43 protein-coding genes and 1 pseudogene are annotated in these 46,465 nt (G+C 68.3%); 21 read left to right on the top strand and 23 right to left on the bottom strand.

Going from position 1 to position 46,465, the window contains the following annotated elements; genetic code table 11:
• Positions 1 to 252, top strand: a 252-nt coding sequence (locus ACWDU4_RS24145; RefSeq protein WP_450113925.1) for an HNH endonuclease signature motif containing protein, incomplete at its 5' end; no start/stop codon positions are given.
• 861 nt (positions 253 to 1,113) lie between these two features.
• Here the strand turns inward: ACWDU4_RS24145 and ACWDU4_RS24140 are convergent.
• The 5 genes from ACWDU4_RS24140 to ACWDU4_RS24120 all read right to left on the bottom strand — a co-directional run bounded on the left by ACWDU4_RS24140 (position 1,114) and on the right by ACWDU4_RS24120 (position 6,447).
• Positions 1,114 to 1,473: a hypothetical protein gene (locus tag ACWDU4_RS24140; RefSeq protein ID WP_450116469.1), complete on the bottom strand. Its 360-nt coding sequence runs from the start codon at positions 1,471 to 1,473 to the stop codon at positions 1,114 to 1,116.
• A 514-nt stretch (positions 1,474 to 1,987) separates the two neighbouring features.
• Positions 1,988 to 2,926, bottom strand: coding sequence for an LLM class flavin-dependent oxidoreductase (locus tag ACWDU4_RS24135; RefSeq protein ID WP_450116468.1), 939 nt, complete (start codon positions 2,924 to 2,926; stop codon positions 1,988 to 1,990).
• Between the two features lie 85 nt (positions 2,927 to 3,011).
• Entirely contained in the window at positions 3,012 to 3,872 is an 861-nt protein-coding gene (locus tag ACWDU4_RS24130; RefSeq protein ID WP_450116467.1) for an LLM class F420-dependent oxidoreductase, read from the bottom strand.
• A 335-nt stretch (positions 3,873 to 4,207) separates the two neighbouring features.
• Positions 4,208 to 4,684, bottom strand: coding sequence for a hypothetical protein (locus ACWDU4_RS24125; protein WP_450116466.1), 477 nt, complete (start codon positions 4,682 to 4,684; stop codon positions 4,208 to 4,210).
• A gap of 20 nt (positions 4,685 to 4,704) precedes the next feature.
• Complete coding sequence (locus ACWDU4_RS24120; RefSeq protein WP_450116465.1) at positions 4,705 to 6,447, bottom strand: acyl-CoA dehydrogenase family protein; 1,743 nt, start codon at positions 6,445 to 6,447, stop codon at positions 4,705 to 4,707.
• A gap of 265 nt (positions 6,448 to 6,712) precedes the next feature.
• Between ACWDU4_RS24120 and ACWDU4_RS24115 the strand changes: the two genes are divergently transcribed.
• The 8 genes from ACWDU4_RS24115 (at position 6,713) to ACWDU4_RS24080 (ending at position 16,380) form a co-directional block, all read left to right on the top strand.
• Positions 6,713 to 7,972, top strand: coding sequence for an amidohydrolase (locus ACWDU4_RS24115; protein ID WP_450116464.1), 1,260 nt, complete (start codon positions 6,713 to 6,715; stop codon positions 7,970 to 7,972).
• A gap of 269 nt (positions 7,973 to 8,241) precedes the next feature.
• Complete coding sequence (locus ACWDU4_RS24110; RefSeq protein ID WP_450116471.1) at positions 8,242 to 9,117, top strand: oxygenase MpaB family protein; 876 nt, start codon at positions 8,242 to 8,244, stop codon at positions 9,115 to 9,117.
• Positions 9,118 to 9,146: 29 nt separating this feature from the next.
• The gene (locus ACWDU4_RS24105; RefSeq protein WP_450116463.1) at positions 9,147 to 10,490 is read left to right on the top strand and encodes a cytochrome P450; all 1,344 of its coding nucleotides are present in this window, start codon (positions 9,147 to 9,149) and stop codon (positions 10,488 to 10,490) included.
• A 61-nt stretch (positions 10,491 to 10,551) separates the two neighbouring features.
• The gene (locus ACWDU4_RS24100) at positions 10,552 to 11,151 is read left to right on the top strand and encodes a TetR family transcriptional regulator (RefSeq protein WP_450116462.1); all 600 of its coding nucleotides are present in this window, start codon (positions 10,552 to 10,554) and stop codon (positions 11,149 to 11,151) included.
• 185 nt (positions 11,152 to 11,336) lie between these two features.
• On the top strand, positions 11,337 to 12,956 hold the full coding sequence (locus ACWDU4_RS24095) for a succinic semialdehyde dehydrogenase (protein WP_450116461.1): 1,620 nt from the start codon (positions 11,337 to 11,339) through the stop codon (positions 12,954 to 12,956).
• Positions 12,953 to 14,623, top strand: a complete 1,671-nt coding sequence (locus ACWDU4_RS24090; RefSeq protein WP_450116460.1) for an AMP-binding protein — start codon at positions 12,953 to 12,955, stop codon at positions 14,621 to 14,623. The genes ACWDU4_RS24095 and ACWDU4_RS24090 overlap by 4 nt, the downstream gene beginning before the upstream one ends.
• Positions 14,620 to 15,486 carry an SDR family oxidoreductase gene (locus ACWDU4_RS24085; RefSeq protein ID WP_450116459.1) on the top strand — a complete coding sequence of 289 codons (867 nt, stop codon included), beginning with the start codon at positions 14,620 to 14,622 and terminating at the stop codon, positions 15,484 to 15,486. The genes ACWDU4_RS24090 and ACWDU4_RS24085 overlap by 4 nt, the downstream gene beginning before the upstream one ends.
• A 144-nt stretch (positions 15,487 to 15,630) precedes the next feature.
• Positions 15,631 to 16,380, top strand: a complete 750-nt coding sequence (locus ACWDU4_RS24080; RefSeq protein WP_450116458.1) for a dioxygenase family protein — start codon at positions 15,631 to 15,633, stop codon at positions 16,378 to 16,380.
• A 77-nt stretch (positions 16,381 to 16,457) separates the two neighbouring features.
• Here the strand turns inward: ACWDU4_RS24080 and ACWDU4_RS24075 are convergent, their stop codons facing one another.
• Entirely contained in the window at positions 16,458 to 18,215 is a 1,758-nt protein-coding gene (locus ACWDU4_RS24075) for a proline--tRNA ligase (RefSeq protein WP_450116457.1), read from the bottom strand.
• Positions 18,216 to 18,299: 84 nt separating this feature from the next.
• On the opposite strand from ACWDU4_RS24075, the gene yaaA reads away from it, so the two are divergent.
• Positions 18,300 to 19,040 carry a peroxide stress protein YaaA gene (gene yaaA, locus ACWDU4_RS24070; RefSeq protein WP_450116456.1) on the top strand — a complete coding sequence of 247 codons (741 nt, stop codon included), beginning with the start codon at positions 18,300 to 18,302 and terminating at the stop codon, positions 19,038 to 19,040.
• Here yaaA and ACWDU4_RS24065 read toward each other — a convergent pair.
• Together ACWDU4_RS24065 and ACWDU4_RS24060 are read right to left on the bottom strand one after the other, a co-directional pair.
• Positions 19,033 to 19,566 (bottom strand): HutD family protein, encoded by a 534-nt coding sequence (locus ACWDU4_RS24065; RefSeq protein ID WP_450116455.1) that lies wholly within the window; start codon positions 19,564 to 19,566, stop codon positions 19,033 to 19,035. The two genes, yaaA and ACWDU4_RS24065, sit on opposite strands and share 8 nt — an antisense overlap.
• Positions 19,567 to 19,638: 72 nt before the next feature.
• Entirely contained in the window at positions 19,639 to 20,556 is a 918-nt protein-coding gene (locus tag ACWDU4_RS24060) for a class I SAM-dependent methyltransferase (RefSeq protein WP_450116454.1), read from the bottom strand.
• 47 nt (positions 20,557 to 20,603) lie between these two features.
• Between ACWDU4_RS24060 and ACWDU4_RS24055 the strand changes: the two genes are divergently transcribed.
• Positions 20,604 to 21,194, top strand: coding sequence for a helix-turn-helix domain-containing protein (locus ACWDU4_RS24055; protein ID WP_450116453.1), 591 nt, complete (start codon positions 20,604 to 20,606; stop codon positions 21,192 to 21,194).
• Positions 21,195 to 21,273: 79 nt separating this feature from the next.
• On the opposite strand, the gene ACWDU4_RS24050 is transcribed toward ACWDU4_RS24055, so the two are convergent.
• The 5 genes and pseudogenes from ACWDU4_RS24050 to ACWDU4_RS24030 all read right to left on the bottom strand — a co-directional run bounded on the left by ACWDU4_RS24050 (position 21,274) and on the right by ACWDU4_RS24030 (position 25,079).
• Entirely contained in the window at positions 21,274 to 22,164 is an 891-nt protein-coding gene (locus ACWDU4_RS24050) for an SDR family NAD(P)-dependent oxidoreductase (RefSeq protein WP_450116452.1), read from the bottom strand.
• The gene (locus ACWDU4_RS24045; protein WP_450116451.1) at positions 22,161 to 23,054 is read right to left on the bottom strand and encodes an SDR family NAD(P)-dependent oxidoreductase; all 894 of its coding nucleotides are present in this window, start codon (positions 23,052 to 23,054) and stop codon (positions 22,161 to 22,163) included. The genes ACWDU4_RS24050 and ACWDU4_RS24045 overlap by 4 nt, the downstream gene beginning before the upstream one ends.
• 47 nt (positions 23,055 to 23,101) lie before the next feature.
• Positions 23,102 to 24,055: an alpha/beta hydrolase gene (locus tag ACWDU4_RS24040; RefSeq protein ID WP_450116470.1), complete on the bottom strand. Its 954-nt coding sequence runs from the start codon at positions 24,053 to 24,055 to the stop codon at positions 23,102 to 23,104.
• A 132-nt stretch (positions 24,056 to 24,187) separates the two neighbouring features.
• Positions 24,188 to 24,454 (bottom strand): annotated as a pseudogene (locus ACWDU4_RS24035) (Dabb family protein); the annotation flags it as partial.
• Between the two features lie 310 nt (positions 24,455 to 24,764).
• On the bottom strand, positions 24,765 to 25,079 hold the full coding sequence (locus ACWDU4_RS24030) for a hypothetical protein (protein WP_450116450.1): 315 nt from the start codon (positions 25,077 to 25,079) through the stop codon (positions 24,765 to 24,767).
• Positions 25,080 to 25,409: 330 nt separating this feature from the next.
• Between ACWDU4_RS24030 and ACWDU4_RS24025 the strand changes: the two genes are divergently transcribed.
• A complete protein-coding gene (locus ACWDU4_RS24025) occupies positions 25,410 to 25,892 on the top strand; it encodes a nuclear transport factor 2 family protein (protein ID WP_450116449.1) in 483 nt (160 codons plus the stop codon).
• 1 nt (position 25,893) lies between these two features.
• Here ACWDU4_RS24025 and ACWDU4_RS24020 read toward each other — a convergent pair whose 3' ends face one another.
• Positions 25,894 to 26,742 carry an SDR family oxidoreductase gene (locus ACWDU4_RS24020; protein ID WP_450116448.1) on the bottom strand — a complete coding sequence of 283 codons (849 nt, stop codon included), beginning with the start codon at positions 26,740 to 26,742 and terminating at the stop codon, positions 25,894 to 25,896.
• Positions 26,743 to 26,830: 88 nt separating this feature from the next.
• Here ACWDU4_RS24020 and ACWDU4_RS24015 point away from each other — a divergent pair, with 88 nt between their 5' ends.
• Both ACWDU4_RS24015 and ACWDU4_RS24010 read left to right on the top strand, forming a co-directional pair.
• Entirely contained in the window at positions 26,831 to 27,475 is a 645-nt protein-coding gene (locus tag ACWDU4_RS24015) for a TetR/AcrR family transcriptional regulator (protein WP_450116447.1), read from the top strand.
• A gap of 32 nt (positions 27,476 to 27,507) precedes the next feature.
• A complete protein-coding gene (locus ACWDU4_RS24010) occupies positions 27,508 to 28,716 on the top strand; it encodes an NADH:flavin oxidoreductase (RefSeq protein WP_450116446.1) in 1,209 nt (402 codons plus the stop codon).
• Between the two features lie 51 nt (positions 28,717 to 28,767).
• Here ACWDU4_RS24010 and ACWDU4_RS24005 read toward each other — a convergent pair whose 3' ends face one another.
• The 7 genes from ACWDU4_RS24005 to ACWDU4_RS23975 are packed head-to-tail and all read right to left on the bottom strand — an operon-like array spanning position 28,768 to position 37,771.
• Positions 28,768 to 29,028 (bottom strand): hypothetical protein, encoded by a 261-nt coding sequence (locus ACWDU4_RS24005; RefSeq protein ID WP_450116445.1) that lies wholly within the window; start codon positions 29,026 to 29,028, stop codon positions 28,768 to 28,770.
• Positions 29,025 to 30,734 (bottom strand): 3-ketosteroid-delta-1-dehydrogenase, encoded by a 1,710-nt coding sequence (locus ACWDU4_RS24000; RefSeq protein ID WP_450116444.1) that lies wholly within the window; start codon positions 30,732 to 30,734, stop codon positions 29,025 to 29,027. The genes ACWDU4_RS24005 and ACWDU4_RS24000 overlap by 4 nt, the downstream gene beginning before the upstream one ends.
• Positions 30,731 to 32,713, bottom strand: a complete 1,983-nt coding sequence (locus ACWDU4_RS23995; RefSeq protein WP_450116443.1) for a flavin-containing monooxygenase — start codon at positions 32,711 to 32,713, stop codon at positions 30,731 to 30,733. Before ACWDU4_RS23995 ends, ACWDU4_RS24000 begins: the two co-directional genes overlap by 4 nt.
• 51 nt (positions 32,714 to 32,764) lie before the next feature.
• Complete coding sequence (locus ACWDU4_RS23990) at positions 32,765 to 34,396, bottom strand: flavin-containing monooxygenase (RefSeq protein WP_450116442.1); 1,632 nt, start codon at positions 34,394 to 34,396, stop codon at positions 32,765 to 32,767.
• Complete coding sequence (locus ACWDU4_RS23985) at positions 34,393 to 35,319, bottom strand: VOC family protein (protein ID WP_450116441.1); 927 nt, start codon at positions 35,317 to 35,319, stop codon at positions 34,393 to 34,395. The genes ACWDU4_RS23990 and ACWDU4_RS23985 overlap by 4 nt, the downstream gene beginning before the upstream one ends.
• Before the next feature lie 29 nt (positions 35,320 to 35,348).
• On the bottom strand, positions 35,349 to 36,533 hold the full coding sequence (locus ACWDU4_RS23980; RefSeq protein ID WP_450116440.1) for an acyl-CoA dehydrogenase family protein: 1,185 nt from the start codon (positions 36,531 to 36,533) through the stop codon (positions 35,349 to 35,351).
• A gap of 38 nt (positions 36,534 to 36,571) precedes the next feature.
• Positions 36,572 to 37,771, bottom strand: coding sequence for a Rieske 2Fe-2S domain-containing protein (locus ACWDU4_RS23975; protein ID WP_450116439.1), 1,200 nt, complete (start codon positions 37,769 to 37,771; stop codon positions 36,572 to 36,574).
• A gap of 280 nt (positions 37,772 to 38,051) precedes the next feature.
• On the opposite strand from ACWDU4_RS23975, the gene ACWDU4_RS23970 reads away from it, so the two are divergent.
• Complete coding sequence (locus ACWDU4_RS23970; RefSeq protein WP_450116438.1) at positions 38,052 to 38,828, top strand: IclR family transcriptional regulator; 777 nt, start codon at positions 38,052 to 38,054, stop codon at positions 38,826 to 38,828.
• Positions 38,829 to 39,029: 201 nt separating this feature from the next.
• Here ACWDU4_RS23970 and ACWDU4_RS23965 read toward each other — a convergent pair whose 3' ends face one another.
• Complete coding sequence (locus ACWDU4_RS23965) at positions 39,030 to 39,446, bottom strand: VOC family protein (protein ID WP_450116437.1); 417 nt, start codon at positions 39,444 to 39,446, stop codon at positions 39,030 to 39,032.
• A complete protein-coding gene (locus ACWDU4_RS23960) occupies positions 39,443 to 40,201 on the bottom strand; it encodes an SDR family NAD(P)-dependent oxidoreductase (RefSeq protein WP_450116436.1) in 759 nt (252 codons plus the stop codon). Before ACWDU4_RS23960 ends, ACWDU4_RS23965 begins: the two co-directional genes overlap by 4 nt.
• Positions 40,202 to 40,328: 127 nt before the next feature.
• On the opposite strand from ACWDU4_RS23960, the gene ACWDU4_RS23955 reads away from it, so the two are divergent.
• The 6 genes from ACWDU4_RS23955 (at position 40,329) to ACWDU4_RS23930 (ending at position 46,426) form a co-directional block, all read left to right on the top strand.
• Positions 40,329 to 41,144: an enoyl-CoA hydratase/isomerase family protein gene (locus ACWDU4_RS23955; protein WP_450116435.1), complete on the top strand. Its 816-nt coding sequence runs from the start codon at positions 40,329 to 40,331 to the stop codon at positions 41,142 to 41,144.
• Positions 41,141 to 42,298 carry an acyl-CoA dehydrogenase family protein gene (locus tag ACWDU4_RS23950; protein WP_450116434.1) on the top strand — a complete coding sequence of 386 codons (1,158 nt, stop codon included), beginning with the start codon at positions 41,141 to 41,143 and terminating at the stop codon, positions 42,296 to 42,298. Before ACWDU4_RS23955 ends, ACWDU4_RS23950 begins: the two co-directional genes overlap by 4 nt.
• Entirely contained in the window at positions 42,295 to 43,362 is a 1,068-nt protein-coding gene (locus ACWDU4_RS23945; protein WP_450116433.1) for an acyl-CoA dehydrogenase family protein, read from the top strand. Before ACWDU4_RS23950 ends, ACWDU4_RS23945 begins: the two co-directional genes overlap by 4 nt.
• Entirely contained in the window at positions 43,359 to 44,609 is a 1,251-nt protein-coding gene (locus ACWDU4_RS23940; protein ID WP_450116432.1) for a CaiB/BaiF CoA transferase family protein, read from the top strand. Before ACWDU4_RS23945 ends, ACWDU4_RS23940 begins: the two co-directional genes overlap by 4 nt.
• 72 nt (positions 44,610 to 44,681) lie before the next feature.
• Positions 44,682 to 45,386, top strand: coding sequence for a GntR family transcriptional regulator (locus tag ACWDU4_RS23935; protein WP_450116431.1), 705 nt, complete (start codon positions 44,682 to 44,684; stop codon positions 45,384 to 45,386).
• Positions 45,387 to 45,448: 62 nt separating this feature from the next.
• On the top strand, positions 45,449 to 46,426 hold the full coding sequence (locus tag ACWDU4_RS23930; RefSeq protein WP_450116430.1) for an alpha/beta hydrolase: 978 nt from the start codon (positions 45,449 to 45,451) through the stop codon (positions 46,424 to 46,426).
• The last annotated feature ends 39 nt before the right edge of the window (positions 46,427 to 46,465 follow it).

Raw genomic sequence — 46,465 nt, 5'->3', positions numbered from 1 at the left:
CCAGGCTGCGGCCGCCCCGCCGCCTGGACCGACGGCCACCATATCCACCACTGGTCCAACGGCGGACCCACGAAACTCTCGAACCTGGTGCTGCTATGCCGCTTCCACCACGGCCTCATCCACAAGGGTGAATGGGAAGTGTTCGTCAGCACGGACGACGGTCACCCGTGGTTCGTGCCTCCGCGCTGGATGGACCCGCAGCGAAGACCCGTGCCCGCCCACAACCGAAGAGATCTCATCTTCACCAGCTGAACAAGCACAACCGAACAGCACCGCCCGGGCCACGACCTCACGACGGGTCGCGACCCGGGGCGTTGCTGTGCCACACACAAGGAATGGCCATCGGCATCCGACTTGCACCTCGGAGTGACCTCGTGTGGAGCGCAAGTTCGACACCGACAATGCCTCGAACCAGTTCAGGGCGATCCGGCCGCTTCCGACTGACACGAAAATGGGGTGACAACGGCTGGCGACCACCTCGTCGGCGTGCACCAAAGAGCCGGGGCGGCGGTTGGATCGTTAGCGAACGAGTTGGCGACGGCGGGCCCCAAATGCGAACCACGAGAGTGCACCGAAGATGGGAAGCATCACGATGAGCGCCGACCACCAGAACTTCGCGCCCCACCGGCCAAGGAACTCTGGCGAACCATGCGCGAGGACCAGCGACTCCACGTGAAGGATCAACTCATTGCCTGATCGGGGCCCGATGGCTGAAAGTCCCAACTGAGTAGACCGTCCTCGATGACAGGCACCCACCCCTCGCAGTCCGTCCCCTCCTCGAGCGCCGTCGCGATGGAGTCGAGCATGGCCACGATCGAGTCCGGTCCGGCGACCGCACCCTGAACTCGGCCATCCACATCGTCGCAGTCACCCAAGCCAGAACACCCAGCAGCGACGGATACGCCTACCACCAACGCAAGATGGCCGAAGGCAAGACCCACGAGAGGCTATGCGATGCCTCAAACGACAGGTTGCGAAGCGGCTGTGGCGCACCATGAGGGACGACCAGAGCGACAGACCAACCGCTGTCTTGTCGCAATCCGCTTAGACGTTGTGCATCGATGCTTCCTCACCCACGGCCCTCGACGGCCAGGGCCCTTGGCCGGTCAGTGCTTACTGGCCGAACGTCTCGCGAAGGTTCGCGTTGACAAGCTCGTTGATGCGCTTGCGCATACGAGTCGTTGTCTCCTCGTCCGGAAGCGGCTCGTCGACGACGAGAGTCCAACGGAGTTCGGTGCTGCTGCCAGCAGTGGTGCATACATCGAAGCGGATACGAGCATCCGGCCGCCATCGCCAGATCGAAGTCCAAACCACGAGGTTCGGCTCAATGCTCTTCTCGATCGAGGGATATTGCTCATCCTCACGCAGAATCAGCCATGGGCGAGCGGGATCGCGATCCGGGTTTACCAAGGCCTCGTAGACGACACGAGGGGGCGGTGGTTGCGAGCGCCTCCGATTCGCAATCTCAGCCACATCGCACCCCTACGCTCCGCGCGGCGGACATATCGACGACCTCGCGCTCGTCGACCTGGAGATATGCCCCATCCAGGTCTTCTCCTTCGACCGCGCAACGCATATCCAGATTCTACGGACATGCCAAGTGGGAAAAGACAATCGGTGCGGGTCGACGCTTCCCTCGTCGACCCGCAGCGAGATCATGGGGCCGGTGTTCGAAGGATCCTGGGCTTGACAGCACACATAGATATTGCCGAGTGCGCCGAGGCCGTCGGTCATCTCCTGCCTCCCCCGAGCCGACTTCTCATGGGTCACGACGGCACGAGCGACGGAAAGCCGTCCGTTGCTGGGAAAGACGACCAGCGGGACTGGGTACTCGTTGCATCCGCCGCCGTGCAACGCGAACCACTGGCGCAATTGTTCAGGCCGGGTCTGGCCGCTGCTTCAGCCGCGCGCACAACCCCTGGACCTGCGGAAGCAACCTCGTTGGAGTTGCGGGCTCCCTCAGGCGGACGGCGGGAGGCCACGCTGATCACGCTGCGGGCATGACCACTTCGCTGATGAGCCGCAGACTCTCCCACGACGGCTCCTCGGGCATACCGCCGCACAGCGGGTGGCTGGTGACCACGGGGACCACGCCGGACCGGCATGCCTCGATCAGATCCTCCGGCGTGTACACCCGGTAGACGCCGGCCTCGCGCAGTTCATCGACGGTGGCCGAGGAGTCCTTCACGTGCGAGTCCCGCTCGCCGATCCAGGACCGGTAGGCCAGTGCATCGGCGAGCAGGTGGTGGCCGAACTTCGCCCAGAACGCGTCGGGGTCGTCAGCACAGAACACCGTCGCGGGACCCGGCGGCGGGAACATCACGAGCCCCGGGTCGCGGCCGAGCGCACGGCACTCGTCGACATAGAGCCGCTTCAGCTCCCGGTCGACCACCTCCGGCTGGAAGTGCAACCCAAGCCGTGCCGCCCGCGTCGCGGCCGCCGGCACCCCGCCGCCGTAGAACATCACCGGGTGCGGCACGGTCAACGGCGCCGGTGTCACCTCGCCGCTCGCCCAGGCGTCGAATATCCGACCGATCGCCGTCTCCAGGTCTCGCGCGCGGGTTTTCCACGGACGCCCGAACAGCGCGTACTCCTCGGGCCGGTACCCGAGTCCGACGGTGTAGGTGACGCGCCCGCCACTGAGGTGGTCGAGCACGGCGATGTCCTCGGCGAGACGGATCGGGTCGTAGAGGTTCACCACCAGCGCGGCGACGGAGATCGGGATCCGCGTCGTGCGTGCCGCGAACGCGGACGCCACGAGCAGCGGACTGGGCAGGTAGCCGTCGTCCGAGCCGTGATGCTCGGACAGCGTGATCGCCGTGTGCCCCTTCGCATCCACATAGGACGCCTGCTCCAGCGCGACCGCGAACAGGCGCCGCCGGGCATCGGGCGAGTATCCCGGAGCCCGGAAATCGTATCGCGTCACGAAATGCGCCACCGCACACCTCCTCCACCTGAGACGAAGGCGCCCGGGCGGGAAACCCGTCCGGGCGCAGCGTGTTCGACCCCGCTCAGTTCGCAGCGGGCGAGCGGTCGAGCTTGCCCGCCAGCTTCTCGAGGTACGCGACGACGGTCGCTTCGTCGGCGTCCGGCATCCCGTACACCACCTCGTCGACCCCGAGGTCTTCCCAACGCGAGAGCGTTTCGGGGACCGGCTTGCGATCGAGGACGACGATCCGCGGCGAACCCTCCCGGCCGGCGGCCTCCCACGTCTTGCGCAGCAGCAGGACGTTGTCGTCGATGTCCTGCTCGATCGGGGTGGTCATCCAGCCGTCCGCGGACCGGGCGATCCACTTGAAGTTCTTCTCGTTGCCCGCCGCCCCGACGATGATTGGAACCCTCGGCTGCTGAATGGTTTTCGGCCACGCCCAGCTCGGACCGAAGCTGAGGAACTCGCCCTCGTAGGACGCCTCCTCCTGCGACCACAGCGCCTGCATGCCTTCGAGGTACTCGCGCAGCATGGTGCGGCGCTTGCCGGTCGGGACACCGTGGTCGGTGAGTTCGTCGAGGTTCCAGCCGTAGCCGACGCCGAGGGTGACGCGGCCACCGGACAGGTGGTCGAGGGAGGCGATGGTCTTCGCCAGGGTGATCGGGTCGTGTTCGACGGGCAACGCGACGGCGGTGCCGAGCCGGATCCGCTCGGTCACCGACGCGGCGGTCCCGAGCGAGACCCACGGGTCCAGGGTGCGCATGTACCGGTCGTCGGGCAGCGATTCGTCGCCGGTCTGCGGGTGCGCGGCGTCGCGCCGGACGGGGATGTGCGTGTGCTCGGGGACGTAGAACGAATCGAATCCGAACCGTTCCACCGCCCGCGCCGCGGCCGCGGGGGTGATACCGCGGTCGCTCGTGAACAGCGTGATGCCAAACTCCACCAAAGCCTCCTCGCACTGTGACGAACAACTCGTCGCTCGTCCCCGACACTATTTGCTGGACACCTGTTTATCAAGGTGTCCAGTCGACCGGTGTCGATCAGATTCTGGAACTCGTTCACCGAATCCTGCCAGCGTTGGACCAGCAATCTAGAACCGATCACCGCTGCCGCTATGACACATGTTCCTGCCTACCCGAACCCCTCTGCGACGACGTCCGCGTCACACGGGAAAGGGCGCGACGGCCGGCGGAATCGCCACCGGCCGCGACGCCCTCGACCATGATCAGAGCCCCGACACCGTCAGGGTTCGCCGTCTCCCACCCGAGTCGCGAATGGCTAACCGACGACGATGGTGCCGCGACCCGGAACGTGCGGGAAATTGGTGTCGATCTGGACCTCGATCCGTCCGGCCCCGGTGGGTGCGGTCATCGGCACCCACGGGCCGTCCGTCGGCGACAGCGGCGTGTCGTCGCCGAGTGGGACCGGCGGCCCCGGGAAGACTCCGCTCGCGCCGGTGTCCAGGTTCTTCCAGCGCAGCGTGGCCTCGACGCCGCAGTACGGGTTCTGGAACAGACCGGGGACGAAGGTGAACTCCGGTCGCACCCAGATCGTCGGGTTCTGCCCGTAGAAAAGGGCGTTCGGATCGTAGTGCGCATCCACGGTCCCGACGCACCCGAGCGCCCCGCCGCCGAGCGTGTACGTGGGCGAGATCCCCGCCGGGTCGGCCGACGAGCCGGTCGACGCCGCGGCGGTGCCGCCCGTCATCGATGCCGCAACGACTGCCGACACCACCACCGCACGAACAAGTTTCATCGTGTTCCCCCCAGCCGACGCTACGGCGTCATCTCGTAGGCGCCATCGTAGGCCACCACCTGGTCCCAGACCCTCGCGAACCGCTGGCCGTCGACCACCGGCTTGCGGATCACCCCCAGCGCCCACGCCTGCTGGGCCTGCGTCGAGGAGGGCTTGCCGTGCAGTGCCACGGCATACGCGGAGAAGTCGCGGACCTGGAAGTCGAAGATCTGGTCGAGCAGATCGCGGTCGAGGCCGGTGAGCTCGGCCTGTTCGAGGATCAGCTGGCCGTAGACGACCAGCGAGAACAGGTGACCGACGTTGAGCAGGAAGTCCAGATCCTTCTGCTGCGCGGCGTCCGGGCCCGCGGTGGTGAGCAGCTCCTGCAGGGCCCGCGCCTGCTCGAGGAACAGCGCCACGTTGGGGAGGTCGGCGTGCCGCTCGTAGACCGGAACCCAGTCGTGGAACTGCACCTTGGCCGCACCCCTGGTGGGGCCCTGGTGCCAGAAGAACTCGTCGTCGGCGGCGTCGAGCCGGGTGCCGATCTCCGGGTACTCCGCCGGGGCGAACAGGTAGTTCGGCATGAACTTGAGGATCAGCCCGACGTTCACGTGCACGGTGCCCTCGAGCTTGGGGAGGGTGCCGATCACCTCGACGGCCTCGCGGAAGTAGGTGTTCTTCTCGTAGCCCTTGGCGGCGATGACGTCGTGCAGCAGCGCGATCACCCGCTCGCCCTCGGAGGTGACCTTGGCCTTGGTCATCGGGTTGAAGAGCAGGTAGCGGCGGTCGTCGAGACCGGCGCTGCGGAAGTAGTCCACCGCACGGGCACTGAACTGCTTCATCGCGACGAGCCGGCTGTATGCGTCCACGAAAGCGGCGCGCACATGGGTGAAGTCGGTGACCGGGTTTCCGTAGAGGATCCTGTTGTGCGCGTGGGTGATCGCCTCGTAGAAGGCGTGCTCGCTGATGCCGATCGAGCCGGTGCACAGATTGAACTTGCCGACGTTGACGGTGTTGAGTGCGGCCTCGAATGCCTGCACCCCGGTGTGCAGGATGTCCTCCTCGCGGACCGGGTAGTCCTCGAGCCGGAAGGTGCTGACGTACATCTGGCCGTGGATGACGTTGTCGATCAGCTGGTAGTTCGAGTGTCGGCTGTCCGCGACGAAGAAGACGTAGCCCTCGGGGCCGTCGATGTCGGTGCGTCGACCGAACACCGAGACCATGCCGGCGACGTTGCCGTTGCCGATGTAGTACTTGTCCCCCGTCGCCCGGAACGCGACCCCGCCCTCTCCCGACGCATTCTCTCCGGCGACCGGGGTGAGAAGCATGTCGGTGGAGTACACGTCGGCGCCGTGCGTGCGCTCGGACAGGCCGAAGGCCATCACACCGCCCGCGGACAGTTCGTCGGCGGCACGCTGGCGGGCCTTGTCGTTCTCGCTCATCCAGATCGGCCCGAGGCCGAGGATGGTGACCTGCCAGGCGTACCAGTACGCCAGGCCGTAGAACCCGAGGATCTCGCTCAGGGCGGCGTTGCGGGCCGCGTCCCAGCGCCGGTTCGGGTCGCCGCCGCCGAACTCGGCAGGCGTCTGAAAGGTGGCGAACAGCTTCTCGTCCTTCACGAACTCGAGAAAGTCCGCGACCCACACCGCGTCGAGGTCGTCGGCGAGCAGGCGCTCCTTGCCACGGTTCTCGAACCAGTCGATCGTCGCGCGCAACAGTCGCCGGGTCTCCGGATCGAATTCCTGCGGGTCGTAGGTTTTCGGGTTGAACAGCAGCTCGGTCACGGCTCGGCCTTTCGTCGGAGTCCCAGCCCAAATTACCAGCCAGTAACTTGATTGGGGACCCACTTCGGGCGCCATCTGGGGATCCCGGAGCGCGCGCGAGTTCGGGGTCGCCTCGCGCACCCGTTTGGCGCACCGCGCTCGTTCGGATGAGAACTGAAAGAATGGCACCCACGTGCGCCCCGTTCGAGGCGGCGGACACAAGGCACATGGAAACCTGAAAATCGGGTCGCCTGCCCAGCAGACGACCTTCGTCGAAGGGAAAACCATGACAGCACCCAGCGACATCGTGATCAATCCGGCGCTCGCCGACCTGTACAAGGACATTCACCGACATCCCGAACTCGGATTCCAGGAACACCGCACCGCCGCCCTCGTCGCCGAACGACTGACGGCAGCAGGGTTCGAGGTCACGACCGGAGTCGGGAAGACCGGGGTGGTCGGTGTCCTGAAGAACGGCACGGGCCCGACAGCGCTGCTCCGGGCGGACATGGATGCGCTGCCCATCCGGGAGGAAACCGGACTCGACTATGCCAGCACCGTGACGGTCACCGATGAGCACGGAGGCACGGTCCCGGTCGCCCATGCGTGCGGCCATGACCTGCACACCACCTGCCTGCTCGGCGCGGCGCAGATCCTCGCCGCCGACCGGTCCCGCTGGAACGGCACACTGCTGCTCGTGTTCCAGCCGGCCGAAGAGCTGGGTGCGGGTGCGCAGGCGATGGTCGACGACGGATTGTTCGACAGGTTCCCCAAGCCGGACGTCGTGCTCGGCCAGCACGTGGCACCCCTGCCCGCAGGGAAGATCGCCGGGCATCCGGGTGCGTCCTACGCGGGGTCGGATTCACTGCGCGTGCGGCTCGTCGGCAAGGGTGCACACGGGTCGATGCCGGAGGCCTCGGTCGATCCCATCGTGCTGGCGTCGGCAACGGTATTGCGCCTGCAGACCGTCATTTCCCGCGAGGTCCCGAGCACCGCGACGGCCGTGCTCACCGTCGGGTCGATCCACGCAGGTGACGCCGCCAACGTGATTCCCGGTCACGCCGAGATCCAGTTGAACATTCGCAGCTACGACACCACCGTGCGACGCCGCATCCTCGACAGTGTCGAGCGCATCGTTCGCGGTGAAGCGGAGACCGCCGGAGCACCGGAGGAGCCGACGATAACGGAAATCGAACGGTTTCCGGTCGTCATGAACACCCCTGAGGCATTGAAGAAGAGCCTCGACGCGTTCGCCACATGGCTCGGCCGGGACAACATTCTCGATCCGGGCGCAGGAGCAGGCAGCGAGGACGTCGGCATCCTCGCGACCAGCTCCGGGGCGCCGCTGTCCTACTGGCTGCTCGGCGGGGCGGATCCTTCCCTGTTCACCACGGGAGACATGACGGACCCCGCACTGCTCACCGTGCCGTCCAACCACTCCCCCCACTACGCCCCGGTCATCGAGCCGACTCTGCCGATCGGCGTGACCGCGTTGGTGACCGCCGCCCGTACATGGTTGCCGCCGAGCGACCAGGCCACGCCCTAACCCTGCACGAACCGTCCGGCCCGACCGAGCAGTGACCGGTCGGGCCGGACTTGCATGCCCGAACCCCTTGTGTGAGCGGGGCCACGTTGCTACCGTGTGACACACAGACACAGATTTGTTCCAACGTCTCGCTCCTTCCATTTCCCGATCCTTCGATGTCCCCGGCGACAGGAGTTCGCATGACGTCAACCCACGAGTCCGTCGGCGACACCGCGACCGGCGAGCCCGTACGGCCCGGATTCGACGAGGGCATCCGCGAGGCACTGCCGATGCCCGTCGACGACGACACCGCCGACCTGGTGGTGCCCCTCGGTCCGGACTCACTGGTGTGGAAGTTCTACGGCGACGTGCGCGGCCTGCTCGGGTTCCAGCGGCTCGCGGGCACCGAGAACTGCATCGAACAGCTCGGCAAGGCCGTCGAGGACCACTCGGTGATCTTCGCCGACACGATCGGCCGGGCGAAGCGCAGCGCACCACCCATCATGAAGACCGTCTACAGCGCGGACCCGCACGCGTGGGGCCGAACGGTCCGCGACTTCCACAAGCCCATCAAGGGCACCATCGCCGACGGATCGCGCTACCACGCACTCAATCCCGAGTTGTTCTACTGGGCACACGCGACATTCGTCGACCAGGTTCTCTACATCACAGACACGTTCATTCGTCGCCTGTCCGAGGCCGAGAAGGAACAGATCTTCGAGGAGAGCAAGGCCTGGTACCGGCTGTACGGGGTCAGTGACCGCGGCCAGCCGCAGACCTATGCCGAGTTCGTCGAGTACTGGGACGGAATGCTGGACCGGTTCGTGCCGACCAAGACGATCGTCTACGCGACCGGGTACATCCGGAAGGGCATACCCGGCCCCCGGCAGATCCCCGCGCCGATCTGGAAGGTGCTGTCCGCACCGCTGAACGCCTTCGCCCGGACCGTCGTCGTCGGCACCGTGCCCCCACAGATGCGCGAGGTCTGCCGCCTCGAATGGGACGACAAGAAGGAGAAGCGCTTTCAACGGTTCGCGCGCGTCATGCGGGCACTGAACCCGGTGTTCAACCGGCTCCCCGTCGGGGCTCTGTACCTGCCGTGGGCCCGCGACGCCTGGCGGCGCGTCGGCGTCGATCCTCGGCGCCTGCACAACACCGCGGCCTGACCATCTTCGAACGACCTTCAGGAGTTCCCATGCGTCGCAAGCAGTTGGCCACCGTTCCGGCGGGCAGTGGCCTCAAACCGATTCACGGAACAGGCGATCCGGGCGTGATCGAGGTCCTCCGGTTCTTCCGGGATCCGATCACCATGGTCGCCAAGCGTCGCGCCGCGTACGGCGACATCACGTACATCAACTCGTTCGGCCTCAAGTTCGTGATCCCCCTCGACGCCGACGGCAGCGAGGCCGTCGCGATGAACCGTGACAAGGCCTTCGCCAACGAACCGGCGTGGGGATTCCTGATCGGCCCCTTCTTCCGCCGCGGCATCATGCTGATGGACTTCGAGGAGCACCGTCACCACCGGCGAATCATGCAGCAGGCCTTCAGCAACACCCATCTCAAGGGCTACCTGCAGGACATGCAGCCGATGCTCGCGGAGCGGGTCGCCCACCTGCCACTCGGTGACGACGTGCGACTGCTCGACGAGTTCAAACAGATCACTCTCGACCTGGCGCTGGAGATCTTCCTCGGCTTGGACCTGCCGCGGGCCGAGGCCGACCGGATCAACAAGGCGTTCGTCGACTGCGTCGGTGCCGGTCTGTCGATCATCCGCAAGAACATCCCCGGCACGCGCTGGGCGCGCGGTCTGGCCGGCCGCAAGCTGCTCGAGGCCTTCTTCTACGAGCACCTGCCCGCCAAACGCGCCACGGCGACCCCCGACCTGTTCTCCGTGCTGTGTCACGCCCAGGACGAGGAGGGCCACACCTTCACCGACGAAGACGTGGTCAACCACATGATTTTCGTGCTGATGGCCGCGCACGACACGTCGACCATCACCCTGACCACGATGGCGTACTACATGGCCCGGCACCCCGAGTGGCAGGAGAAGGCCCGCGAACAATCGCGGAACCTGCCCCCCGAGATCTCATACGACACCCTCGACGAGTTCACCGTCCTGGACCGGATCATGAAGGAGTCGCTGCGGCTGAACTCCCCGGTCCCCGGCCTGCCCCGGCGGGCGATCAAGGACACCGAGATCTGCGGACACCACATCCCCGAGGGCACCTACGTCTCGGCGATCGGCATGGTCAACCACCACAATCCCGCGCTGTGGAACGACCCCGAGCGCTTCGACCCCGACCGTTTCACCAAGGAACGCGCCGAGGACAAGGTGCACCGCTACGCCTGGATGCCCTTCGGTGGCGGGGTGCACAAGTGCATCGGTCTGTACTTCGCTCAGATGGAGATCAAGACGATCATGCACAACATGCTGCTCAGGTACGAGTGGTCGGTACCGGAGGACTATCGCTGGGAACTCGACAACTCCACCCTGCCGGTACCGAAGGACCGCCTGCCGGTGCGCCTTCGCGCACTGTAGGCGAGTACCGACGTGCGAGGCGCACCAGGATCGCCCACGGTGCCGGAAGGCGGCGACCGATATGCTCACCCCGATGCCCACACCAGTCGAACCCACCGCGCGGTCCGCGTCGCCGGAGATGGCGATGCTCGACGCCGCGCGGGACGAGTTCGAGCGGTACGGAATCCGGCGCACCAACATGGACGACATCGCCCGCCGGGCCGGCATCTCCCGCAGCACCCTCTATCGCCGGTTCCCGAACAAGGACGCACTGGTCGAGACGCTCGTTCTCCACGACACCGCGGCGTTCTTCGCGGAACTGGACCGGGTGGCGGCGAACCGCGACCCGCGCAGCGCCGTCGTGGAGTGCTTCACCCGTGGTGTCCGGCTCGCCCAGGAGATGCCGCTGGTCGCGCGGATACTCGAGAGCGAACCGGAACTGATCCTCGGACTGACCAACCGAACCGATGGCGCGCCGATCACCCAGGCCGCCGCGCAGGTCGCCGTCACCCTCCGCCGCAGCGGGGTGACCATGTCGGACGAGGATCTGACCGCAGTCTCCGAGATCCTTGTCCGGATCGCGGTGTCCCTGATGCTGAATCCTCAAGGCCAACTGGACATCTCGAATCAGGAAGCGGTTCGGCAGTACGCCGAGCGCTACCTGGTCCGCCTGGTGTGGTGACCGGCGTCCGACGCCGTCACCGCTGACCACACAGGCACACCGGCACCCCGGCCGCCCCACACTGTTACGCAGCCCGTCCCCCCGGCGGCAGCGCCGTCACCCCACCCCTCGGCGGCCGCGCCGTCACCCCACCCCTCGGCGGCCGGGCCGTCACCCCATCCCTCCGAGCGAGGAGACAACAACACGTGACATCCGTCAGCTCACCCGACATCGGTGACCCACCCGCCGCCGATCATCCCCGCGCGGTCGCTCCGGCCCTGATCCGCGCGCTCCGCGCGCAGCTCCCCCACGCGGGTCCACTGCGCCGGGCGACGGCCCCGTTCACCGGCGAGCCGCTGCCCGGTGTGCCCCAGGCCGATCCGGCCGCGGTGGCCGACGCGGCTCGCTCCGCGCGCGAAGCCCAGACCGCGTGGGCGGACACCCCGATCCGAGACCGCGAGCGAGTCGTCCGCCGTTTCGCGCGGGCCCTGATCGACCATCACGACCTGCTCTGCGACCTGATGCAGTGGGAGACGGGCAAGGCGCGGGTGCACGCCGCGGTCGAGGTGCAGGGCGTGATCTCGGTGGCCACGTATTACGGCCGCACCGGTTCCTCGCACCTGCGGAGCCGGCGGGCGAGCACCGCTGTTCCCGGGGTCGTGGCCGCCCGGGTCGGGTTCCGGCCCAAGGGCCTGGTCGGGGTGATCGCGCCGTGGAACTATCCGCTCTTCCTCGCCGTCGGCGACGTGATCCCGGCGCTCGTCGCCGGGAACGCCGTGCTGAGCAAGGCCGATTCCCAGGCCCCGTGGACACTGCTGCTTGCACGCAAGCTCGCGGTCGAATCCGGTCTGCCGCCACGGGTCTGGCAGGTGGTCGCGGGACCGGGAGCCGAGATCGGTTCCGCGCTGATCGGCGCCGTCGACCACCTGTGCTTCACCGGGTCCACCGCGACCGGGCGCGCCATCGCGCGGCAGTGCGCCGACCGGCTGATCGGGGCGTCGCTCGAACTCGGGGGGAAGAACCCGATGATCGTGTGCGCCGACGCCGACATCGGTGCCGCGGCGACCGGCGCGGTCCAGGCATGCTTCTCCAACGCGGGCCAGATGTGCATCGGCATCGAACGGATTTACGTCCACGAGCGGGTCTACGGGCAGTTCGTGGACGCCCTCGTCGACCGCACCCGCAGGCTTCGGCTCGGATCCGGCTACACGTATGCCGTCGACATGGGATCGCTGACGTCCGGGCGTCAGCTCGCGGCCACCGTCCGGCACATCGAGGACGCCGTCGCCAAGGGCGCGACAGTGCAGACCGGCGGGTGCCCCCGCCCGGACGTCGGGCCACTGTTCCACGACCCGACGGTGCTGACCGACGTCACCGCCGACATGAGCGTGTACGCCGAGGAGACCTTCGGCCCCGTGGTGTCGGTGTACCGCGTCACGTCGGAGGAGGAGGCGGTCCGGCTCGCCAACGAGGGCGAGTACGGGTTGAGCGCGAGTGTGTGGACGAAGGACGTGCGGCGGGGCCGCGAACTCTCTGCGCGGATCGTCGCGGGAGCGGTCAACGTCAATGACGGCTACCTGTCCGCGATCGCCGCGCTCGATGCGCCGATGGGCGGCATGCGGACCAGTGGCGTCGGGCGCAGGCACGGCCGCGAGGGCATCGTCCGCTACACCGAACCGCAGACCGTCACCACCCAACGCGTCCCTACCGCCTACCCCGACCGGCTGCGCGCCGGACTGCTGCGCGTCATGAACTCGACCAGCCGCGTGAAACTGGCCCTGCCCGTGAAAGACGGCTTTCCGCAACGATTCCGAGGACGACGATGAACGCTCATGCCCTGCGAACCCGAGTCCGCAACGAAGCCGTCGCCGCCCGAATCCTGTGGCGGGCCGGCATGGTGTCCGGCAGGCCGCGCGCGCTGGCCGCCGGCGTCAGGGCCGTGGCCCGCCTCGGCCCGTTCGGCGGGCTCCCCGCCTACTGCGCGGCGGTGCACCGCGGCGCGGTCGCGATCGTCGACGACCGCGGTGCCCTGACGTTCGACGAGTTCGCCTCCCGCACCCATCGGCTCGCCAACGCGCTGCGCGCCACACTGCCGGTGGGCGACACCCAGCCGAGCATCGGGATCCTGTGCCGCAACCACGCGGATGCGCTGGTGACGCTGTGCGCGGCGGCCGCGGCGGGCGCCCGGGTGGTTCTGCTCGGCGCCGACTTCGGGCCCGCGCAGGTGGCGGTGGTCGCCGCCCGGGAGCGTCTCGACGCGATCGTCTACGACCAGGAGTTCGCCGGGGCCGTTGCCGATTTCGACGGCCACCGGTGGTGTGCCTGGTACGACGGCGAGATCCCCCCGGACGCACTGTCCCTCCTGCTCGAACCGCAGTCCGCGACACCGCCGCCGCGCCCGAAGCACGCGGCATCGCTGGTGATCCTCACCAGCGGTTCCAGTGGAACGCCGAAGGGCGCACCCCGCGCCGAACCGCGCACCCTGATGCTCACCGCAGGCCTGCTCGAACGGATACCGCTGCGCGGAGGCGAGCGAGTGCTGTTGTCCGCGCCCGTGTTCCACGGCTGGGGGCTGCTTGTCGCGGTCCTCACCCTGATGCTCGGGTCGACACTGATCCTGCACCGCCGCTTCGATGCGTCTCGGGCACTGGCCGACCTCACACGGCAGCGGTGCGCCGCCTTCATCGCGGTGCCGACGATGATCCGGCGGGTACTCGACCTCGGCGAGCAGGTCCGGGCCGCGGACCTGTCGAGCCTGCGCATCGTTGCCAGTGGCGGCGCGCGGCTGGAGGGCGCCCTGGTCACCCAGGCGACCGAGGTGTTCGGGCCGGTGCTGCACAACCTCTACGGGTCGACGGAGGCCGCCTACATCAGCATCGCTACGCCGCAGGATCTCGCAGACGCCCCGAACTGCGCGGGTCGGCCGACGCTGGGCACGGTGGTGCGCATCGTCGACGCCCGCGGCAGGTCCGAAACCGCAGGCACCGAGGGCCGCATCCTGGTGCGCACACCTGCCCAGATCGAGGCGTACACCGACGGCACCAGCCGCAGCGACACCTACGGTTTCCTCGACACCGGCGACCGCGGTCACCTCGATCCGCTCGGACGGTTGCATGTGTCCGGTCGCTCCGACTCGATGATCGTGTCGGGCGGCGAGAACGTCTATCCGGAGGAGGTCGAGCTCGTCCTGCTCACGCACCCGGGCATCGACGACGCCGCCGTCACGCCGGTCGACGACGTGGAGTTCGGGCAACGCCTGCGCGCCTACGTCGTGCGCGCCGCGACGCGGCCCGAAACCGGTGACCTCGACGAGGAGGCCGTGCGGGCCCACGTGACCGCGCATCTGCCGCGGTCACGGATGCCGCGAGACGTCCTTTTCGTCGACACCCTGTCCCGGGGATCGTCGGGAAAGGTGCTGCGCCGCACCCTCGACGATCTCGACGCCAGTACCGACACCGATGCGAGGACCGACCTGAAGGAGCAGCGCGCATGAGGGGAATCGATCCGACCGGCCGGGTGGCGGTCGTCACGGGCGGTGCCCGCGGCATCGGACGGACCATCGCGATCGCGCTGCGCGACGCGGGGGCGAAGGTGGCCGTCGGCGATGTCGACAGGGCGCGACTGGAGGAGACCTGCGCGGAACTCGGGGTGCACGGATACCGGCTGGACGTCACCGATCCCGGCTCCGTCGCTGCGTTCGCCGACGAGGTGGAGTCGGCTCTCGGACCGATCACCGTGTGGGTGAACAACGCCGGCATCATGCCGATCGGTCCGGTGCTCGACCAGGACGACGCGCTGATCCGCCGCGCGATCGACATCAACGTCCTCGGCGTGATCAACGGCGCCCGCGCCGCCGCCCGCCGCATGGTCACCCGCGGCGGTGGCCGGATCGTGAACGTGGCGTCCATCGCCGGCCGCATGCCCGCGCCCGGGATGGCCGTCTACACCGGCACGAAGTTCGCGGTGGTCGGATTCGGCGAGGCGCTCGACGCCGAACTCGCAGGCCGCGGGGTGCGGGTCTCGACCGTGCTGCCCTCGTTCACGAACACCGAACTGATCGCCGGCACCACACCGGGCCCGCTGACCCGCCCGATCCCGCCCGAACAGGTCGCCGCGACCGTCGTCCGGGTGTTGCGGCGCGGCAGTAGGCACGCGGTCGTCCCGGGCCGGCTGTCGACCGGAAGCGCGCTGTGGCAACTGTTCCCCCGGCCCGCCGCCCGCGTGCTGCGCCGCGGGTTCGGGCTCGACCGGGTGTTCCTCGACGTGACGTCCGACCGGGCCTCGTACGAGCGCCGAATCGCTCCACTCGCAGCCGATTCACAGGCGTTGACCAGCGAGAACACAGATCCGAACTGACAGCAAACTCCCATGGAGAATCCCCGACGGGACCGGATCGCCGGCGGCTAGCGTCCGTGGCGATTCGCCGGAGATGTCGCCCACGGGCGGCCACCGGTCCGCCCGCGCCGGTCCACACGACCGGTCCCGCCGTCAGGAGAGTTCGTGTCCCCACTCGATCGCCGTTCCGCGCTCAAGTTTCTCGCCGTCGCCGGCACCACCGCCGCGAGCAGCAATCTGCTGGACCTGTTCGGGTCCGGCTCGTCCGACCTCACCTCCGGGTCGGACGACACCACCACGACCACCCCGGACGACGGCTCCGGGTGCGGCGCGGCCGACGACACGACCGCGGGCCCCTACCCGGACAAGGTGGGCATGATGGCCGACGAGAAGTACTACCGGCGCGACATCACCGAGGGCCTGTACCCGGCGGCCGTGCCACTGGCGATGACCGTGATCGTCACCGACGCGTCCACCGAGTGCGCCCCGCTCGAGGGGTACACGGTCGAGATCTGGCACTGTGACCCGTCCGGCCACTACTCCGAATACGCCGGTCAGCCAGGCGGATACAACGGCACCGGCACCACCTACCTGCGCGGCTTCCAGATCACCGACGCGCAGGGCGCGGTCACCTTCGACACCGTCTACCCGGGCTGGTACTCGGGCCGCACCACGCACATCCACTTCAAGGTGCACAAGGACGGCAACACCGTGAAGAAGACCACCCAGGCCGCCTTCGACGAGACCACCAACGGACTGGTCAACCACAGCACCGGATACCCGGGCACCAACCCGACCACCAATGCCACCGACCAGGTCTTCGTGAAGGAGGGCGACGGCGTCGCCGACAACCTCGCCACCGTGACCGGAGATCTGGCGAGCGGCTTCACCGCGAGCTGGCGGATCGGCGTCTGACGCCGATCGCACCCCCGGAAGTGACGACGGGGCCCCGACGCCTGCGCGTCGGGGCCCCGGTCCCTGCTCGGGTGCTACTAGCCCCGGACGATGGCCAGGACCTCGTCGAGCGCGGTGTCGGCGGGCACCTCCCGTGCCTCGCCGGTGAAGCGGTCCCGCAGTTCGACGTTGCCGTCGGCGTAGCCGCGGCCGACGACCACGATCAGCGGGACGCCGAGCAGCTCCGAGTCCTTGAACTTCACGCCGGGCGAGGCCTTGCGGTCGTCGAGGATCACCGACAGGCCGGCCTTGTCGAGCTGCGCGGCGAGCGCCTCGGCGCCCTCGCGGGCGGCGTCGTCCTTGTTGGCGATCACCAGGTGCACGTTCGCCGGGGACACCTCGGCGGGCCACCGCAGGCCCTTGTCGTCGTGCTGCTGCTCGGCGATCACGGCGACGAGGCGGGAGACGCCGATGCCGTACGAGCCCATCGTCGGGCGAACGGGCTTGCCGTTCTCGCCGAGGACGTTCACCTCGAACGCGTCGGTGTACTTGCGGCCGAGCTGGAAGACGTGCCCGACCTCGATGCCGCGGGCGGAGACCAGCTTGCCCGCGCCGTCCGGGGACGGGTCGCCGTCGCGGACCTCGGCGGCCTCGATGGTGCCGTCAGGGGTGAAATCGCGGCCGGCGACCAGTCCGACGACGTGCTTGCCCTGCTCGTCGGCCCCGGTGATCCAGGACGTGCCGTCGGCGACGCGCGGGTCGACGAGGTAGCGAACACCGTTGTCCAGCAGCGCCTTCGGACCGATGTAACCCTTCACAAGGAACGGGTTCGCGGCGAAGTCGGCCTCCGTGAGGAGCTCGACCTCGGCAGGCTCGAGGGATGCCTCGAGCCGCTTGTCGTCCACCTCGCGGTCACCCGGGAGGCCGATGCCGAGCAGTTCCCACTCCCCGCCCGGGCGCCGCGTCTTGACGACGATGTTCTTCAGGGTGTCGGCGGCGGCAACCGGACGACCTTCGGCGACCGTGACGCCGGCCGAGTTCGCCCAGTGCACGAGCGTGGCGATGGTCGGGGCGTCGGGGGTGTCGTGGACGACCGCGGCCGGCAGCCCGTCGAACGGGATCGGCGCGGGCGCCGGCGTGGTCACGGCCTCGACGTTCGCCGCGTATCCGGACTCGAGGCAGCGGACAAACGTGTCCTCGCCGACCTCGGACTCGGCCAGGAACTCCTCGGACGCGCTGCCACCCATGGCGCCGGACGTCGCGGAGACGATGACGTACTTGACAGCCAGCCGCTGCAGGATGCGCTCGTACGCGTCGCGGTGCGCGCGGTAGGACGTGGCCAGGCCCTCGTCGGTCAGGTCGAAGGAGTACGAGTCCTTCATGATGAACTCGCGGCCGCGCAGGATGCCGGCCCGCGGCCGCTCCTCGTCGCGGTACTTGGTCTGCACCTGGTAGAGCGTGACCGGGAAGTCCTTGTAGGAGTTGTATTCGCCCTTGACGGTGAGCGCGAACATCTCCTCGTGGGTGGGACCGAGGAGGTAGTCGTTACCCTTGCGGTCCTGCAACCGGAACAGACCCTGGCCGTACTCGGTCCACCGGTTCGACGTCTCGTAGGGGTCGCGCGGCAGCAGCGCCGGCAGCGAGATCTCCTGGGCGCCAATGGCATCCATCTCCTCACGGACAACGCGCTCGACCTCGCGCAGCACCCGCAGGCCCAGCGGCAGCCACGAGTAGACGCCCGGCGCGATGCGGCGGACGTAGCCGGCACGAACGAGCAGCTTGTGGCTCGGAACCTCGGCGTCGGCCGGGTCGTCGCGGAGCGTACGCAGGAACAGCTGAGACAGGCGGGTGATCACGGGATACCAGGATAGTCGGCACACCGGCGTACCAGGACAGTCGGCCCTCCGGCCCGGGTCCGCGGCCCGGTACCGTTACCGCCCGTGCTGGTACTGCTGCCCCCATCCGAGACCAAGTCCGACGGCGGCAAGGGCGCCCCGCTCGATCTCGGGGAACTCTCGCTTCCGAAGCTGACCGCGACCCGCGAGATGCTCGTCGACACGCTCGTCGAGTTGTCCGCGGACGTCGAGGCGTCCAGCCGGGCGCTGGGCCTCAGCGCCGGCCAGGCCGACGAGGTCGCCCGCAACGCCGCCTTGTGGACGTCCCCCACCCGTCCCGCACTCGAGCGCTACACCGGGGTGCTGTTCGACGCGCTCGACGCGAAGTCGTTCACCCGCGCACAGAAGGCGAAGGCACTGTCCCGGCTGGCGATCGGGTCGGCGCTGTTCGGTGTGGTGCGGGCCGGCGACGCGATCCCCGCGTACCGCCTGTCCGGCGGATCGAAGCTGCCCGGGATGGGTACGTTGCAGTCACTGTGGAAGCCGGAGCTGACCCCGGCGCTCGAAGCGGAGGACGAGGGACTGGTGGTGGACCTCCGCTCCGGCACCTACCAGCAGCTCGGCCCGCTCTCCGGGGCGGTGACCGCGACCGTCCTCACCGAGAAGCCGGACGGCAGCAGGTCGGTCGTAAGCCACTTCAACAAGCATCACAAGGGCTTGCTGGCGCGCGCCCTCGTCGTCTCCCGGGCGGAGCCCTCCGATGTGAAGGGTGTCGCCCGGGTCGCCGCCAAGGCGGGCCTGACGGTCGAGATCGCCTCCCCGACGGAGCTGATCATCCTCACCTAGTCCGGATCGAGACCACCGCGCACTCGCCGGCCCAGTCGGGCGTCGTGTCGTCGCCGGGCGACACGATCACCGCGTCCTCGGTGTCGAGATCGACGTAGATCCGCACCGCATCGACGTCCACCGGTGCGGTCACGTCGGCGATCCGCAGTGACATCTCGACGCGGCCCCGCCGGCCCATCACGTTCAGTGCCCGGGTGCGGTCGGCCGCTCGGCAACTCGGGGCCCACTCGCCCGGAAACGCGAAGACCTGCCTGGGCGGCGCCACCCGGTGCACTTCGCCCGTCGACTGCACCTCCCCGGACGTCTCGTACGGCGGTCCACTCATCTCCATCGTCACCGATCCGGTCGGCATCAGCAGCCGGTCGTAGCCCTCGATGACCGAGAACGTGGACCTCGTCGGCTCGTCCGCGATGCTCACCCGCCACAGATCGGTTTCCGCGACGACCTGCGTGGTGCCCTGACCGTTGCGCCAGCGCACCACCTCACGGTCGACGGCGCGGGTGTGTCGGGGACGGGCGGATGTCATGGGGCGCTTACTCCTTCGTCGCGTGCCGGTCCGGTCGTCGGGTCCGGCGACCTCCGAACAACCGTACGGCCGTCACCGATCGGCGGGCCGGCGGGCCGCCCACGCGGTGCGGCTGCCACCGACGACGAGGTCGCCGCGCCTCGTGACGGCGTCGGGACCGTCACCGAGCAGCCGGTCGAGGGCCGCGAGATCGTCGGCGTCGATCCGGTCGGCGAGGAAGTCACGCGCCCGCCCCAGGAAGGTCTGCACGTAGCGGCCCGTGTTCTCGGTCGCGGGGTGCCGCACGGGGAAGGTGCGCTGGTCGGCGACCTCGAAACCGGCCCGAACGAGGTGCTCGCGCCAGTTCGGATGGGTGTTCCAGCCCGCACCGAGGAGGGCCTCGTGACAGCGGGCCTCCAGTCCGGGCCTGCCGAACCCGATCTCGTCGGGCAGGAACCGGGGGAACCCGTCCATCTCGACGACCGCAAGCACGCCGCCGGGATTCAGTGCGCCGTGGACGTCGCCGAGCAGACGGTCCGGGTCGGCGACCTCATGCAGCGCCAGCGCCGCCCACGCGACGTCGACCGAGTCGACGGCCGGCCACTCGACGTCGAGATCGGCCCGTACGAGCCGCACCCGTCCGTCCAGATCCTGCGCCTGCGCTGCCGCGCGCACGCGGTCGAGCATCACGTCAGAGCGGTCGATCGCGATCAGGTCGGCGTCCGGGAACCGCCGCGCCAGGGCCAGCGTGCCGGTGCCTGTGCCCGCTCCGATGTCGGCAACGGTGCGAACCTCGGTCGGTGCATGTCCGGCCACCCACCCGGTGAGCTCGTCGAGGAGCGGGCCGTGCACCTCGGCGTCGAGGTCGAGCATGTCCGCGAGCCCGGTCTCGTCGTGGCCGTGGCCATGCCCGTGACCGTGGCCGTGGCCGTGGCCGTGGCCGTGACCGTGGCCGTGGCCGTGACCGTGACCGTGACCGTCGGGATGATGGGTGTGTGCGTGCTGAGCCATGACGCCACGCTAACCCCTTCATGCGCTTGGGGCATACAATCTTGCCTATGACGCAAGAAGTGGTCCTGGAGGACGTGGTCCGCCGTCGCATCCGCAGCCTGCGGCTGGCCCGCGGCTGGTCACTGGACGCCCTCGCCGCCCGCTGCCACATGAGCCCGTCCACGCTGAGCCGCATCGAGACCGGACACCGCCGGATCGCTCTCGACCAGCTGGTGCCCATCGCGCGCGCACTCGACACCACCCTGGACGAACTGGTCGAGTCGCCCGACGACGCCGATGTCGTGATCCGGCCCGAACCGCAGCAGCGTCGCGGTGTCACGACGTGGCTGTTGTCCCGCGAGGGCAGCCTGCCTGGGGTGACCGTCGCCAAGTTGCGCATCACCGACGAGACCCCGGTGCCCGCCGACAAGCTCGGCATCCATCCGGGCCTCGAGTGGTTCACCGTGTTGTCCGGAACCGTGCGGCTCCAGCTCGGCGAACGCACGATCCGCGTCGAGGCGGGCCAGGCGGCCCAGTTCTCCACGATGACGCCGCACGGCATCACCGCCTACGACGCTCCCGCGGAGGTGCTGTCGATCCTCGACCGCGACGGCCAGCGTGCCCACCTGGACCCGCCGGACGATCAGACACAGAACTGACGCGCCGCACCTCCACGGAGTTCCGAGCCGGCCACGATCTCGGGCCCACGCCGCCCGCCGTCTCGGCGAACACGCACCCTCACCGCGACCGGTCGACCGTCACCCCCATACGGGTGAGCATGGCGTGCGGATCATCGGGCGGGTTCAGCTCCAAGAGTTGCCGGCCACGGCGGTGGGCGGCGGCGATGCACAGCTCGTCGTCCGAGTGGATCCAGAACTCCCCCCGGGCGATCTGCTCGATCATGTGCTCCGCGGCGACGAGCGGATCGAGCCCCCTCTCGACGTTGTCGCGCTGCATGGCGGCGAACACCGCGTTCGCGGTGGCGTTGGCCGTCGGCGCCTCACGTTGCGCCGACAGGAAGATCTCGCTGCGAATCGAATGCGGGATGACCGCACTGACCTGGATGGGTGCGCCGACGACCGACAGGTCCTGGTGCAGGCACTCGGTCATCGCCAGCACGGCGTGCTTGCTGACGATGTACGGCGACTGGACGGCAACCGAGTTCAGCCCGCCCACCGACGACAGGTTCGCGATGCACGACGGCGTCCCCGTCGCGATCATCCGCGGCACGAAGGACCTCAGGCAGTAGAAGATGCCGTCGACGTTGATCTGCATCAGCCGGCGCCACCGCTCCCGGTCGATCTCCCACAGCAGGCCGGCGGTCTCCACGCCCGCGTTGTTCACGAGCAGTTCGACGCTGCCGTGGCGATCGAACACGTCCGCCGCCATCGCCTCGACGGACTCCGGGTCGGCGACATCGACAGTGTGCGACTCGGCGCGGCCGCCGCCCGCCACGATGTCATCGGCCACCGTCCGTGCCCGCTCGGTGTCGACGTCCGCGACCACCACCGTCATCCCCAGTGACGCGAGATGCCGTGCGATGCCCTCACCGATCCCGGCGGCCGCCCCCGTCACCACCGCGACCCCGTGAGAGAAGCGTTCCCGCGCCCCACCCACCTGCACCGTCACGCCCCCAATCCGTCCGCGACGATGTTCGGGTTCGCCCACGCAGGCGGCTCGAGGCGCGGAAGTTCACGCCCGCCGTCCAGACTGGTCACCGCGATGCCCTGCGACCACGGAAAGTGCAGGCTGAACGCGACCAGTCCGGTGCGCTCCGCCGCGGGCAGGGTGCACATCTCCAGCACGGTCTGCGCGAGGTACTCCACTGGTTCGGCCTCGTAGCCGTCCGGCAGCAACGACGCCGCACCGGGCGTCATGATCGCCGTCGACGGCCCGACCACGTTGACGGCGATGTTGTCGTCCTGTACCTCCGCCGCCAGTCCCTGCGTGAACCGGTGCAGCGCCGCCTTGGCGGACGCGTAGATCACGTCGCCGGACGTCTTGTTGTACTGGCGGAACGGTCGGATCGGCGGGAGTCCGGTGGAGGAGCCGATGTTCACGATCCAGCCGGCTCCCGCCTTGCGCATACGGGGAATCACCGCCTGCGACAACAGGAACGGAACCTTCAGGTAGTGCCCGACAGTGCGGTCGAAGGTGTCCTCCCCCATCGACTCGATCGATGAGTAGTCGGCGAAACCGGCATTGTTGACGAGGATGTCGACGCCTCCGACGGCGTCGACCGCGGCATCGACCAGTCCGGCACGCTGCACCGGATCCTCCAGGTCCGCCGCGATCGCCACGGCCCGGCCTCCGGCGCGCTCGATCAGCTCCACGGTCTCGGCGAGGGTGCCCTCGAGCACGTGCTCGCGACCCTCCCGAACCGACCGCGACGGCGTCGTCGAGCGCGCGGTGACCACCACCGTGGCGCCCTCCGCTGCAAGGCGCTGCGCGATCGCCCGCCCGATCCCCCGGCTGCTTCCCGTCACCAGTGCGGTGCGGCCCGTCAATCGTTGTGTCATGTGTTCCCTGTCGTGTCTGCGCGTGTTGGGGTTCGCACCCCGAATCGTCAGTGTCGTGTCGTGGTGTGCGCGTGCGATTCCTCGACGTTCGACGCACCGAAGCCGGGGTCGAGGATCCGGCGGATCAGCTGCCACAGCTCCTGCCTCGCCGGCCCGGTCAGCGACAGCTGCGGGAAGGTGAGAAATCCGTGGAACAGGCCGTCGAAGCGGTGCGCGATCACCGGAACGCCGTCCGCGGCGAGCCGCTCGGCGTACGCCTCGCCCTCCGTGCACGGCGGGTCCAGCTCCGCGGTGGCCACCAACGCCGGTGGCAGCCCCGTCAGTGTCGTAGCACGGCTCGGGACGACGAGTTCGCTGTCCCGGCTGTGCGGCGCGTACTGCTCCCAGTACCAGCGCATCGCCTTCGTGGTGTTGTAGTAGCCGACGCCGTACCGCTGGTAGGACTCCGTCTCGAAGTCGTCCCCGATCACCGGGTACAGCAGGATCTGCGCCGCGATCGACGGGCCGCCGCGCTCCCGCGCCGCCACCGACACCGCCGCCGAAAGATTGCCTCCCGCACTGTCACCCGCGACCGCGACGCGCGCCGGGTCGCCCCCGTAGGACGCGGCGTTCGCCACGGTCCAGCACACCGCCGCGTACACGTCCTCCATCGCCGCCGGCGCCGGATGCTCCGGCGCCAGCCGGTAGTCCACCGACACGACGACGGCGTCGACGGCCTCGGCCATCGACCGGCAGAACTCGTCGTGGCTGTCGAGATCGCAGAACACGAAGCCGCCGCCGTGGGCGAACACGATCACAGGGCGCGGGGATGCGGTGTCGCCGTGCGGGACGTACACCCGCAGCGCCAGATCGCCACCCGGTCCGTCGATCACCACATCCTGCGCGACCCGCATGTCCGGGGTCCGGGTCAGCGGCGCGCGCCGCGAGACGATGACCTGCCGAAGCTCGGCGGCGGGGTACTGCGTCACGTCGGGGAACCCGGCCTCCAGGCCGGCGAGCATCGCCTCGACGTCGGGGTGCAGATCGGATCGGCGCACGCCGTCCTCCTTCTTGTCGAGCGGATTCCGATTCAGCGGAATCTCGTTGGAAAGAGCGCAAAAGCTGTGGCAGACACGGTTCTTCACGATGTACTCAGCGGCTTCCGGGTCGAACCACTTGTCGACGTACCCCCAGTGCACCGGGTGGGCCATGTACTCACCGAGGAGTCCGTCGACATCGGTGAAGGACTGCTCCCAGACGTGGGTCCACTCGCTCGCGCCGATCGCGGAGGTGACGCGACTGAGCTGCCACGACAGCATCGACGTGACATGCCGCGGCATCCTGAGCATCTCCTGTTCGAACCTCTCCACGAGGTCGCGTGCGGCGGAGTCGTCCACCCGCAGGAGCAGTGTCCGGTACACCGTGGGTTCCACTGCGCCGGTGCGTGACCCGCTCCACGACTCCCGCCCGCTGCCGGCGACGTAGTCTGCGCCGTCGACGTGCCGGACGTCCGGTCCGCCGATCGCCGACTCCACGGCCGACCGACAGCGCTCCCACTCCGCCTGTGTCGCGAATCGGAGATGGACGAGGACGTCGCCGCCGTTGCGGACGCCATCGAGCGTCGGCCGCACCAGCGCGTACCGGCGGGGCGTCGCCTCCACGGCGGTACGGATCCGGTCGACGACGGCGGCCACGTCACTCGGTTCGGTCAGGTGAACGAGACGGGTCACGCTAAACACGGCACATTCCCTCCACACTCTCTGCTTCGGCCGCCATCGAGCGTGAACGCTGTGCCACCATCGGCTCGACGCGATTCCAGAAGTCGACGAAGCCGGCGTCGAATCGGCGGGCGATCGCGGTCTGCCACCACTGCTCGTGGCCGGAGACCGTCCAGGTCGCGGTCACCGTGTTCCCGTCGTCCTCGAACCACACCGGAGGGCTCACCAGCACCCGGTCGAGCGTCATCCCGATGCGCGTGGCCTGCGGCACGTAGTCCGACATGTACGCGTCGACGAAAGCTCGCCCGCGCCCGGGTTCGGTCGTCACGCGATCGACTATGTAGATCCTCTGGTCGGCCATTCGCTCACGCTAGGACCGCAAAGGCGCCGACGGATCACCGTCTCCCGTTGTGCGGGAGATCACGTCGGATCCGTACAGCTCGCCGACCTCGCACCGGTGAGTTGTCTGCAACTGCATCGCCTCGTGGGCGGCGAGAGTCAGCCTCGCGCGGTCGGGGGCGCTGTTCTCCCGCGCCTTCTCGGCATTACCGTCGGCAAACCACACAGGACCGTGCGGCACAGAGCAGCAACAGTTTTCGTCAGCCACTGAGCCGAAGCACCTGTTGCGCTCGACCACACGATGACCGACAGTTTCACCATGACGATCGAAAATTCACTCAGCCCCGCTGAACAGTTCCTGGCCATCGAGGAGATCAAGCGAACCTTCGCGGCGCGGCTGCGGTGCATGGACAACAAGGAGTGGCACATCTATCCGACACTGCACACGGACGACGTCGTCAGCCTGACATTCGGCGACCACAGCGTGGTCGGACCGGACGCCGTGACGGCATCCATCAAGCGGGTCCTGGACGGCCGGCACCCGATCACCTCGGTGCACCACGGTCACACCCCCGAGATCGAACTGACCTCCGACACGACCGCCCGTGGAATCTGGGCGATGGAGGACCACCTGTGGTGGACGAACGGCGACCAGGAGGAGCACCTCCACGGCTACGGCCACTACCACGAGGAGTACCGCAAGGAGGACGGGCGTTGGCTCATCAGCCGACGCGCACTGACCCGCCTCCGGGTCGACACGACCCCACGGTTCTACGAGTGCAGGGAACCCGCGCCTCGCTGAGTCACCGTCCGAATCCCCGGAATCGGCGGAGATAAGAGACAATCCGCCGAACCGGGACGGACCGCGGCCAGTCGTCTGGCCGGAAGTACGCGTCGGAGCCACCGTCGACGAAGACGACACTCCCACAGAGGAAATCGGCGGCGTCGGACAACATGAACACCACCCAGTCGCCGAGTTGGCCGGCGTCGCCGAATCCTCCGACGGGGACCGGGAACGAGCGGATGGCCTTCGCCTCCGACGGAGTGGAGAGCTGCTTCTCGAGCAGCGGCGTCATGATCGCACCGGGGGCGAGTGCGTTCAGGCGGATGCCGGCGCCCGCCCACTCCGATCGCACCGCTGTGCGGCGCACCCACCTGCTGACCGCGATCTTCGATCCCGCGTAGGCGATTGCGGGAGCGGCCTTTCCGAACACGCGGACCGACCGCACTGCCCGGTGCGCGTCGCCATCGAGGAACGCCTTGATCGTGCGCCGAGGGACGGCCGGAGTTGTCGTGGTCGAGTTGCTGGAGAAGACGACCACCTTGGCGTTTCCCGCCGCGGCGAGCGCATCCCGCCACCCCTCCAGCAGGTCGACGACACCGAAGTAGTTGACCTCGGCGATCAGCCTGGGGCGGTCTCGTCCCGGCGCCGGTCCGAGTCCCGCGGCCAGGACGGCGCCGTCCAGTCGGTCGCCCGCGGCCGCCAGCACGTCCCGCACAGCCTGTCGCCTGCCCTGGGCGGTCGACAGGTCCGCCACGACATCGGCCTCCCTGATGTCGACACCGATGACCGTGTGCCCGGCTCCCCGGAGCCTCTCCGCGACCGCACGACCCATACCCGAGGCCGATCCGGTCACCGCATACACGCCCACGCCCTTCACCTTTCGCTCATCGAACCGACACCGCCGTGTCCGGCAGTCGATATTTGACACATTACGCCAATAATGGTGTTCTCGGACCGTGAGTCGCGAAGAATCCTCACCCTCAGAGCCGTCCACTCGACCCGCGAGCGGACGGGGACGCGGACGGCCCACCGTCCTCGAACCCGAAGCAGTCGCGGAGGTCGCCTTCACACTGTGGTCGCGTCAGGGTTACGCCGCGACCAGCTGGAGCGATCTCGCCGCGGCGACCGGCATCAGCACCCGCACCCTCATCCGGCACTTCTCCGTGAAGTCCGCCATCGCGTGGATCGGTGTAGCCTCGGCCACCGACCGGTTGCGCGAATCCCTGTCCGCCATACCGGAGTCCACTCCGGTTGGTGAAGCGGTTCGAACCGCTGTGGTGGATTCGGTCTCACGCCGGCCGCGAGTCCAACGAGTCAGCCCCGACTGGCTCCGTCTGATCTCGAGCGAGCCGGAGCTGGCCGGGATGGCGACCGAGGCATATCGGCCGTGGATCACCGTGTTGGCCGACTACCTCACCCGGCGGATCCCCGACGCACCACCGGCGATCGCCCGCGCGTTGGCCACCGCCTATCAGGCCGCGGCGTTTGCCGCACTGACCGAATGGGCCGAAGCCGGCGCACATGGGGATTCCGCCGACGCCGTCGACGCGATGCTGCGCTGGATGGACATCGCGACCCACGTATCACCCGAAAACGACTGACTCCTCTCACAGCCCGAGAAAACGGAGATCGCATGACAACACCACCCACCACCCCGGCCGAGACCTCCGTACCCGACCCACTCGCTCCCGCGCGCCTCGGACCGATCACGCTGCGCAACCGCGTCATCAAGTCCGCGACGTTCGAGGGCGCGACACCGAATGCCCTCGTCAGTGACCGCCTCGTGGACTTCCACGTTGCGGTCGGCGCGGGAGGCGTCGGCATGACGACGGTCGCATACCTCGCCGTCGCCCCCGAAGGGCGCACCGAACGCGATCAGATCTATTGGCGCCCGGAGGCCCTGGACGGACTTCGGCTCCTCACCGATTCCGTCCACGCGACCGGCGCGAAGGTGTCCGCACAGATCGGGCACGCCGGCCCCGTCGCCAACTCCCGATCGAACGGACTGCCCTCGCTCGCGCCGTCCGCCCGGCCGAACCCGCTGTCGATGAGCATCGACCGCAAGGCCGGCGACGAGGACATCCAGCGGATCATCGACGCCCACGGACAGGCCACCCGCTACGCGCGCGAGGTTGGATTCGACGCCGTCGAGGTCCACCTCGGTCACAACTACCTCGCCAGCTCGTTCCTGAGCCCGAAGGTCAACCACCGCAAGGACCGCTGGGGCGGATCCCTCGCCAACCGGGCCGAGTTCGCGCGCCGCATCCTCGCCGCCGTCGCCGAAGCAGCGGACGGGGAGATCACGGTCCTCGCGAAGATGAACATGGCCGACGGCGTGCCCGGCGGATTCTGGCTCGACGAATCCCTGCCGTTCGCAAAGATGCTCGAATCGGACGGGCACCTGGACGCGCTGGAGCTGACCGGCGGTTCATCCCTGCTGAATCCTATGTACCTGTTCCGCGGCGACGTGCCGCTGCAGGAGATGGCGGAGACGCAGGTCCCGATCGTGCAGTTCGGGATGAAGGTGTTCGGCAAGGCAGTGTTCAAGCACTACCCGTACGAGCCGCTGTACTTCCTGGAGTACGCGCGGCAGTTCCGTGACGAATTGTCGCTCCCACTCGTACTCCTCGGCGGTGTCACCGACCTCGACGCCATGGAGGTCGCCATGCGTGAGGGGTTCGAGTTCGTCGCCATGGCGCGAGCCCTGCTGCGTGAGCCCGACCTCATCGCGCGTATCCAACGTGACCGCGAGACGCGTTCACTGTGCATTCACTGCAACAAGTGCGCGGCGAGCATCTTCACGGGCACGCGCTGCCCACTCGTCGTCGGCACCGCGGACTGACACGACGAAAGCGGAAGCGGCCATGGAAATCCATGGCCGCTTCCGTTTTCGTCAGTGCAGGCGTGGCAGATTCGGGCCCGACGGCAGCTCGATACGCGATTCGCCCAGTCCGTGACGCGCCACCGCGCGGTCGATGGTGCGACGCAGCGCGCCGCAGCCCCGGTCACGGTCACCGAGCGAGTGCGTCCCCGCCGCGATCAGCGGGCACCCCGACGCGTCGGACGTCCACTGGATCGACGTGTGGGCGGGGCTGAACTTCTCGACGAGCACGCCCCGCCCACACGTCTCGCAGTTCAGCGCCTGCATCGTCATCCCGGGATCCCGGCCGGCAGCGGCGCCCCGGCCGCCGTGCGCGCCGCGACGAAGCCGTACACGAGTCCCTGACCGATGGTCGCCCCGGCACCGGGATACGTCGCCCCGAACGCGTTCGCGGCGGTGTTCCCGATCGCGTAGAGGCCGTCCATGATGGTGCCGTCCTCGCGGAGCACCCGCGCGTTCGCGTCCGCGCGCAGGCCACCGCATGTTCCCAGGTCACTGAGGACCACCTCGACAGCGAAGATCGACTCCTCCTGCAGCGCACGCAGGTTCGGGTTCGGGGTCACCGTCGGATCGCCGTAGTAGCGGTCGTAGGCGCTGGACCCGCGACCGAAGTCGTGATCGATACCCTTCGCCGCGGCGTTGTTGAACGTCCGCATGGTCGCCGCGAACTCGGGGCCGGGCACACCCATCTTGGCGGCGAGTTCCCGCGCCCCGCCGGCCCGGTGTGCGACCCCGTGCTCGTACCAGGAGTCCGGAAGCGGCTGCCGAGCGTAGAACTCCCCGGCAAACAGGTAACTGTTGCGATAGCGCTGGTCGAAGACGAGCCACATCTTTTCGATCGGGTCGCCCTCGCGCTCGCGGGCCAGCACGCGCTGTCCGAACGACATGTAGTCCATCGCCTCGTTGAGGAAACGGCGGCCGCTCTGATCGACGATGAACGATCCGGGGAGCGAGCGTTCGGCGAGCAGGACCCTCGGCTGTCCGCCGGGCAGCGGCGCCACCGCCGGAAACCACCACGCCTGATCCATGAGGCCGACCGCGGCACCGTGATCCTGGGCCAGCCTGATGGCGTCGCCGGTGTTCGCGGTGCATCCCAGGCTGACGTTCTCAGCCAGCCGTGCGGACTGGAACTTGTGCCGCATCTCCATGTCGTGGTCGAAGCCTCCCGCGGCGAGCACCACCCCGCGCCGGGCCACGACGGTGGTGCGACGACCTGCCCGCTCCACCACCGCACCGACGATCCGCCCGTCCCGCTCGGTCAACTCGACCAGCGGCGAGTCGGTCCAGATCGGGATGCCCGCTCGGACCGCCCCCGCGAACAGCCCTGCGGCCAGAGCCTGACCGCCGGCCACGTACCGCCGTCGCAGTGCGAGGCCGCCGACCCCGATGGCGAACGCCCGCATTGCCCGCGCCAGCGACCTGCGCGGCGTCCGGGTGAGGAGGTTGAGCCACTTGTAGTCGGCACCGGTGACCGGCATCGGCAGCGGCGCGTCGAGCAGACCGGGCCTGAGCCTGGCCTGCTCGGAGCCGAGCACGGACATGTCGAACGGCTTGCACTCGCAGGTCCGGCCCAGCGCCGATCCACCCGGCCTCTCCGGGTGATAGTCCGAATACCCTTTCGCCCACATGAATTTCATCGGTGTCATGCGCTCGAGCATCGCGATGGCGGCGCCACCGTGGTCGAGGAACGCCTCACCCCGCTCGTCGGGCGCGCTACCGTCCACCACCGCGCGGACGTAGGTGCGGGCGTCCGAGAGGGTGTCGGACGGCGCGAGTGCCGCCAGCACCGGGTTTCCGGGAACCCAGAACGCTCCACCCGAACGGGCCAGCGACCCCCCCACGTACTCGGATTTCTCCACGACCAGCGTCGACAGTCCGGCCTCCGATGCGGCCAGCGCAGCGGCCAGACCGGTGCCGGATCCGACGACGAGCAGGTCGACTTCCACACACCCGTCGACGATTGCGGGTTCGGGACTCATCGGTCGCCGCCTCGGGTGGTGGGGTCGATGAACTCGAGAGCCTCCGGGTTCGGTTCCCGCAGCATCGTCCAGAAGTCGACCAGACGCCACGGACACGGCACCACTGCCCGTCCGGCGCTGTTGCGGTAGTAGCCGTTGACCTTCGCGCCCGGATGCACCCACACCGTCTTGTCCAGCGCCTCGTCCACCCTGCGGTTGTAGTCGCCCTGCACTTCCTGCCGCACGTCCATCGCATCGTGCCCGTTCTCGAGGAGGTACTGCAGGCACTCGATGACGTAGTGAACGTGCTCCTCGCTCAGAATGTTGTGGCCGGCACCGTGGTTCGGTGCCGAATTCGGTCCCGCCGTGACGAACAGGTTCGGGAAGCCGGACACCTGGATGCCGAGATAGGCGCGGGGGTCGTCACCACGCTTCCACTGGTCGGCGAGCATTCGCCCGTCGCGTCCGGTGATCTCGATGGACGTGGTGAACTCCAGTGCGAAGCCGGTCGCCAGGATGATGACATCGGCGGGCACGAAGTCGCCCTCGGTGGTGATCACACCGTCCGATGTCACCCGCTGGAACGACGCCCGGTGCAGGGTCACGTGCTCTCGCGTGAGCGCCTTGAAGAAACCGGGATCCTTGACGATCCGCTTGCCGTACGGACGGAAGTCGGGCGTCAGCTTCTCCACCAGGTCGGGGCGGTCGGCGAAGCTGGTCTGCAGGTAGTTCCGTGCCGTGTTCAGCACCATCTCGTTGGCCGGCGAGGCGGAGAAGTGCGTCTTCGCCCATTCGGCATCGATCCGCGGCAACGTGTACAGATTGTCGGACGCGAACCAGTACGAGCGCAGCCGGAACCACTCGTGGTAGCGCGGGATGTGGGCGAGCGCCCATTTCTCGCCGTCCGGAACGTCGTTCACGACGGCCTTTTCCGGCACGATCCAGTGCGGTGACCGGACCACGACGTCGAGTGACTTCACCTGGTCGACGATGCTGGCGACGACCTGCACGGACGTACAGCCGGTTCCGAGCACCACGACGCGCTTGCCGGTCAGGTCGAGGCCGGCGTCCCAGTCGGCGGTGTGGACAACGGTTCCGGCGAACGTGTCCATGCCCTCGACGTCGGGGATGTTCGGCGAGTTGAGCATGCCGAGCGCGGTCACCACCGCGTTCGCGCGGTGCACCTCACGGGTGCCGTCGGCGGATTCGGTGGTCACCTCCCAGACGTGCTGGTCGTCGAGCCAGGTCGCGGACAGCACGCGGGTGCGGAAGGAAATGTTCTCGGCGATCCCGTAGGTGTCGACGACGCCCTCGAGGTATCGCTGGTACTCGGTTCCCGAGGGGTAGTACTTCGACCAGCCGGGGTTCAGCTCGAAGGAGTACGAGTAGTAGTGGCTGGGAGTGTCGACGGCGGCACCCGGATACGTGTTGCGCGACCAGGTTCCGCCGATTTCGTGTCGCGCCTCGAACACACGGTAGGCGAAGCCGGCATCCTGCAACTTGATCGCGGCGTTGATACCGACGATCCCCGCGCCGATGACGATGACCGAGAAGTCGGCCGGGGGCGCGACGGTCACCGGGACGCGGCGCTCCCCCAGGACGAACCCGGACTGTTCGCGCAGGATCTGGACGAACTCCTCGTCGACGCGCTCCGACGTCCCCACCGTCGCCATGCGAACGAACAGTTCGGGGTCGGGAACGCCGAGGCGATCGGCCATATCGGCGGTGAGCAACTTGTGCGCGCGGGCCCGGATGTCGGCGACCACGTCCTCGGGGTACTGCCCCGGCGGCGTGGTCGGGCGAGTGCCGGTCCGATAGTGATTACCCGGTTCGCTGATCGTCAGCCGCGGACCGAACTCGTCGAGGAGTCCGGTGTCTCCGGTCACGTGAACGAGTGACATGAGCAGTGGCGCCGGGTCGCACACGTCGATCGCGGCGGCCAACTGCGATTCGAATTCCTCGGTGTCGGCCCTGGAGGCGACGGGCATCGTGTCGGTCATGATCGGCCTCTCGTCGATGAATGTGTGGTTGATGAATGTGCTGCGGTCATCTCAGGCGCTCTCCGACCCGACCAGGTCGAAGCCCTTGTAGCCGGACTCGGCGACCTCGGCGCAGATGGTGCAGTAGTTGGCGAAACCGCCGATGTACGGCATGAACACGCGTGGCTTGCCGGGAATGTTGGCGCCCATGTACCACGAGTTCGCGGACGGGAACAGGGTGCCTGCGGCCTTCTCGTTGCATTCGGCAACCCAGTCGTCGACCGCCTGTGCGCCGGCTTCGATCGTCCGGGCACCCACCTCGTCGAGGTGATCGAGACAGGCGGAGATCCAGTCCACCTGCTGCTCGGCCATCAGCACCATGTTGGCCAGCACGCTGGGGCTGCCCGCGCCGACCATGAAGAACATGTTCGGGAAGCCGTTGGAGGCGAGCCCGAGGTACGTGCGCGGTCCCGCGGCCCATTCGTCGCGCAGGGTGCGGCCATCGCGCCCGCGGATGTCGATCCGCGACAATGCGCCGGTCATCGCATCGAACCCGGTGGCGAACACGAGCGTGTCCAGCTGGTGGTGACCCTCGCTGGTGCGGATCCCGGTCTCGGTGACCTCGACGATCGGGGTTCGCCGCAGATTGACCAGGGTGACGTTGTCCCGGTTGTAGGTTTCGAAATAGCCGCTGTCCGTGACGATCCGCTTGGTTCCGATCGGATGGTCGGTGGGAATGAGCTGGTCGGCGATCGCGGGGTCGTTCACCATCTCGCGGATCTTCGATTCGACGTACTCACGGGCGGTGTCGTTGGACTCCAGGTTCACGGTCTGATCCGGGAAGGCCTTCGCGAACAGGTATCCGCCCCGCTGCCACCACTCGTCGTACACACGCCGGCGCTCGGCCTCGTCGACCTCCATCGCACCCTTCGGGTACGGGGTGAACGGGGTGCCGCCTCCGCTGAGTCGGGCCAGCCGACGCCGCTCCGGGTAGGTCGCCTTCACCTCGGCGATCTGCTCCGGGGTGAGCGGCCGGTTGCCCGCCGGGATCGAGTAGTTGGCGCTGCGCTGGTAGACGAAGACGTGCGCCGCGTCCTGCGCGATCAGCGGGATGGACTGCATTCCCGACGAACCCGTTCCGATGACACCGACGCGCTTGCCGGTGAAATCGACTTTCTCGTGGGGCCATTCACCGGTGTGGTAGGTCTCGCCGGTGAACGAGTCGCGGCCGGCGATGTCGGGTCGGTTCGTCGCCGACAGCACGCCGGTGGCCATGATGCAGTACCGTGCGGTCATCGTCTTCCCGGTGTCGGTGGTGACGGTCCACCGCGCCGACTCCTCGTTCCACACGGTGGAGGTCACCCGGGTCAGGAAGTCGTATGCGCCGCGCAGGTCGAAGCGGTCCGCGACGTGCTCGAGATACGCGAGGATCTCCTCCTGCGTCGCGAATCGCTCCGTCCACGTCCACTCCTGCTGCAGGTTCTCGTCGAACGAGTACGAGTAGTCGATGCTCTCGACATCGCACCGCGCGCCCGGGTAGCGGTTGTGGAACCAGGTGCCGCCGACTCCGGCCGCGGATTCGAAGCCGTGCACGGTCATGCCGCGTTCCCGCAGCTTGTACGCCGCGTACAGTCCGGAGATGCCTGCGCCGATGACGATCGCGTCGACGTCGTGTGTGTCCACTGTGTTCACGTCCTTCTTCATGCGCTCTGGACCGCTTCCCTCTCGGCTTTCGCCTGCCGAGCCCACATCCATTCGTGGCCCCAGTAGCTGTCCGCGGTGATTTCCTCTGCGGTGTAGTACGTTTCGTCGACCAGCTTTCCGCCGGTTCCGTATTCGATGTCCCAGCCGCCGGGCACGCGGACGTAGAAGGAGATCATCTTGTCGTTGGTGTGCCTGCCCAGCGTCGACGACAGCGGGAAGTTCCGTGCCTCGACCTGATCGAGGGCTCGGCCGACGGCGTCGAGGGAGTCCACCTCCACCATCACGTGGATGAGCCCGGGGTCGCGACCCTCCGGCACCGGCATGATCGCCAGGCTGTGGTGGCGCTGATTGACGCCGAGGAACCGGATCCGCTGCGGCGGGGTACCCGGAGGCGTCGGCATCCGGAACGCGCCACGCGGCAGGAATTCGAGCACCTCGGTGTAGAAGCGGTACGAATCGTCGAAGTTCGCGGTCGGCATCACCACGTGACCGAGGCCCTGCGACCCGGTGACGAACGTCTGCCCATAGCCGGTGATCACCGGGCTGTGGTCGAGTGCCGGCCCGAAGAAGAACTCGAGCGGTGTGCCGCCGGGGTCCTTCGTGACCAGGCAGGCCTCGACGCGACGCAACTCGCACACGTCGAACGGCATGGGCGCGTACTCGCAGCCCGCCGCGTCGAGCCGCTGGGCAAGCCGGCGCAGTGCAGCGCCGTCGCGAACCTCCCAGCCGACGGCGGTGACGCGGTCGACGTCACCGTGTTCGACGGTGATCCGCGACGGCCGTTCGTCCATGCGGAAGTGCAGGGCGTCTTCCTCGGGTCCGGTTCCGGGCGCGAAGCCGAGCACGTCGAATCCGAGCTCGCGCCATCGCACCATGTCGGTGGCGTGCACGCGGACGTACCCGAGTCCCTTGATCTCGGTCACTGTGTTCCTTCCTGGACGCCGATGGGGCGTCAGATCATCACGCGCAGAGGGCCGTTCGGGACGTCGATTCCCAATGACGCCATTGCTGATGCGTGGTACGTCGTGCTCGTGACGTGGATGGCGTGGTGCAGTCCGGCGTGCGCGTCGCGCCAGAACCGCTGCAGCGGGTTGTCGACCCGTAGCGCGTTGCCGCCGGAGCGGTCGAAGATCTCGTCAGCGGCGCGGACGGCCCGCCACGCGGACCGCACCTGATTGCGGCGGGACGAGGCCCGGGTTTCGAAGTCCACTTCCCTGCCCGCATCGACGAGATCCCAGATGCGGTCCACGTTCGCGAGCAGCTGCTGGCGTGCCGCATCGATCTCCGCGGCGGCCTCCCCCAGTGCGTGCAGGACGTACGGGTCATCCTTGATCGCGGTGCCGGCTGCGCCGACCCGCCCGCGCTGGTAGTCGACGCCGGCAGCGAGGACGCCCTCGCAGATCCCGATCGTTGCGGACGTGATGCCCAGCGGGAACATCGTCGACCACGGCATCCGGTACAGCGTCTCGGTGACGCCGTATTCCTTGGCCGCGGTCCCGTCGATCACGTCCTGGGACTTCATCACCCGGTAGTCGGGGATGAAGGCGTCCGTGACGACGATGTCCTTGCTGCCGGTGCCGCGCAGACCGACGACGTTCCACGAGTCCTCGACGATCTCGTAGTCGGATCGCGGCAGGATCACGTGCAGCCCGACGGGCGGCATGAGCGGTGTGCCGTCCTCGCCGCCGACCATCGCACCGAGGAAGATCCAGTCGCAGTGGTCGGTACCGGACGAGAACTGCCACCGGCCGGACATCCGGTAGCCGCCGTCGACCGGGGTGGCGATGCCGCCCGGCATGTACGGGGACGCCTGCCACGTGTCGGAGTCGGCGCCGAGCACCTCGTCCTGCACCTTCGGGTCCGCGAACGCGAGCTGCCACGGGTGGACCCCGACGATGCCGCCGACCCATCCCGCGGAACCGTAGAGGCTCGCGGTCTTCATCACGGTCTCGGCGAACTCACGGGGGTGTGCCTCGTAGCCGTCGTACTTCCTACGCTGCAGCAGCCGGATGATGCCGGCCTGCTTGAGGTTCTTGGCCATGTCATCGGTCAGCCGGCCGAGCTCGTCGGAGGCGTCGGCTCCGGCCCGGATCTCGTCGGTCATCGCGACGATGTTGTCGAGCACTTGGTAGCTCATGGTCGTGTCTCCAAAAGGTGTGAGGTGTGGCGAGGGGTTCAGGAACCGGACTGGGCGGGCGCTGCCTCGCGGGCGGTGGTGAGATTCGGGGCGAAGGCACTGCGTCCGGCGGCGAGGTTCTCGTCGACCTCGGCCTGCCAGCTGCCCAGTGCCCGCTCGGTGTCGATCTCGTACTCGAAGCGGTTCACCATCTCGGGCCGGACATCGTCGGCATCGACGTAGAACTGCTCGTACCAGCGACGAAGCTGGTAGACGGGGCCGTCCTCCTCGCAGAGCAGCGGGTTGTCGATGCGGGACTTGTTCTTCCAGATGTGCACGTCCTGCTCGAACCCGATCGCGACACCCTTGGCAACGGCCTGCGCGATCTGATCCGCCTGCTCGTCGGGGAGACCGGCCGGCTTCTCCACCATGACTCCGTACTGCAGCCGGAACGATGTGGGCGTGATCGGGTAGTGGCAGTTGATCAGGTAGATGTTCGGTGCGGATTCAGGGTCGCGTCCACCACTCCACAGCTTGTCGACCATGTAGGAAGGACCGTAATACGTTGCATCCGACTGACTCTCGACGCTGTAATTGGTGGACTGACTCACCCCGACCGCGTCGGCCCGGGGCCTCGACCGCATCAGCTGGGTTGCGGTGTGCCCCTCGAAGACGTTGCGGAAGAAGGTTGGCATCCCGTAGTGCACGTAGAAGAAGTGCGCCATGTCGACGATGTTGTCGACGATCTCTCGGCAGTGGGATCCGGTCACCTCGATCGAGTTCCACACCCAGTCCGTCCATCCCGGGTTCCCATACGTGGGGATTTCGGGAATCGCCAACTCGCCGGACGGCTTGGCGCCCTGCGGGTCGTGCCACACGAACAGTTGCCCGCTCACCACGGAGGTCTGCCAGGCTCGGGTGCGGGCCAGTGGCGGAACGCGGCGTGCGTACGGGATTCCCGAGCACTTGCCGTCCCCCCGCCAGCGCCAGTCGTGGAACGGGCACGCGATCGAGTCGCCCTTCACCGTGCCCTGCGCAAGGTTGCCGCCCATGTGCCTGCAGAATGCGTCGAGGACGTTGAGCTCTCCGTCCTCGCCCGCGAACACCACGAGCTCGGTCCCGAATGCACTGACCTGATGCGGCTTTCCGTCGGCGAAGTCACGCACCAGCCCAAGGCAGTGCCATCCGCGCGCGTAGCGGGTCGGCGGAGTGCCGGTGTCGATGACGCGAATCTGGTCCTCGGTGTCAGTGGAATTCACGGTGTCTCCTGATCGGCTGATCGCGACAACTCACCCGTCGCGCTGTCGCCAGCTTGGCAACGGGAGTTGCCCTGTGACGTCGGTCTCCCGTAGAACGGGAGGGTAGTTCCGCTGCCGCCGTCGTCGTCGGCGGAGAAACACCGCCGAATACGCCCCGACCTGCCGTTTTCGCGCTGGCGGGTGCCACACACAGCGAACGGTCACGGCGTGGATTGATGCATACCGCACACCACAGGTACCGTGATCCACGTCACACCGCACGTGGTGCAAGGAGGATGGGTTGAATACGTCACGCACCGATGGGATCCCGGTTTCCGTCGTTGACCGGGTGTCGCTGGTCCTGGAGGCCCTGAGTGCAGGCCCGATGACGTTGGCCAAGGTCACGGCCCGAACCGGCATTCCCAGGTCGTCGGCGCACCGACTCCTCGAACAGCTCTCGAACGCGGGCTGGCTGGCCCGCTCACCGGAGCAGACCTACGAGCTCGGCGTCAAGGCCTACGAGATGGGGCAGGCCGCGCTCAACCAGAACCGCCTCCTCAACCACGCACGTCCTGTCATGCACGCATTCGCACAGCGCACCGGGTTCACCATCCAACTCGGTGTCGTCGACCGGGGCGACACCGTCTACCTCGCCAAGGTGAACGGACGCACGTCCGGACCTACACCGACCGCGGTCGGACAACGAGTGCCGGCGCATCTGACTGCGGTGGGGAAGGTCATCATGGCCTACTCCGCGGTGTCTCCGGCCCCGTCCCCCCGCGGGCTCGGGGCCGGCGAGGGCAGCCCTCCCACCCGCCCTGCATCGAGCCGGTTCGACGAAGAGATGAACCAGGTTCGTGATCGCGGTGCCGCCTTCGACCGCGGAGAGGCGTTCCCCGGCATCGCTTGCGTGGGTGTGTCGATCGGCCCGGCCGAGCACATGTACGGCAATCTCGCGGGACTGTCCATCTGCGCACCGGTCGGCGCGTTCGACCACCAGAAGATGATCGCGCCGCTGCGCGTGGTGGCCGGCGACATCTGGAACAGGTGCGTCGCGGCCGACCTCGCGACTCACTGACGGAACACAACACCGGCCGGGCACCCGATGGTGCCCGGCCGGCGCCGTGAACGCTCCAACAAAGAACCGACCGAAGGGACCCTTTCCCCAACAGAACTCGTCGTCTGCCCCCGCCAGGAAATCGAAGGGCACTGCAAGACAATTGATTCCAGCCACATTGGCCGATACCGACGACTGCGGCGCGTCGCACGACCGTGCCGGTCAGGCTTCTTTCACGCCGTTGCGCTGTACGAACTCGACGAGATGCCCGTCGGGATCACGGACGGTGCCGATCACCATCCCGTACGCCTCGAGGAGGGTTGGCGGCGTCTCCTCGGTTCCACCGTGTGCGCACGCCGCGGTCATACATGCGACTACGTCGTCGGTGCCCAGGACGATTTTGACCAGTACGTTCCCGTACTCGAGCGGCTCGGGCTCCGCCGGCACCAGAAGTTCGAGTCCGGCGGCGCCTGCCCTGAGGATGGACGCCCTGAACGTGGGCGTCTCGAGGTCACGTTCGTGCGCGAAACCACAGCCATCCACGTAGAACGCGACGGACCGGGCGAGGTCGGACACGCGGACAGCGGTGAGCGACAGCGTGGTTGCCGGCCCGGTACGACCGGACTCCGGCGCGCTCATCGAGTCTGAGACCCACCGTTGAAGTCCATCGTCTGCCCGGTAATGCCTCCGGCCTCGTCCGACGCCAGGTAGGCGCAGAACGCACCGACCTCGATGGCGTCACCGAGCCTGCCGATGGGGATGGTGCGGAGAATCTGTTCGATCATCTCGGGGCTCATCTTCTCCTCGAGGTTCTTCTGATGACCGAGCGCGACGATGTTCGCGGTCACCCCGTACTGCCCGGTCTCCGCGGCGAGGTGGCGAATGAAGCCCTCGATGCCGCTCTTTCCGGTGGCATACATGCTCTGGTTGATGTTCTGCCCGGTGCGCGCGGAGCCGGAGGAGATCTGCACGACGCGCCCCCAGCCCGCGTCGCACATCCCGTCGAGCGCCACCTTGATGCAATTCATCGCCCCGAAGATGTTGAGGTCGATCGGCGCCCGCCACTCCTCGGGGGAGAGCTCGCGGAACGGCTTGATCACGCGGCCCTCGGCGACACCCGCGTTGTTGACGACGATGTCGACGTGCCCGCCGAGTTCGGCCTCGGCCGCGCGCACATGCTCCTCGACGGCGGCGTAGTCGGTGACATCGAAGGCTGCGGCGACCGCGGTGTTGCCCTCCTCGACGAGGGCGGCCGCGACCTTCTCCGCGCGGTCGGGGTGCAGGTCGTTGACGATGACCGACGCACCCTGGCGCGCGAGAACTTTCGCGATTCCTTCGCCGACACTCTGGCCGGCTCCGCTGACCAGCGCGATCCGTCCCGCCAAGCTGAACACAGGTACTCCTTCCCGGCCGCCACCCTGATGCGGCGACTTCTGGTGTGGGCCAGTGCACAGCAGCGCAACCACTTTTGTCAATCATTATTGGATCCAATTTGGGTGCACAATCTGCTACGGTCGGCGCATGACCCAGACCACACCCGACACGGACCTGGGTGCGGCTCCCCCGGAGCCGCCGGTCCTCACGTCCGTCCACGACGGCGTCGCCCGCCTCACCCTCAACAATCCCGGCCGAAAGAACGCCATCACCCTCGCGATGGCCGCCGACATCGAACGGTTCTGCGAGCGTGTGGAATCCGACCTCTCGATCGGCGCGGTCGTGGTCGACGCCAACGGCAGCTACTTCTGCAGCGGCGCCGACACCCGCGACCTGGCCTCCTCCTCGGCGGACCCGGCCTCTCCCGAAGCGGTCGAGCGCACATCCGCCGTCTACGGCGCGTTCGTGCGCATCGGCTCACTGCCCGTACCCACCGTCGCCGTCGTCACCGGCGGCGCCGTGGGCGCCGGACTGAACCTCGCGCTGGCCGCCGACATCATGGTCGTCACGCCGGACACCGTGCTCGACAGCGGCTTCTCCGCCCGCAGCATCCACCCCGGCGGCGGCCACATCTCACTGCTCGGTCGAGCACTCGGCTGGTCCGGTGCCGTCGCGCTCGCAGCATGCGGGCAGTCGCTCACCGGGAGCGAGGCCGTCGCTCGTGGACTCGCACACACCGCGGTCCCGGCCGAGCAGATCCCCGGTGTCGTGGACGGACTCGTCCGCATCCCTGCGGCCGACCCCGAACTGACCCGGCGAATCATGTCCAGTGCGCGCCTGGAACTCGGTCCGCCCGCCGTCAGCTGGGCGTCCGCCCTGGAGATCGAACGCGGCGTGCAGATGTGGTCGATGTCGCGGAAGGGCAAGTCCGCCTGGTCCTCCCGAGGTCCGGCACGATCATGACAACCACCGTGACCCACCCGACGCCCACCGGCTCCGCCGGACTGGACGCCCTTCGAAACGACGTCCGGCGTTTCCTCTCCGACGAACTCGCCGAGGGACGATTCACACCCGAAGCCGACAGTTGGAACGCCGGCTTCGACCCCGGCTTCAGTGCCCGTCTGGCAGCACGCGGCTGGCTCGGCATGACGATCCCCACCGAGTACGGCGGTCACGCCCGCACACCCCTCGAACGTTTCGTCGTCACCGAGGAACTGCTCGCGCACGGAGCACCCGTCGCAGCGCACTGGATCGCCGACCGCCAGATGGCACCGAGCATCCTGGCGCACGGCTCGAATGAGCAGAAGGCGCACTATCTCCCGGGTATCGCCTCCGGCACCACGTTCATCTCGATCGGGATGAGCGAGCCCGACGCCGGCTCCGACCTGGCTTCGGTCCGGACCCGTGCCACTCTCGCCGGCGACACCTGGGTCCTCAGCGGGACCAAGGTGTGGACCACCGGCGCACACATCGCCCACGCGATGGTGGTGCTCGCCCGCACCGACGGCGGACCCCAGGATCGCCAGGAGGGATTGTCACAGTTCCTCGTCGACCTGCCGAATCCCCACATCGAGATCCGTCCGATCCCGAGCCTCGACGGCCAGGCCCACTTCAACGAGGTGATCTTCCACGATGCGCGAGTGCCGGCGACGGCACTGCTCGGCACCCGAGGCAACGGCTGGGCCCAGGTGATGAGCGAACTCGCCTACGAGCGTTCGGGACCCGAACGCTACCTGAGCACCATGCCATTGCTGCGGGCGTGGTCGGCACACCTCGCCGAGGTCGGCGCCACGCCCGACCAGCGTCGCACGCTCGGCACTCTGACGGCCAAGGCCTGGGCGCTGCGCCGCATGTCACTGAAGGTGGCGTCCGAACTCACCGCAGGCCGCAAACCGGACGTTCTCGCGGCGATGGTCAAGGACCTCGGGTCCACGTACGAGGGTGACCTGGTCCAGGCGGTGCGCGCCTCCAGCGGAATCGTCGCGCGCCAGAGGGCGGCGGACCCACTCGCCCTGATGCTCGCCCAGAGCGTCCTGCACACACCGGTGTTCACCCTGCGAGGTGGAACCAACGAGATCTTGCGCGGCATCGTGGCCCGCGGATTGGGAATCCGATGAGCGAGATTGCCGCCGAGCTGACCTCGGCCACCACGTCGATCGTCGACCGCATCGGTGTCGACCTCCGGACCCCCGCGTCGGGATGGGACCACGAGATCTGGGATCAGTTGCAGAGCAGCGGTTTCGCCACCGTTGCCGTGTCGGAGGACGCGGGCGGGGGCGGCGGAGACCTCGCCGACGCCCTCGCGGTGGTGTCGGTCTCCGCACAACGCGGCGCCCTCACCCCGCTGATCGAGCACGGGGTACTCGCGGCGTGGATCGCGGCGTCCGCCGGCCACACCCTCACCTCGTCGGCGGCGACGGCGGGCGTGGCGACGATGGGCAACGTCCGTTCCGATGGTGACCGCCTCGTGCTCGACGGCGCCGTCACCGAGGTTGCCTTCGCAGCGGAGGTCGACACCATCGTGGTGGTCCTTCCTCCCGACTCCGGAGCCGACGGGTCCACCGTCGCGATCGTGCCGGTGTCCGGTCCCGGTGTCTCCGTCTCGTCGGGGACCGACCTGACGGGCATCTCGCTGGCCGACGTCACCTTCGAGGATGTACCCGTTTCCTTCCACGGTCCTTCAACTCTGACCGTTGACGAGGTCGTCCGGCGCGGCGCCGTCGCCTACGCCGCCGCGCTCGCCGGCGCCGCCCGCTCCGTGCACGACCACACGTTGCGTCATGCGTCCGAACGCATCCAGTTCGGCCGCCCGCTGGCGAAGTTCCAGGCCGTACAGCAACGTCTGGCTCAGCAGGCTGCGCTCACGACGATGACGGAGATCGCGGTGGGCGAAGCCATCGCCTCCGGGACCCCCGACGCGATCGCGGCCGCGAAGGTCGTCGCATCGGATTCGGCGCACCCGATCGCCGCCGCTGCCCACCAGATCCACGGCGCCATCGGCACGACGTCCGAGCACCGGCTCGGCCGGTTCACCACCTCACTGTGGAGTTGGCGGGACCGTCACGGCTCGGAGCGATTCTGGGCCGATGAACTGGCACGGCGCGTCCTCGACGAGGGTGTGGACGTGTGGGATCTCGTCGTCGGCACCGGCGACACGACCAATGAGAGGAGTTCGCGATGAACGCTCCCACCACGACCATCGACGGACGCACGGCCTGGCGCGCGGCCGCCACCAGCACCGGGGTCGGCGCCCTCGCCGGTCTCCGTGTGCTCGACCTCAGCCGCGTCCTCGCCGGCCCGTACACCGCGCAGACCCTCGCCGACCACGGCGCCGAGGTCATCAAGGTCGAGGCGCCGTCCGGCGACGAAACCCGAGGCTGGGGACCGCCTTTCGAGGAGGAGGGGGCCAGCAGCGCCTACTACGGCAGCCTCAACCACAGCAAGGACAACATCTGCCTGGACCTGCGCACCGAAGCGGGACGCGACGTGCTGCGGAACCTGCTGGCGGGTGCCGACGTGGTGATCGAGAACTTCAAGGCCGGCACCATGTCCCGCTGGGGCTTCGACTACGACACGATGCTCGCCGAGGCCAATCCGCGCCTCGTGTACTGCCGCGTCACCGGATTCGGCGTGGACGGCCCTATGGGGGGCCTGCCCGGCTACGACGCCGTCCTGCAGTCCTTCGGCGGGTTGATGAGCGTCAACGGCTACCCCGACGGCAACCCGCTGCGGGTGGGCGTACCGATCGTCGACGTCGTCGCCTCGCACCTCGCGGTGAGCGGCATCCTGCTCGCCCTGGCCGAACGCGGCATCAGCGGACGTGGTCAACTCGTCGATGTGACGCTCCTCGATGCCGTGATCTCGTTGCTTCATCCGCACGCCGCGAACTGGGCGTCCAGCGGTGCGGTGCCGCGGCGCACCGGCGACTTCCACCCGACCGTCGTGCCGTATCAGGTGTTCGCCGCGCGCGACGGCGACTTCTTCGTCAGCGCCGCCAACGACCGCCAGTTCCGATCGCTGGTCACCGTTCTCGGGGTCCCCGAACTCGCGGACGATCCACGCTTCGTCACCAACGGGGTGCGGTCGGAGCATCGCGACACCCTCGTGGCACTGCTCAAGGATCTGATCGCGCAGTGGGACCCCCAGGAACTCGCGGGCAAGCTGGAGGCGGCCGGGGTCGCCGCCAGCCCCGTCAACACCGTCGAACAGGCGCTCACCGCACCGCAGACCCGTCACCGCGGCCTGTTCCTGGACACCGTCGACTATCGTGGCGTTGGCGTACCGATCAAGCTCAGCCGGACGCCCACGCGGACGCCCCGCCGGGCCGTGCCCCGTGGAACCGACACCGAAGAGGTTCTCGGTGCGATGGGATACCACCCCGACGAGGTCGAGGCCCTGCGGTCGGCAGGGGCATTCGGCGGGGAGTGACGGTTCCGCCGCGGTGCGCCACCGGCACGAAAGGGTCGGTACTGGGAGGACAGAGGCACGAGGAGGACAGCGGTGAGCCGAGGGACGACAGCGGCGCAGGGCGATTCGGCGCCCGGCACGGCCGGGGTGGTTCGCGGCGCCGACTGGGTGGCAAACGAGATCGAACGCATGATCGTCACCGGCGACCTGCTGCCCGGTCAACCCGTCCGACAGGAACTGATGGCCGAACGGCTCGGGGTCAGCAGGCTTCCGATCCGAGAGGGGCTGCGCCAGCTCGCGTCACAGGGGCTCGTCGAGCACCGCCGCAACGTCGGCTATGCGGTCGCGCGGCTGGAGCAGTCCGAGTTCGACCAGATCTACCTGATGCGCGGCGCCCTCGAACGCGAGGTGCTCGCGACCCTTCCCCCGTTCGACGAGGACGCACTCGGCGAGATCCGGGACCTCAGCGACCGCGTCACCCTCGCCGCGGAGCGCGGCGACGTCCTCGAGATGCGTCTGGCGAACCACGAGTTCCACTTCGCCATCTTCGACCGCTCCCCCCTTGCCCTCGTCGTGACGGAGATCCGCCGGCTGTGGAAGCTGGCCATGCCGTATCACGCCGCCTACCTGTTCGACGCCGAAGTGCGGCGGCGGGTGGTGGCAGAACACGAAGCGATGATCGAGGCGCTCGCCGACCACGACAACGAGCGTCTGATCGAGCTCATGAACGAACATCGACGTGGCGGAGAGGCCGGTACGGGCATGTTGCTGCGCAACACGACCCGCAACGACACCTGACCTGGCCCGCCGTCACGTTCCCCACACCGGATCGGACTCCGGTCGACCGAGGAGAACACGACTTGCCTGCCACAGAACCCACCAACCGCTACACCTCTGTCTGGGACCCGGACGTCGCAGTCGTCGTCAGACGGGTCATCGACGCGGGCGCCCGACCGATGCACGAGATCGGTGTCGAGGGCGCCAGGCGCAACCTCGAGTCGATCGTCCGCCCCGAGGGCCCACAGATGCGGTCCGTCACCGATTGCGGATTCGACGGACCCCACGGCCGGGTGCCGGTGCGCGTCTATCGCCCTCATGCGGCCCCGGACACGCATGCGCCGGCCCTGCTCTGGTTTCACGGCGGCGGCATGATCATGGGCTCGCTGGCTTCCTTCGACCGACTCGCCCGCGACGTCGCGGACGCCACCGGAGCGGTGGTCGCGAACGTCGATTACCGTTTGGCCCCCGAGCACACGTACCCAGTTGCCAACGACGAGGCGTACGCGGCGCTGTGCTGGCTTCACGAGCACGCCGGCGAGTTCGGTGTCGGCCCAGGGCGAATCGGCGTCGGCGGGGACAGCGCCGGCGGCGGGCTCGCGGCCGCGACCGCCCTCCGGGCACGCAACGAGGAGGGGCCGGCGATCGCACAGCAGGTCCTGTTCTATCCGGGCGTGGAACGCCGTTGCGACCGGCCGTCCATGCGGGAGTTCGGGGACAGCCCGTTCCTCACCGCAACCGACATCGACTGGATGAAGGGGCTCTACCTCGGTGACGACCCGAGCGTCGACGACGAGTACGGCACTCCCGCACTCGCCACGTCGCTGACGGAGCTGCCGCCGGCGATCATCGCCGTCGGGTACGCCGACCCCATCCGCGACGGCGTCGAGGAATACGGGGACCGACTCCGGGATGCCGGGGTGCCGACTGCGCAGTTGCGGTACCCGGGTGTGGGACACGGGTTTGCGATGCAGACCGCGACGATCGCTCGGGCGCGCGCGGCGATGGCGGAGGTGGGTGCCCTGGTGGCCACACGATTCGCGGCCGACGAGCGGGGATAGCGATGAGACGAGGCGGCACGACCCGGTCAGGGTCGTGCC

Source organism: Rhodococcus sp. NPDC003348 (assembly GCF_053589375.1).
The sequence above is the reverse complement of the archived record's forward strand: the minus strand, read 5'-3'. Positions and strand labels throughout refer to the sequence as shown.

Coding starts and splice junctions, on each gene's coding strand:
- ACWDU4_RS24125 (WP_450116466.1), bottom strand. CDS start 4,684: ATGAAACTTGTTCGTGCGGTGGTGGTGTCGGCAGTCGTTGCGGCATCG.
- ACWDU4_RS24115 (WP_450116464.1), top strand. CDS start 6,713: ATGACAGCACCCAGCGACATCGTGATCAATCCGGCGCTCGCCGACCTG.
- ACWDU4_RS24110 (WP_450116471.1), top strand. CDS start 8,242: ATGCCCGTCGACGACGACACCGCCGACCTGGTGGTGCCCCTCGGTCCG.
- ACWDU4_RS24105 (WP_450116463.1), top strand. CDS start 9,147: ATGCGTCGCAAGCAGTTGGCCACCGTTCCGGCGGGCAGTGGCCTCAAA.
- ACWDU4_RS24100 (WP_450116462.1), top strand. CDS start 10,552: ATGCTCACCCCGATGCCCACACCAGTCGAACCCACCGCGCGGTCCGCG.
- ACWDU4_RS24090 (WP_450116460.1), top strand. CDS start 12,953: ATGAACGCTCATGCCCTGCGAACCCGAGTCCGCAACGAAGCCGTCGCC.
- ACWDU4_RS24085 (WP_450116459.1), top strand. CDS start 14,620: ATGAGGGGAATCGATCCGACCGGCCGGGTGGCGGTCGTCACGGGCGGT.
- ACWDU4_RS24065 (WP_450116455.1), bottom strand. CDS start 19,566: ATGACATCCGCCCGTCCCCGACACACCCGCGCCGTCGACCGTGAGGTG.
- ACWDU4_RS24060 (WP_450116454.1), bottom strand. CDS start 20,556: ATGGCTCAGCACGCACACACCCATCATCCCGACGGTCACGGTCACGGT.
- ACWDU4_RS24055 (WP_450116453.1), top strand. CDS start 20,604: ATGACGCAAGAAGTGGTCCTGGAGGACGTGGTCCGCCGTCGCATCCGC.
- ACWDU4_RS24045 (WP_450116451.1), bottom strand. CDS start 23,054: ATGACACAACGATTGACGGGCCGCACCGCACTGGTGACGGGAAGCAGC.
- ACWDU4_RS24040 (WP_450116470.1), bottom strand. CDS start 24,055: ATGCTCGCCGGCCTGGAGGCCGGGTTCCCCGACGTGACGCAGTACCCC.
- ACWDU4_RS24025 (WP_450116449.1), top strand. CDS start 25,410: ATGACGATCGAAAATTCACTCAGCCCCGCTGAACAGTTCCTGGCCATC.
- ACWDU4_RS24010 (WP_450116446.1), top strand. CDS start 27,508: ATGACAACACCACCCACCACCCCGGCCGAGACCTCCGTACCCGACCCA.
- ACWDU4_RS24005 (WP_450116445.1), bottom strand. CDS start 29,028: ATGACGATGCAGGCGCTGAACTGCGAGACGTGTGGGCGGGGCGTGCTC.
- ACWDU4_RS24000 (WP_450116444.1), bottom strand. CDS start 30,734: ATGAGTCCCGAACCCGCAATCGTCGACGGGTGTGTGGAAGTCGACCTG.
- ACWDU4_RS23995 (WP_450116443.1), bottom strand. CDS start 32,713: ATGACCGACACGATGCCCGTCGCCTCCAGGGCCGACACCGAGGAATTC.
- ACWDU4_RS23990 (WP_450116442.1), bottom strand. CDS start 34,396: ATGAAGAAGGACGTGAACACAGTGGACACACACGACGTCGACGCGATC.
- ACWDU4_RS23980 (WP_450116440.1), bottom strand. CDS start 36,533: ATGAGCTACCAAGTGCTCGACAACATCGTCGCGATGACCGACGAGATC.
- ACWDU4_RS23965 (WP_450116437.1), bottom strand. CDS start 39,446: ATGAGCGCGCCGGAGTCCGGTCGTACCGGGCCGGCAACCACGCTGTCG.
- ACWDU4_RS23955 (WP_450116435.1), top strand. CDS start 40,329: ATGACCCAGACCACACCCGACACGGACCTGGGTGCGGCTCCCCCGGAG.
- ACWDU4_RS23950 (WP_450116434.1), top strand. CDS start 41,141: ATGACAACCACCGTGACCCACCCGACGCCCACCGGCTCCGCCGGACTG.
- ACWDU4_RS23945 (WP_450116433.1), top strand. CDS start 42,295: ATGAGCGAGATTGCCGCCGAGCTGACCTCGGCCACCACGTCGATCGTC.
- ACWDU4_RS23940 (WP_450116432.1), top strand. CDS start 43,359: ATGAACGCTCCCACCACGACCATCGACGGACGCACGGCCTGGCGCGCG.